The organism is Rhizobium sp. BK049 (genome assembly GCF_014193135.1).
Lineage (GTDB): Bacteria > Pseudomonadota > Alphaproteobacteria > Rhizobiales > Rhizobiaceae > Rhizobium.
The window spans coordinates 110421-159262 of the sequence record NZ_JACHYV010000013.1 but is presented as its reverse complement, the minus strand read 5'-3'; the positions used below and the strand labels follow the sequence as shown (position 1 = coordinate 159262).

Below are 48842 nucleotides of genomic sequence, written 5' to 3'. Positions count from 1 at the left end.
CCGGCGCCGCCGTCCAGAAGATCGTTGCCGGCGCCGCCCGTGATCGTGTTGACGAGCGCATTGCCGGTGCCGGTGAAGCTGCCGGATCCCGTATAGATCAGCTTTTCGATATTGTTGCCGAGCGTATAGATCGAACGCGCCGTCTTGATCAGGTCAGTTCCTTCATTCGGCCTTTCCGTGATGACGTCGGCAAGGTTATCGACGATATAGGTATCGTCGCCCGTTCCGCCGATCAGCGTGTCTGCTCCGGCCTTCCCGTCCAGGGTATCGGCACCTGCCGCGCCCTTAATCGTGTTGGCAAGGTCATTGCCCGTCCCGGTAAAGGCTGCCGTGCCGCTATACGTGAGATTGTCGACATTGGCTGCCAGAGTATAGCTCGCCAGCGCCGCCTGCACCGTATCGATGCCCTCACCGGCGTTTTCGGTGACGACGTCGAATGCGTTGTCGACCATGTAAGTGTCGTTGCCCGTCCCACCGATCAGCGTGTCGGCACCGGCCCTGCCGTTCAGCGTGTCGTCACCGGCACCGCCCGACAAGATATCGATGGCCGCGCCGCCGGTGATGGTGTTGTTGAGGTTGTTGCCAGTCCCGGCAAAGGCACCCGAGCCGATTTTAGTGAGGTTCTCGACGTTGGCGCTCAGTGTGTAGCTCGCAAGATACGTCTGAACCGTGTCAGTGCCCTCGTCGGCGTTCTCGATGATAGTGTCGCCGGCATAGTAAGCGACATAAATATCGTTGCCGGTCCCACCGATTAGCGTGTCAGCTCCCCAGCCACCGTCCAGCGTATCGTTGCCCGCCCCACCAGAGAGCGTATCGTCGCCTAACCCACTAGTGATTATATTGTCGAGGCTATTACCCGTACCAGTAAAATTGCCGCTACCTAGGAAGGATAGATTCTCGACATTGGCGATGTCCGCAAGCGAATAAGCGGCAAGATCGGTCCAGATCTTGTCAGTGCCGCCGTCGGTCGCCTCGACCATGACATCGCCGAGACTATCGACGTCATAGGTATCGTCGCCCGCACCACCGATCAGCGTGTCGGCGCCGGCCTCCCCATCCAGCCAATCAGACCCCGCCCCGCCGGTGATCACATTGGCCGCCGCATTGCCATGACCGATGAACACGGCGGTGCCGGAGTAGATCAAGTTTTCGACATTGGTGCTGAGTGTATAAGAAAGCGTCGTCCGGACCGTATCCGTCCCCTCATTGGCATTCTCAATGACAGCATCGCTGGCATTGTCGACGATGTAGACGTCGTTGCCCACCCCGCCCGACATCTTGTCGATTCCGGCACCGCCGTCGAGTGTGTCATTGCCGGAATCGCCGTTAAGGGTGTCATTGCCGGCGTTGCCCCAGAGAGCATTGTCCGCCTCGTTGCCTGTGATCGAATCATTGCCGGAGCCTGCTTTAACGTTCTCAATCAACGACGCCGTATTGCCTTCATGAAGAAGGGCGTTGAAAATGTTGCCGCGGGCATAGCCGTTATTCGGACCTCCTCCCAGGTAGGACAACTGGCCTTGAGAAAAAACCGAGTACCCGCCTGCTCGCAAGTCGATCTTGAGGGCGGTGGTATAAGCGCTCAAATCATAAGTATCGATACCGCCGCCGTCCCAGATTGTCGCGAAGATGCGGTTGGCTGCGGGCGTGATGGCCGCAACGCCGTTGACATAGGTGATGCCCTGGTTCGGATTCCACTTGTAAACGGTATCGCCACTGTTGGTCGTGTAGTCTGCGCCATACATTTCCTGCAGGGCGGCGATATCGAGCATCATGAAGGTTTGTGGCGCGCCATCATGCTCGTACTTGTACCCGCTCAAACTGTCTCCGACATACGTGCGGTAAGACATGATCGTATACTCGACCGAATCGTAAGCACGCGGAACGACTGTCGTATTAGGATAACCAGCTTCGTGAGCATGTTTCAATCCGAGAGCGTGACCCAGCTCATGCGCCACGGTATGGCCCGCATAGTTGCCGAACCTCGGGAAGCGAAGATCATCTTCGGTGCCGGCGTACCCCGTCCCAAACCAGACATCGCCGCCATGGCCGCCGATATTTGGAGTGTAGGCCCATGCCGTCGGAGGCTGCGACGATTGAGCGAACCGCACAGTTGCGTTAGCCGCGCTTCCGGCCTCAAAGTTGGCGTTCGTGAACCCCTCTACGGAGAAGCCGTCATTTGCCGCACCCCCATAGGATTGCTCCATGAAGAACGAGGCAAAAGACCGCTGTTGCGACGAAATCGAAGAGAATGAATAGTCTTTCTCGCCGCTATAGGCATAAGACGACGAGGTCGTAGGAAAGGCATAGGTTATCGTTCCGTCCCAGGCAGTGCCGTTGACGAGCCCGTCAACTTTCTGATCACCGGTCAATGTGACGTTCTTCGTCGGAGTAATGAGATTCGTCATAAAATTCCCGTTTACCTATTCCATTTCGACCGCGTCTTACGCCGATTTCCCTCTGCTGCATTTGGAAAGGAAATTCAACCAAAAGCTTTATTTCTATTCGGGAAAATTTTTGATCTTGGCGACTTGCGCTTATGAAGCTTTTCCTCCGCAACCTCTAACATTGGCCAGAAGACATATTTCCAAGATCCTGCCCGTCCGAACCTTCGCAATTGCTGGCACGACGGCACTTAAATTGAAGTTACGGTTATCTGCTGAAATTTAGTAAGTGTCCGGGCTCATCGGGGAGCGAGGTCCGGATTTTTCGGCACCAATGATCGTTGACTGCACCTCTGCTGCCGCGGGTGGGCTAGGCGGTTCGCATCTTCCGCAATTTTCCTTGCGTGGTCGGATCGTTCGTAATCGAGTGGCGGACTATTGCGATTGGAAACCCCAGCTACTGCGTGCCGCACATGCAGCGCATCCGGTGGCATCGCACCATACGGGCGGGTTGTACTTCCTGAATGTTCGATTTGCTGTGGCAAACAAGCAGCAAAGTCGCCTCCGGAAGCGTATATTCTCTTCGGCACCGCTTAATCAGCCTTCAGCACGCTCCAGTCGACAGGAGGCGCGCCTCGTCAGCCATTCCACGCGTCAAACCCGGGGCTTTCTGGCAGGACACGACGACACCCGTGCAGGATCATTACGGATACAGTTTAACATTTCTATCGAGATGCTCGATCGAGATGAGATTATCTAGAAGGAGCGATCTGATGGGGACTGAAGTGGGGAGATGGTACGGTTGAGTGGGGTCGAACCACTGACCTCAGGTGCCACAAACCTGCGCTCTAACCAACTGAGCTACAACCGCATAAATCACGTTTGGCGCGACGGGGGTCACATACGAGGACTTGGCGATGAATTCAAGTCCCATTCCTTATCAATATACAAAAAGGCTGGACGCGAGGTCCAGCCTTTTGTTTGCGATAGGCCGGAGCCGATCAAGCGACCTTGAAGGATGCCATGGCCTTTTCGGCGGCTTCCTTGGAGGGCTTTGCGAGCTTTTCGGCAACCTGCTTGGTGGTTTCCTGGATCGACTTCGCCTGATCGACGGCAAGCTCGGCCTGCTTGCGCAGGAACGAGGTCTGTAGCTCGACGAATTCGGCGACGGACTTGACACCGAGCAGTGCTTCCATGTGCGAGAGGGAGGTTTCGGCGTTGACGCGCAGGACGTCGATCGCCTTCAGGCCGATCTCGACGGTGCCGGCCTGTGCCGTCTGGACGGTCGCCTCGAGTGTCTTGCCGGCTTCTTCGCCAGCGCTCTTCAGCTTGGCGTAGGCGTCTTTCGACTGCTGTGCGCCCTTTTCAGCGAATTCGCGGAAGGATTCAGCCAGCTTGGAGGGGTCGAAAGAAGCGATTGAAAAAACATCATCGGTCTTTATGGTAGCCATGGGTCGCATTCCTTTGGGCTAAGGCAGCCGCTGCCTGTGATCATCGAATGACGTCTATATAGAACATTTGATTGTGCATTGCAACATAATTTGTGCAACGCACAAGTCGTTAACCCTTTCGGCTGAAAGCACCCCGCTGTTCTGGACCGGCATGCGACCTGCAGTTATTAATAAGCCGTTAATTTAGAAGGCCGACAGCGACAAGGTTTGATCATGCCCGCAGTCCAGTATCCGTTCATCGATATCGCCGTGCATGCGCGGGTGCGGGAGCGCTTTTCGCGCGGCGAAGCCATGGTGCTGTTTTCATCAGATCTTGCCCGCCTGCTCTGGGCAAACGGGGCAGGTGCGGAGCTTTTCGGCCATTCGGCGATCTACGACCTGCTCGATCAGGGCGTCGATCGCACCGACATCACCTTTCGGCAGCTGGAAACGGCGGCGCGTCAGCTCGCCGATATCGGTGACAACAGAAGCCTGATGATCCGCGTCGCCAAGGGCTTTCAGCGCGTGCAGGTGCAGGCGGCGGCCGAACTGATCCGGCTTTCATCAGGCGAGAAGGCCATTCTGTTTTCCGTGCCGGTATCGGCAAGGCCGCTGACGGCTGGCGCTGCGGCGGCCCAGATGCTGCAGGGTCTCGATGATCCCGATACGCATATGGCCGTCATCGGCGCCAATGGCGAGGTCATCGCAGCCTCGCCGGGCTTTGCCTCGCTCGCAATATCAGGCGAGACCGCAAAGGCCTTGATCAACCTTGCCGGCGCGCATCCCGATCGCCTGGTGAAGCGCCCGGTCGCCACCGGCAGGGGCTATCTTCCGGCTGCGGTCGGCAGGCTCAGCGACGAGCCGGCGCTCAATCTGCTCTTTGCCGTGGAAACTGCGATCGGGCATCTTGATCCGGTCGACGCGCCCATGCTCGATGCAGTCGACGGACCGCCGCAGGCGGCTGACGCGCCGACGGGGGAAGAAGGCACGTCGTCATCCGAACTTCCCTCGCAAGCGGCGGCTGCGGCGACCGGGATCGGCGAGATCGTCGATGCGGTCTCGGGGATCGAAGAGGTCGAGGAGACGCTGGAGGAGTTCGCCGACGACCGGGAACAGCCGGCAGAGGCGGCCCTCACATCCGCAGAGGCGGCGGTTGCCGACGAGAATCCGGCCGCAGACGAAGCCCCGGAGAACCAAGACGGCGCGACCGAGGGCCGCATGGATGAGGTCGACGAGCCCGCTGCGACCGCCGACGACGCGGCGGAAGCGGCCTTGACGGCTGAAACGCCTGCCGAAGCCGGCCAAATGGCCATCGATGAGGCGCTGGAAGCCGCCCGCGAAGAGCCGGCCATCGCAACCACCGCAGCTTCCGACGCGCCCCCTGCCCCGTCGCTTGCGGCCGAGCCCGGTTTCGTCTTCAGGCCGAACAGCCGCGCCACGCGCTTCGTCTGGAAGATCGATGCGGAAGGACGCTTCAACGAGGTCAGCCACGAATTTGCCGAGGCCGTCGGTCCGCACGCATCCGCCATCATCGGCTCCGCCTTCAGCGATATCGCCGCTCTCTTCAATCTCGATCCCGACGGCAAGATTTCCGAGGCGCTTGCGCGTCGCGACACATGGTCGGGCAAGACGATCCTCTGGCCGGTCGAAGGCACCAGCCTCGTCGTTCCGGTCGATCTCGCCGCTCTGCCGACCTATACCCGCAACCGCGACTTCGACGGTTTCCGCGGCTTCGGCGTCGTCCGGCTTTCCGATGCGCAGGAGGATCCGCTGGCGCTCGGCCTGACGCTCGGCCCGGACGGCATCGGCCATGATGCCGCAAGCCTCGGCCTGGCGGCCGACCCCTCTGTCACCGAGTCGGCACACGACATTCACGCCGGGCCCGAAGCGGCCCCGTCGGAACCGATCGCAGCGGACGCGATCGAGGACCACCCGCAGACCGAAGAGACGCCTTTCGAAGCGACCGGAGAAGAGGCCGGCTTCGAGCCGCCCGCCCGGGAGAGCGCCGCCGAAGAGATGCAGGAGGGCGCCAGTGAAGCGCCAGCGGCCGAAGCCGCAGACGACCCCCCGGCGCTTCGCATCGTGGAAACGCCCAATCGCCGTTCGACCGACAAGGTCGTGCAGCTTCACAGCACAGGCGCCGCATTGACGGCCGCCGAACAGGCGAACTTCCGCGAAATCGCCAAGCGCCTGGAAGCCTTCGGCGCCCGCAGGCAAGAGCCTGACGCCCCGCCGGCGGGCACTACCGCTACGGAATCAGCATCCTTCGAAGAAAGAGCGGAAGCCATCACCGGCGAAACGCCCGCCGCCGATACGGCCGACGCCGCTTCGGTCGAGCAGACGGCGCCGCAGGAGGCAATCTTCGAGAACGCGGTCGACCCGCTGCGCGAAGACGCCGCTGAAGAACCCGACGCCATCGCCGAGGACGAGCCGACGGAAGGGCTTGAGGAGACGGTCAGCCAGATTGAGGTTCTCACAAGTTTCATCCCGCCGCGCGTGAAGATGATTGACGGGCTTTCGGCCGGTACGGTCGACCAATTGCCGGTCGCGGTGCTTATCCATGTCGGCGATCAACTGATCCATGCCAATCCCGAATTCATGCGGCTGACGGGTTACCATTCGCTCGACGCGCTGCGTGAGGTCGGCGGTATCGAAGCGCTGCTGCAGCGCCGCGAACTTGAGGAAAAGGCAGCCGGTTCCGGCACCATGATGCTCGTCAAGGCCGACGACACGCTGACGCCGGTGACTGCCCGGCTGCAATCGGTGCGGTGGGAAGATGCCAATGCTCTGATGCTGGCGCTGATGCCGGTGGAAGGCAAGGAAGATGGCCGCGGCGACGGCAACCGCTCCGAAGCGCGTCCCGAGCGGATGGTCGAGAAGGTCGCCAAGCTTCAGGTCGAGGTCGAGGAATTGCGCTCGATCCTCGAAACGGCGACCGACGGTGTCGTCGTCATCGGCACGGAGGGTGACATCCGTTCGATGAACCGGTCGGCAAGCGCGCTCTTCAATTACGACGAGCAGGAGACGCGCGGCAAACCCTTCGTCATGTTGTTTGCCCATGAGAGCCAGAGAGCCGTCCTCGACTATCTGAACGGCCTTTCCGGCCACGGCGTGGCAAGTGTGCTGAACGACGGGCGTGAGGTGATCGGCCGCGAGGCCGGCGGCGGCTTCGTGCCGCTGTTCATGACGATGGGCCGGCTGACCTCCTCGAACGGCTATTGCGCCGTCATCCGCGATATCACCCAGTGGAAACGCACCGAGGACGAGCTGCGCAACGCCAAGGGCGCGGCCGAAACCGCCAACGCCCACAAGACCGATTTCCTCGCGCGCGTCAGTCATGAAATCCGCACGCCGCTCAATGCCATCATCGGCTTTTCCGACATGATGGCCGGCGAGCGCTTCGGTCCGATTGGCCATCCTCGTTATATCGAGTATGCCAACGATATCGGCCGCTCCGGCCGGCACGTCCTCGATATCGTCAACGATCTCCTCGACATTTCGAAAATCGAGGCGGGCGAGATGGATCTTGACTTCGCCGCCGTCGGCCTCAACGAGGCCGTTTCGGAGGCCGTCGCCCTCGTCCAGCCGCAGGCAAACGGCCAGCGCGTCATCATCCGGACGGCGCTCTCGCATTCGGTGCCCGAAGTCGTAGCGGATCTGCGCTCGATCAAGCAGATCGCTCTCAACATCCTGTCGAACGCCATCCGCTTTACCCCGTCTGGCGGACAGATCGTCGTTTCCACCTCCTACGAGGCGAATGGCAGCGTGGTGTTGAGGGTCCGCGATACGGGCATCGGTATGACGCGCGCCGAACTCGACCATGCGATGAAGCCGTTCCGCCAGGTCTCCTCGACCCAGTCACGCCATCGCGGCGACGGCACAGGGCTCGGCCTGCCGCTGACCAAGGCGATGGTGGATGCCAACCGGGCCACATTCTCGATCAATTCGGCGCCGAACGAAGGCACGCTCGTCGAGATCACCTTCCCGTCGCAACGCGTGCTGGCTGGTTGATCTCTATCGACGGGGCGGAGCCGCCGGAACGCTGCACGGGCAAGCAAAAAAGAGGCAGCCCGGAGGCTGCCTTCAAATAGGTGCTGTTCAACAAGAGCTCAGTCGATCAACGTCATGTTTCGTAAGCCCGGAGGCTTCAGGCCGCCTCGTTCATGTGCGGCCCCCAAGTTGTTTCACCTTTGACAAAGGTTTCTTAACGAAAGGTTTCCATGACAGGTCATTGCTGAATAGTGAAAGCTTGTGGTTTACCGTTCCTTATCAGTCCCTCAGTTCGCTCAAATTGGCGAAGAGGTGCAATGCTTCGGGGTTGGCGAGCGCCTCCTGGTTTTTCACGGGCCTGCCGTGAACGACCTCGCGCACCGCAAGCTCGACGATCTTGCCTGACTTGGTGCGGGGAATATCGGCAACTGCGATGATCTTTGCCGGCACGTGCCGCGGCGAGGCGCCGGTGCGAATACGCGTCTTGATCGCCTTGATGAGATCCTCGGTCAGCGTCACACCTGACGCAAGGCGGACGAAGAGGATGACACGGACATCATCATCCCACTCCTGGCCGATGCACAGCGCCTCGGCCACCTCGTCCATCAGTTCCACCTGGTTGTAGATTTCGGCCGTGCCGATGCGCACACCGCCGGGGTTGAGCGTCGCATCCGAACGGCCATGGATGACGAGACCGCCATGCTTGGTCCATTCGGCAAAATCGCCGTGGCACCAGACATTGTCGAACCGGTCGAAATAGGCGGCGCGATATTTGGCGCCATCAGGGTCGTTCCAGAACATGACAGGCATGGAGGGGAAGGCCTTGGTGCAGACGAGTTCGCCCTTCTCGCCGCGCACCGGCTTGCCGTCATCATCCCAGACGTCGACCGCAAGACCGAGGCCCGGCCCCTGGATCTCGCCGCGCCAGACCGGCTGCAGCGGGTTGCCGAGCACGAAACAGGAAACGATGTCGGTGCCGCCCGAGATCGAGGCGAGCTGTACATCTTCCTTGATGCCCTCATAGACGAAGGTGAAACCCTCGGGCGACAGCGGCGAACCGGTGGAGGTCATCAGCCGGAGGCTGGAGAGATCGTGGCTTTTGCGCGGCGTCAACCCGCCCTTGCGCACCGCATCGATATATTTTGCCGAGGTGCCGAAAATCGCGAATCTTTCCGCCTCGGCATAGTCGAACAACACATTGCCGTCAGGTGCAAAGGGCGAGCCGTCGAACAGGCAAAGCGTGGCGCCGCTGGCGAGCCCGCTGACCAGCCAGTTCCACATCATCCAGCCGCAGGTGGTGAAGTAAAAGAGCTTCTCGCCTGCCTCCAGGCCGCAATGCAGCCGGTGCTCCTTGAGATGCTGCAGCAGTGTGCCGCCAGCCGAATGCACGATGCATTTGGGCACCCCGGTCGTGCCTGAGGAAAAGAGGATGTAGAGCGGATGACCGAAAGCAAGCGCCGTGAAGGCGATCTCCTTGGCCTCGTAAGGAGCAATGAAGGCGTCCAGCGTCGAAGCCCCGGGCGTCCTGCCCGCCACCGCCTCGGCATCGCCGGCATAGTGAACGACGATCGTGGGAACACCGAGGCTTTTAGCCACCGCGGCAACCTTCTGGCCTACGTCCTGCAGCTTGCCGGAATACCAATAGGCGTCGCAGGCGATGAACAGCCGGGGGCCGATCTGGCCGAAGCGGTCGAGCACGCCCTGCTCGCCGAAATCGGGAGAGCAGGATGACCAGATGGCGCCGATCGAGGCGGCGGCAAGCATGGCGGCGACGGTCTCGGGCATGTTCGGCATCATAGCGGCAATGCGGTCGCCCTTGCCGATACCGAGTGCCGCGAAGGCCTGCTGCAGCTTGGAGACCAGTGCGCGCAACCGATCCCACGACCAACGGTCTTCGGCCTTGTCCTCGCCGCGGAAGACGATGGCGTCGGCCTCACCGCGGCCAGGCAGCAGGTTTTCGGCAAAATTCAGCGTCGTGTCGGGAAAGAAGCGGGCGCCGAGCATGCTGTCGCCGTCGACGAGCACCTCTGCACCGCGCTCTCCCTTCACGCCGCAGAAATCCCAAACGGTCGACCAGAATTTCTCCCGCTCGGCGACCGACCATGCATGCAGATCATCGAAGCCTGAAAGGGAAAGCCCGAACTCGGCGTTACAGCGCTCGATGAAGGCGTGGATCGGGCTTTTGGCGACCGCCTCCGCCGAGGGCACCCAAAGTGGCTTATTATCCTGCATTCATTCCTCCTCCCCAATGCCGTCTTTATATCATGCTGCGTTGCATTATAAAGTGCGCAGCTGCCCGATCCCAAAGCTAAACCGCTGGCATGAACCGGATTCATGGGACGCGGTTCGGCTCTTCGTTTTATGATGTCGTTGTCCCGGAACCGCTGCACGCTTCCGGGCGACATGCATTGGATTTGCATAGGCCTGATATTTCATATATCGGGCGAAATCAGCGCTTGGGTAAGCGGCGGAGATCATGAGTACGTCTAGACATCACAGGTGGCGCAGGAAGATCGGGCCGGTTTCGCGCTGGCTTCCGGCCTTTGCCCGCATGTCGACACTGCTTCTGCTGGTTGCGCTTGCGCTGTTCGTGGCCCTCAGGGTCGCAGCACCCTATCTCATCACGGCCGGTTTCGTGCGCTCTGGCATCGAGGATGCGCTGTCGAAATGGACGGGCTACCATGCCGAAATCAAGGGTAATCCGGTTCTCGAATTCTGGCCGACGCCGCGCATCACGCTGAACCAGGTCACCATCCGCCAGCCGCGCGAAAGCGGCGACAAGCTGCTCGGCAGTATTGAAAGCCTGTCGGCGGATTTCAGCCTCATCGATGCGCTGAGAGGCCGCACGAGTTTCCACGAATTCCATCTGCTGCGGCCCAACCTGGCGCTGACGCGTGACGAGAACGGCCTGATCGACTGGAGTTACGCCGGCCTGCTTGCGCGCGCGATCAGCGGCGTGCGCTACGAAAACGGGGCTGAGGTGCTCGATCCCGCTCTCGATGCCGAGATCGGTGCGGTCACCGTCGAGGACGGCACGCTTGCCGTCACCGACCTCAAGAGCGCCAAGACTTACAATTTTGACAGCGTCACGGCCGACATTGGCTGGCCACGGCTCTCGGGCGCGATCTCGGCTGTCGTGATCGCCCGTATCAACGGCGTGGACCTGAAGGTGGATTTCGCCTCGCGCCAGCCGCTGCTTGCCTTTGCCGGCAAGAGCGCGGAGACGCGGACATCGCTGACGTCAAACCTGCTGACGGCCCATTTTCAAGGGATCGCCAGCATCGCCAGCCTTTCGGCGCTGTCCGGCAATATCGCCGTCAGCATTCCCGATGTGCCGGCGTTTCTGACATGGTCGGGCAGATCGCTCCCCGGCGTCGGCACTCTGAAGAGCGCCTCGCTGGAATCCGACATCATGTCGTCGGGCAGCGGGCTGCGTTTCAACAATCTCAGCCTGTCGCTGAACGAGGCGAGCGCCACTGGCGTGATGGACCTTTCGACCACGGCCGGCAGACCGCCGAAGATCGGAGGCACGCTCGCCTTCGACCAGATGAACCTGAAGCCGTTCCTTGATGCTTTCGCCCTGAGATTGGCGGCCGGTGAGGCGAAGGACATCTCCGCCGGCATCAGCGAACCGCTGCAACTGCTCGACGTCGACGTCAGGCTTTCGGCGCGGCGCGCCGAGATGGGCCGCTTCGAGCTTTCCGATGTCGGCGCCAGCATGATCGTCACGGGCGGCGAGGCGAAATTCGATATCGGCGACAGCGGCTTCGAAGGCGGCGAAATGACGGCGCATCTGGAGGCGACACGGCGTGACTTCGACGGTGGCGGCAAGCTGCAGCTGTCGATCCGCGACGCCGACTTCGCTGGCCTTGCCGAACGTCTGCAGCTCAAAGGGCCGCTGCCGCTTGCGACGGGATCGCTCGATCTCGACCTGCAGTCGTCGAAAGCGATCTGGACGGCCGGTCTTGCCGACGTCACCGGCACACTGCATTTCTGGACAAGGGAGGGCACGATTCCCGGAATCGACGTAGGAGCGCTCAGGACACAGGCGGCCCAAAAGCCGTTCTTTCCGCTGAGTGCCGCAGCGGGCGGCGCTTTCGCCTTCAACCAATTGGACCTTCAAGCCGATTTCGCCAACGGCTCCGCCGAAATCCATGACGCCAACATCGTCGGGCCGACGCAGACGCTGGCGCTTTCCGGCGTGGTCACCTATCAGTCCAACGGGCTGGCGCTTTCCGGTTCGCTGGAGACAACCGATCCGGCCAAGGCAGCCGAGCTGCCGCTTCTGCCGTTCTTCGTCGGCGGCTCATGGCCGAACCCGGTGATCTCGCCGGTTCCACTTCTGAACACCGCGCCCCACGCGCAATAGCCATCGGAACGCCAGATCTGCCGTCGTTTCACAACAAGTTCCACTGAGCAGAGCGAATCGCTATTTGGCGGCAACCCAACGCTGCGGCCCTCTTAAAGGGCGAGCGTACCAGCCTCTCGCCGAGAAAAGGCCTGGCGGTCATCGGCCAGAGCATTCCGAGCAAGACCAGCCTGCGCCGGGGACGATCGGTTAATTACCAATCGTATGGCGGCGGTAGATCGACCGTGCTCCTTCATACTATTCAAGCGCCATGAGCGACACGCCAGCCTGCAGATAGTCGCCTTCCTTTACAAGAAGGTGGACCTTGCCCGCCTTCGGGGCAGCGATCTGTGTTTCCATCTTCATGGCCTCCATCACCGCCAGGAGATCACCTTCGGCAACAGTAGCGCCATCCTCTACCTTGAAGGATTGCAGCGTTCCGGAAACTGGTGCCACAACGCCTTCTTCCTTTTTTAGACCGTTCGCATCGGCTGCGGCGGTGTCGATCTGACCGGCCGTGCTAAGACCGGATAACAATATGTTTGGCAGTCCAACTTTTACGCGCTTGCCGTCAATCTCCAGCCATGTGTGGGTCATGGATGGGTCGTTTGCCGGTTCGGGACGTTCCATCGCGTCTGGCATGGCGGCAAAGTCAGTCTCGATCCATCGCGTATGCACCTTGAAACCATCGCTGCCGATGAAGTCTTTGGTTTCGATGGCCGCACGGTGGAACGGCAGGACGGTTGCCACGCCCTCGATGCGGAATTCTTTCAACGCGCGGCGGGCACGGCGCAGCACTTCGTCTCGGTCTGAGCCGCTTACGATGAGCTTCGCCATCAGCGAATCGAACACGCCCGGAATGCTTGAACCGCCAACGACGCCGCTGTCCACACGGATTCCAGGGCCGGAAGGCGCGTCGAAAACCGAGATGGAGCCGGGCGTCGGCAGGAAGCCCCGGCCGGGGTCTTCGGCGTTGATGCGAAACTCCATGGAATGGCCACGCGGTTCCGGCGTATCGAGGACAGGCAGCTTATGGCCCTCTGCGATGCGAAATTGTTCGATGACCAGATCGATGCCAGTCGTTTCTTCGGTTACGGGATGTTCCACCTGAAGCCGAGTATTGACTTCGAGGAAGGAAATCGTCCCGTCAACGCCGAGCAGGAATTCAACGGTACCGGCACCTGAATAGCCTGCAGCCGCGCAGATTGATTTCGCCGCCTCGTGGATCTTGCGCCGCTGCTCCTTGGACAAGAAAGGTGCCGGCGCTTCTTCGATCAGTTTCTGGTTCCGGCGCTGTAGCGAGCAATCTCGCGTTCCAAGAACGAGAACATTGCCGTGCTTGTCCGCAACGACCTGCGCTTCGATGTGGCGGGGTCGATCGAGGAAACGTTCGAGGAAACATTCGCCGCGACCAAAGGCGGCGGTTGCTTCACGAACGGCGGAGTCGTAGAGATCAGTGATCTCCTCCATTTTCCACGCGACCTTCAGGCCGCGACCGCCGCCGCCGTGAGCCGCCTTGATGGCAACAGGAAGGCCATATTCCTCGGCAAAGGCGATGACTTCTGCTGCGGAGGAGACTGGACCATCGCTTCCCGCGACCAACGGTGCACCTACGCTGGTGGCAATGCGTCGCGCCTCCACCTTGTCGCCGAGCGCTTCAATGACCTGGGGGTCCGGGCCGATCCAGGTCAAACCGGCATCCATTACCGCTTGCGCAAATTCGGCGCGCTCGGAGAGAAAACCATAACCGGGGTGTACGGCGTCTGCGCCGGCGCGTTTTGCAATGGCGATCAGCTTGGAAATGTCAAGATAGGTTTCCGCAGGGCGGATACCTTCAAGTGCATAAGCCTCATCGGCCAGGCGCACAAAAAGTGCGTCTTGATCAGGGTCGGCATAAACGGCGACGGACTGGATACCGTAGTCGCAGCAGGCGCGGATGATGCGCACCGCGATCTCGCCCCGATTGGCAATCAGTACTTTCTTCATCGCTGTTCTCCTCGGAATTCTGGGTTCTCGCGCGCCGATATTTCGGCGAACGGGCCAATTGGCCGGAACCTGATTTTTGCGTTCACCGGAATCTGACCCGCAAGATCAAGGTGATAATTGGCGACTGCGCCGATAACCGGATAACCGCCGGTCAACGGGTGATCGTTAAGGAACAGGACCGGCTGGCCGCTGTGAGGTATCTGGATGGCGCCTGTCGCAGTACCTTCGCTTGCCAGTTCGGCGCTATCCTTCCGTTCGACCGGAATGTCGCCAGCCAGCCGGATGCCGACGCGGTTCGACTGTGGCGTCACCTGCCATAGCTGGCCTGTCAGGGTCTCGAGTCCCCTTTGCGTGAACCAGTCCGTGCGAGGACCCAGAACCACATCGAGTGTTACCACATCGCCAGGCCGCGGTGGGCCGAACGCCGGTACCTCGTCGATCGAAACGCTCGAAAGGCCTGAGTTCACGAGATTTAAAAAGAGGGTTGAGCCAGCAGTGACCGGCTGCGGGCCGACAATCGCCAACGTATCGGTTGCAACGCTGCCAAGAACAGGTTCGACCTTGAAACCGCCGCGCACAGCAAGATAGCTGCGCATGCCCTTCAGCGGTTGGCCAAAGGTCACCACATCGCCGGGCTCCAGGGATACCGGGGCATAAGCTTCGGCAGTGAATGTGCGTCCGGCTGCGGTTTTGATCGTGATCGAGCCGAGCGCTCCGGCAGCACCAATAACGGTCCGGCTTGAGCTTTTGAAGGAAAAACCGCCGAGCGTCAGTTCAAGACAGGGTGTGTTGGCGGGATTGCCGACAATGCGGTTAGCGGCATTGAAAGCACTGCGATCAAGCGCTCCGGCTGCCGAGATGCCCTGCCCGGTTTGGCCGAAGCGTCCGAGATCCTGAAACAGCGCCGGCATCGGTGCCGCAAGAACCTCGAAGTGTGGTGCGGTCCTGCCTGTTTTCGCCTTATCTTTACGCGGCGTCGTGGAGGCAACAGAAACGGTGTTGCCTGCCATATTGAGGAAGCGGACGCGATAACCGGGCTGGAGAAGCGCGCCTGGATCGCGATCGATATCCCACATCTTCAATGGCGTTGTGCCGATGATCTGCCAGCCACCGGGGCTGTTTTGCGGGTAGACGCCGCTGAAAGCGCCGGCAAGCCCGACGGAGCCAGCGGGTATACGGGTACGCGGGCTTTGGCGGCGTGGTACGTGAAGCGCGGGGTCGCCACCGACGAGATAACCGAAACCGGGCGCAAAACCACAAAAGGCGACAATGAACTCGCTTTCGGTGTGCCGACGGATGACCTCTTCAACACTCAGGCCGGTCAATTCAGCGACGTCGCCGAGATCTTCACCGTCGTAACGAACGGGAATTTCGACGAGATTTTCCGAGGCGGCGATTTTGGCCGAGAGATCGCGGGTCGCAAGCCTGCTTGCCAGTGTCTCGCCGCTAATTCTCTCTGGGCGAAAACGGATCATCAGCGTCCGGGCCGCCGGAACTGTTTCTTCGATACCTTCGATCGGATCGGCTTGAAGGGAGGCGAACAAAGCAAGCGTCTGGTCAAGATCGGCCAGTTCGACAAGCAGGGTGGTGAGGCTGACCGGAAGAAAACGCATTCTGTTCTCACACGTGATCGGCAGAATCGGAAATGTCGGCTACGAACATGTGGCTCGGTGCACGGGTTATGGCGAAGCGAACGCCGGAGGCCATGATGGCTGCCACGGCTTGCCTCAGGCAAGAGGCGGGAATGATCATGCGCTGTTCCTCAAATGGCGGGCGTGAACGAACGGATTTCGACGCCTTCCAGTTCGAAACGGCGGCGGACTTCCTGTGCTATGGCAACGGCGTCGGGGCTGTCGCCATGAACACAGATGGATTGCGCTTCGATCTTGATGGTGCTGCCGTCGATGGCCTCAAGCGTACCTTCACGGGCAAGCTGCAACATGCGCTCGGCGATATGGGTGGCGTCGTGCAGCACCGCACCGGCTTGGCGACGGGAGACCAATTGTCCCTGCGGAGTATAGGCTCGGTCGGCAAAGGCTTCTGCGACAACAACGAGCCCCTCCTTGCGGGCGAGATCAAGAATGGGTGCGCCGGCAAGGCCCACTAGGATTAAGGAAGGATCGACGGCCTTTATGGCGTCGATGACGGCCCGTCCCTGTTTTGAGTCGTTCGCGATACGATTATAGAGTGCGCCGTGTGGCTTCACGTAACGAACGGTCGTGCGAGCGGCTGCGGCAACGCCCTTCAGCGCGCCGATCTGATATATGACGTCGGCAATCAGTTCTTCAGAGGTGGCATCGAGATCGCGGCGGCCGAAGCCGACGCGATCCGGGTAGGAGACATGCGCGCCGACCGCGACGCCCTTCTCAGCAGCACCCTTGACTGTGCGGTAGATCCCGGCCGGATCACCGGCATGAAAACCGCAGGCAATGTTGGCGCTGGAAACAACGGCGAGCATTGCGGCATCATCCCCCATGCTCCAAGCGCCGTAACCTTCGCCAAGATCGCTGTTGAGATCGATAACGGCCATCATGATATTCCTCCTGAAGCAGTGGACTTGCGTGGCCACACCAATATGGCCGGCTAGAATTTGGGTGGATGATTTTAATAGCCGAGCAGCGCGAAGATAGGGCCAACGGACTTGTAGGCCATGTACCAGGTCAGGCAGCAGGCGAGTGCACCAAGGCCCAAGAGCCAACGAGGATATTGGTATCCATGCATCAGGTCTGCGCGCTTCCAGGCTGCGAACAACAGGATCGAAAGACCGATGGGCAACACGAGACCGTTCAGACCGCCGACGAACACAAGCATAGCGGCTGGCGGGGTGGTGACAAGCATATAGGCGATCAGCGAGATGCAGATAAAACCAACTGTCGACAAGTTACGTTGCCGCTCGCTCATATCCGACTTGAAGGCCGTGAGGAACGAGACCGACGTGTACGCTGCGCCGATAATGCTGGTTAGCGCAGAAGCAAGGAAGACTGCGCCGAACAGGCGGAAGCCGATGTCGCCGGCCGCGGCATGGAAGGCCTGGCCTGCCGGATTTGCTGCTTTGCCGGACAGGTCGATGACCGCGCCAGAGGCAACGACGCCGAGAACGGCCAGGAACAGGATATAGCGCAACACTCCGGTGATAGCGATGCCGCTCAGCGCCGCGCGATTGACCGCGCTGATGTTTTCGACTCCGACCGTTCCCTTGTCGAGCAGGCGATGTGCACCGGCATACGTAATGTAGCCGCCGATCGTGCCGCCCACGATCGTGGTGATGGTGGCAAAGTCAATTGTGGATGGCAGGAACGTCTGGTGGAAAGCATCAGCGACCGGGGGACCGGAAACGACTGCAGCATAAAGAATAAGTGCAAGTTTGACGAAGGCGGCGACGAAGACCACGCGATCCATCGCCACACCGGCACGGCGCGAAACGAAGATGCCGATGGCAACAAGGGCGCCGATCGCGCCGCCGATCTTCGGATCGAGACCGATCATGGCATTGAGGCCAAGCCCTGCCCCTCCGATGTTCCCAATATTGAAGAACAGGCCACCGATAATCACCAGAACGGCCAGCAGATAACCCGAACCCGGAATTGCCGCGTTGGCAACTGCCGGCGCCCGCATGCGGGTCACCGTTACAATACGCCAGACATTTGCCTGGACGACGAAGTCGATCAAGATGGAAACGATGATCGCGAAGGCAAAGGCTGCTCCGAGCTTAACGGTGAAATTGGCCGTCTGTGTGATGAAGCCCGGTCCTACGGCTGCCATCGACATCAGGAACATTGCGGAAAGTAAGGCGTAGCGCTGCGCTTTGGCGCTTTGCACAGTCGCAACCTGGCGGCCGTGCGCGAGCTCGGTCTGCTGCATGGAAGTTTCTCCGTTTATCGTCACCCGCCCCTCGCGGATGCTTTTAGCACTCCCATCATGATCCGCTCTGCAACGTTGTCAAGATTGTTCAACGATAATTATTTATCGTTCTGCCAAAATACGAAAAAAATGAGCGTCTTTCTCATATTGTTGATCGAGACACAAATATCTTGATCAGAGACATCTTCAGCGCGATGGGAGCAGGCGAAGACGTACCTAACAGATTGTTCAACGATCAAATTACATCGTTTACTGAAACCGCACTGATTTCCCCTTCCAGTCGCCCATTTTAATGGTATGCAATGGCCGAATATCCCCATGCGGCAGAAGAGGTTTCGGTGACCGAAAAAGCTGAGAGTCAGCCCTTGGCAGACCGATTGGCGAAGCGCATCCGCGCTTTGTTGATCTCCGGTGAATTGTTACCTGGGCAGCGGGTGTCTGAAGCAGGCTTCAGTGATCGCTTTGAAGTGTCGCGTAACTCACTCCGCGAGGCCTTTCGGCTGCTTACCAAGGACGGATTGCTCCGCCACGAGACCAACCGGGGTGTATTTGTAGCAACACCGAATGTGGCTTCTATCATGGACATCTACCGAGTTCGCCGGATGTTGGAGTGCGGCGCGCTTCGGCAAGCCTGGCGACTTCATCCTGCGGTCAAAGCGATGCGCGAGGCTGTGGAGGAGGCGGAGACCAAGCGTGAAGAGCAGGACTGGCATGCAGTAGGAAGTGCGAACATGAAATTTCACAGCGCGATCGTGGACCTGGCAGACAGCGCACGGCTTAGCGATTTCTACGAACGCGTTGCAGCAGAGTTGCGCCTTGGGTTCGGGCTTCTGGATAATCTGGAGCAACTTCACGCACCGTTCATTGATATGAACAAGACTATCGTTACCCTGACAGAAAAAGGTGAGAACAGTCAGGCGTGTCACGAGATGGAGACCTACCTCAATCTGTCCGAGCGAGCACTTTTAAAGGCGTTCGAGCGGGCATCCTATCTCGGCTGAGATTTCACAACGATGCGCTCTCGGCGACATCGGTGAACGAAGTCAAACGTTCATGTCGTCAGCGACCGCCAGCCAGCCCTGCTGGAGTTCTTCGTTTTCGTTGGATCAGGCGCCGGCAGCAGCCGCCCACTCATCGCGCTCGCGCTGCACTTCGCGGCGCTTGGTGACGATCGATGCGCAGATAACGCCGACCGCGACGATGGCGATCAGGATCGTGCAGATCGCGTTGATCTCGGGCGTCACCCCAAGGCGCACCTGGCTATAGATCTTCATCGGCAGTGTGGTGGCGCCGGGGCCGGAGGTGAAGCTTGCAATCACGAGGTCGTCGAGCGACAGCGTGAAAGCCAGGATCCAGCCCGAAAACACTGCCGGCGAGATGATCGGCAGCGTGATCTCGAAGAAGGTCCGCACCGGCGGCGCACCCAGATCCTGGGCGGCTTCCTCAATGGACTGGTCGAAGCTTAAGAGCCGTGACTGCACGACAACGGCGACGAAGCACATGGTCAGCGTCGTATGCGCCAGCGTGATCGTCCAGAAGCCGCGGTCGAAGCCGATCGCCACGAAGAGCAGCAGCAGCGACAGACCGGTGATGACTTCCGGCATGACGAGCGGCGCATAGACCATTCCCGAAAAGAGCATGCGGCCGCGGAAGCGGCTATAGCGCACCAGCGTCAGCGCCGCCATCGTGCCGAGGACGGTCGCGAAGGTGGCCGACAGCAGACCGACACGGATCGTTACCCAGGCGGCATCGAGCAGGGCCTGGTTCGAGAGCAGCGAGACATACCATTTGGTGGAGAAGCCACCCCAGACAGTGACGAGCTTCGATTCGTTGAAGGAAAAGACCACCAGCAGCACGATCGGCAGATAGAGGAAGGCAAAGCCGAGCACGACGGAGATGATGTTGAAACGGGTCCATCTCAGCATGGCTTACTTCCCCCGCTCTTCGGCCTTGGCCTGGACATTCTGGAAGAAAACGATCGGGATCACCAGGATCATCAGCAGGATGGTTGCGACCGCCGAGGAGACCGGCCAGTCTCTGTTTGCGTTGAATTCGTTCCAGAGCGTCTTGCCGATCATCAGCGTCTGCGAACCGCCGAGAAGATCGGGAATGACGAACTCGCCGACGGCAGGGATGAAGACCAGCATGCAGCCGGCAACCACACCGGGGATCGACAGTGGGAAGGTGACGCGCCAGAAGGCCTGGATCGGCGTGCAGCCGAGATCCTGCGCTGCCTCGATCAGCGTGCCGTCCATCTTTTCGAGCGCCGAATAGAGCGGCAGCACCATGAAGGGCAGATAGGAATAGACGATGCCGATATAGACGGCGGTGGTGGTGTTGAGGATGATCAATGGGCTGTCGATCACATGCAGCGACAGGAGAAGCTGGTTCAGCAGCCCTTCGGGCTTCAGGATGGCTATCCAGGCGTAGACGCGGATCAGGAAGCTCGTCCAGAACGGCAGGATGACGAGCATCAAAAGCGTCGGCCGGATGCGGCGTGGGGCCTGCGCCATGCCATAGGCGATTGGATAGGCGATCAGCAGCATCAGCAAGGTCGAGACCGCCGCGATGATGACGCTTGAGAGATAAGCGTTGAAATAGAGCGGATCGTCGGTGAGATAGCCGTAATTATCGAAGGAGAAGGTCGCGACCTTGCTCCAGAAACCACCCCAGCCATCGGCAAAGGAGAAGACCGGCTCATAGGGCGGGATGGCGATTGCCGTCGTCGACAGGGAAATACGGAAGACGATGAAGAACGGCGCCAGAAAGAAGAGCAGCAGCCAAGCATATGGGATGATGATGACGAGACGGTTGTAAAGGCGAGATGCGAAAGTTTCCATAGCCTCAGTCCTTCAGCAGCACGCCGCCATTCTCGTCGAACGAAACCCAGACCTCCTGATCATAGGTGAAAGGGTCTTCGACGGAACGCTGCGCGTTGAGGGAAGAGGCTCTGACGAATTTGCCGCCCGGCAGCTTGATGTGGAAGACGGTCATGTCGCCGAGATAGGCGATATCCCAGATCTCGCCCTTGGCGGCATTGACCGAGGCGTTCGCGGGGGCCGTGCGCGTCACGCGAATCTTTTCCGGGCGGATAGCAAAACCGACCGTGCTGCCGGTCGCCGGCGCCTCCGTGGCGGCAGTCCGGATCGTCAGGCCGCTTTCGACTGATATCTCGACCGCCCCGCTTCCTGACGTCGTCACCTTGCCGTCGAAGATATTCACGTCGCCGATGAAGTCCGCGACGAAGCGGCAATTCGGCGCCTCGTAGATTTCGCCCGGCGTTGCCACCTGCACGACCTGGCCGTGGCTCATGACCGCGATGCGGTCGGCCATGGTCATCGCCTCTTCCTGATCATGGGTGACCACAACGAAGGTGAGGCCGAGCGTCTGCTGCAGGTCCATCAGTTCGAACTGGGTTTCCTCGCGCAGCTTCTTGTCGAGCGCGCCGAGCGGTTCATCGAGCAGCAGCACTTTCGGGCGTTTGGCGAGCGAGCGGGCGAGCGCGACGCGCTGGCGCTGACCGCCGGAGAGCTGGTTCGGTTTGCGTGAGGCAAACTGCTCCAGCTTTACGAGCTTCAGCATCTGCGTCACGCGCTCGACCATTTCGTCCTTAGGCATGCCGTCCTGCTTGAGGCCGAAGGCGATATTCTTCTCGACGGTCATATGAGGAAAAAGCGCGTAGGACTGGAACATCATATTGACCGGCCGCTTGTAGGGCGGCGTGCCGGCGAGGTCGGTGCCATCGAGGATGATTTCGCCCGAGCTCGGCTGCTCGAAGCCGGCGAGCATGCGCAGAAGCGTCGACTTGCCGCAGCCGGAGGCGCCGAGCAGCGCGAAGAACTCGCGATGATAAATGTTCAGCGACAGATCATCGACGGCGGTGAAATTGCCGAAGCGCTTGGTGACATTCTTGAAGGCTATGAAAGGTTTTGCAGAAGGATCGGTCCAGGGTGCGAAGGCGCGGCGGATATTGCCCAAAGATTTCATCATATTCCCCGAGAATAAGTTTTCAGCCGGCCTCCACCCCGGGCCGGTAATTGAAAGGCCCGGACGTTTCCGTCCGGGCCTAGCACCAACCTACTGGCCGGTCACGACCTTCGTCCAGATCCGTGTGGCCGTGCGCTGCGTCTTCGGATCCCACGGCTTGACCGTAAAGAGGTTCTTCATCACCTCGTCGGTCGGATAGACGGCCGGATCTTCCAGCACTTCCTTGCTGACCAACTGCTGCGAGGCCTTGTTGCCGTTGGCATAGAAGGTGTGGTCGCTCGCCTTGGCGATGACCTCGGGCTTCATCAGGTAGTTCAGGAATTCGTGCGCCTCGGCCACATGCTTGGCATCGGCGGGGATTGCCATCATGTCGAACCACATCTGGGCGCCCTGCACGGGGATCGAATAGTTGACCTCGACGCCGTTCTTGGCCTCGGCCGCGCGGTCGCGGGCCTGCAGCATGTCGCCGGAATAGCCGAAGGCGATGCAGATATCGCCATTGGCAAGGGCGTTGATATATTCGGAGGAGTGGAACTTGCGGATATAAGGGCGCACCGCCGTCAGCAATTCCTCGACCTTCTTGAAATCTTCGGGCTTGGTCGAGTTCGGATCGAGGCCGAGATAACGCAGCGCCGTGGTCATCACATCCTTCGGCGTGTCGAGCACGTAGATGCCGCAATCCTTGAACTTCTCGGCCACCTTCGGGTCGAAGATCACTTCGAGACCCGGCTTGGCATCAGGTCCGAGGATTTCTGCGACCTTCTTGACGTTATAGCCGATCCCGTCGGTGCCCCACATGTAGTCGACAGCGTATTCGTTGCCCGGATCGTAGGCAGCGGTGCGCTCCTGGATCACATCCCACATGTTGGAAAGGTTCGGCAGCTTGGATTTGTCGAGTTTCTGGAAGACGCCCGCCTGGATCTGACGCTGCAGGAAGTCGGCCGTGGGAACGACGACGTCATAACCGGTGCCGCCGGCAAGCAGCTTGGTTTCGACAGTCTCATTGGAATCGAAAGTGTCGTAGACGACCTTGATGCCGGTTTCCTTGGTGAAATCGGCAAGGATGCTGTCGTCGATATAATCCGACCAGTTGTAGACGTTAACGACGCGCTCCTGCGCAACGGCCGGCGCGGCGGCAAGGAGCGCGGCGATGGCTGCGGCCGTCACGGTTGCGATGGTTGACCTCATGATTTCTCCTGTTTGTTCGAAGAGCCCGCATCCCGCGAACATCTTTTCCCTCTGATTTTGTCCGCAGACTAAGAAGGAATTTCTAAGCCCACAAGCGCAAAAACTGCGCCTTCAATCATTTCACAATCACTGGAAGTCGAAGGCGCTGAGACCCGCCACCATCTCGTCGAGCCCGAGCGGCCGCGTTACTGGCGGCTCGGCGCGGGAAAGGCAGCCGCGCCGCTCGCAGAGACGACAGGCCGGGCCGATTGCAACCGGATCGAGCGCCGCCGCCTGCCCGTAGACCACGCCGGCTGCAAGAGCGGCATCGCAGCCGACCAGGATCGCGGTGCGTCTGATTCTTTCGCCGAATTCGACGCTCGGCCCCTCCAGGGTGCGCGCGACCGTCAGGAAGGAAGCGCCATCCGGCATGACCACCGTCTCGGCAAGAATCTGGCCCGGCTGCAGGAAGGCGGCGTGGATATTGAGCTTCGGACAGCCGCCGCCGAAACGGGCCTGCGGAAAGCCTTGGGCGCCAGCTCGCCGCAGCCGATGGCCGGCCGCATCGATTTCGATCAGGAAGAAGGGGATTGCTGCCGCGCCGGGTCGCTGCAGCATCGTCAGACGCGTTGCCGCATGGCCGAAGGAGACGCCGAAACGCGCCCGAAGAATATCGATGTCGTAACGCGTCGCCTTGGCCGCCGAAAGGAAGGCTTCATAGGGCATGGCCAGCGCCAGTGCCGCAATGCGGGCAAGCTCGAAGCGGGCGATGCGGCGCGCCTCGGCGGAGGAAAGTTGGAGATCGTCGAGCTCGGCATCGATGGCCGGCAGCAAGGCAAGGGTCGCTGCCTCGACCGCTATCTCGTGCGCACGATCGGCCGGCGACAGGCGTTCCGAAATGAAAAGTCGCATCGAATGGCGATCGAAACGGCGGCGCAGATCCGGCATGACGTGCACGGGTAAGACGCGCACCGCAATGCCGCGTTCGGCGCGCAGCCAGTCCTTCAGTCCCGCCGCAAGATCGAGGCCGCCGGGCACCGTCGCAGCAAAGGCTTCCGCCGCTGCCTCGATCCGTCCGAAATAGCCGGATCGGCGCTCCAGCGCCTCGCGCAGCTCGTCCAGCGGCAGTCGGCCGGCGGCAACGGGCGCATGCCCCTCGGCCGCCATCAGCACTGTCAGATCGGATAGCCGCGCGGCCTGTTCGCGGTAGGCACGATAAAGCTTGATCATGCCGCTTGCGGCATTCGGCGCCGCTTCAGCCACCTCCACCAGTTCCTGGTCACCGGGCAGTTCGCCTGATAGCAACGGGTCGGCGAAGACCTCCTTCAGCTGACCGAGACTGCCGCCGGTCTGTCCCCGCAACTCCTCCAGATCGATCCGGTAGACGGCCGCAAGCTTCAGGAGCAGCTGAACCGTCAACGGCCGCTGGTTGCGTTCGATCAGGTTCAGGTAGGAAGGCGAAATCTCCAGTGCCTCGGCCATGGCGGTCTGCGTCAGCGCCAGCGCATTGCGAATGCGCCGCAGTTTAGGGCCTGCGAAGATCTTCCGTTCCGCCATGTCACACCTTTGACAAAGAACAGGGGCGCTTAATTTACAAAACTTTACAACTTCACAGCGCCCCTCTGTCAATCCTCGTCATCTTAACCTTTTTCCGGTCCGAAAATCAAAGGTTTTTCTGGCCAGAACGGCGCAAATTGTCAATCTTGTCATTCATGACGATTTTCAGTGAGGAAAGCCCGCATGACCGATTTTTACAAGCTTGTACGAAATGCGCCAGCAGGCCGCTTTGACGGTATCGAACGGCCCTATTCCGCCGCTGACGTGGAGCGGCTGAGAGGCTCGGTGGCGCTCAGCCATACGCTCGCCGAAATGGGGGCGGATCGCTTGTGGCAGCTCATTCATCAGGAAGACTTCGTCAATGCGCTCGGCGCGCTCTCCGGCAACCAGGCCATGCAGATGGTGCGCGCCGGGCTGAAGGCGATCTATCTCTCCGGCTGGCAGGTGGCGGCCGACGCCAATACCGCATCCGCGATGTATCCCGACCAGTCGCTTTATCCCGCCAATGCCGGGCCGGAACTCGCCAAGCGCATCAATCGCACGCTGCAGCGCGCCGATCAGATCGAGACCGCAGAGGGCAACGGCCTTTCCGTCGAGACCTGGTTTGCACCGATCGTTGCCGATGCGGAAGCCGGTTTCGGTGGGCCGCTCAACGCCTTCGAGATCATGAAGGCCTATATCGAGGCGGGTGCGGCAGGCGTCCATTTCGAGGACCAACTCGCTTCGGAGAAGAAATGCGGCCATCTCGGCGGCAAGGTGCTGATCCCGACGGCCGCCCATATCCGCAATCTCGACGCCGCCCGGCTTGCTGCCGACGTCATGGGCGTGGCGACCCTGGTCATCGCCCGCACCGATGCGGAAGCAGCAAAACTGCTGACGTCTGACATCGATGAGCGCGACCAGCCCTTCGTCGACTATGATGCCGGGCGCACAGTCGAAGGCTTCTATCAGGTCAGAAACGGCATCGAGCCCTGCATCGCCCGTGCCGTCGCCTATGCGCCGCATTGCGACCTGATCTGGTGCGAGACCTCGAAGCCGGATCTGGAGCAGGCGCGCCGTTTTGCCGAGGGTGTGCACAGGGTCCATCCGGGCAAGCTGCTTGCCTATAATTGCTCGCCATCGTTCAACTGGAAGAAGAACCTCGACGAGGCGACGATCGCCAAGTTCCAGCGCGAGCTGGGCGCGATGGGCTACAAATTTCAGTTCATCACGCTCGCCGGCTTCCACCAGCTGAACTATGGCATGTACGAGCTGGCGCGCGGCTACAAGCAGCGGCAGATGTCGGCCTATTCCGAATTGCAGCAGGCCGAATTCGCCGCGGAGGTGAACGGCTATACCGCCACCAAACATCAACGCGAGGTCGGCACCGGCTATTTCGACGCCGTGTCGCTCGCCATCACCGGCGGCCGGTCTTCGACCACGGCGATGCACGATTCAACCGAACATGCGCAGTTCAAACCGGCTGCGGAATGACCCGAAGAGGAGGATAGATCATGGCATCCATCGCACGCGTCCGCGAACGGGCCGAAGAGCAGGCATCGAGCATGAGCGAGGATCAGCAGACGACGATCCGCATGCTCGCCAATGACCTGCATCGGCTGAACCAATCCGTCATGAAGGCCGTCGAGGCCGGCGTTTCTGTCGAACTGGTGCGCTCGGCCCGTCACCACGGCGGCGACGGCAACTGGGGCGACCTGTTGATCCCGGTCGTCGTCACCAACCGGCACTGACGAAATAGGCGGCAGCCCGGGCACGTCGCTCGGTTTGAGCTCGATCAGAGCGTCCGCGCCGCGAAAGAATGCGCGGACGCCATATCGTCTTCCAGTCTTCCGCGGGCCGGGCATCAGCCGCGGCTCGGACGCTTGCCGGCGAAAAGGTCGGCATAGCTTCTAACGAGCTTCGTCATGCGGTCGGCGACCGTGCGGATCTCCGGGCGATGGCGATCCTCGGCATTCATGACGATCCATTGACGGTGACGCAATTCCGGCAATTCGCCGCCTTGGCGCTGCAATTCGGGATGAAGATCGCCGACGAAACAGGGAAGCACCGTCTTGCCGGCGCCGGCGCGCACCAGATCCGGCAGCGACCGCGGCCGGTTGACGGTGGCGACGATATCAGCCGCGGCATGGGAATGCGGCCAGCGCAGATAGGCCGAGATCGCCTCCTCCTCGCCGACGGCAATCCAGCGCTCGTCGGTCTCGACTGCGTTTCGCCTGACATAGACGGCGTATGCCACCTCTCCAAGCTGTCGGGCGGCCAGATTGGGTTCCTCCGGCTCGAAAGCGCGAATGCCGATGTCGCTCTCGCGATAGGCAAGGCTTGCCCGCGCCTCGCCGATGGTGAGCGCAATGGCGAAGGCATCGCCCGGCATGCGGATGGCAGCGAAATTCTCCGTCAGAAGCCAGGCGACCCAGGTGCCTGCAGTGATCCTGACTGTCGTGCCGCCCTCCCCGGACTGCCGCCAGGCTTCGACCTTGCGGGCGGCGGCCTCCATTTCCTGAAGGTGATCGAGCAGCGCCTGGCCATCCCGCGTCAGCCGATAACCTGTCTGGCTGCGGGAAAACAGGGTGCGGCCGACCTCCTGTTCTAGATCGAGCATGCGTCGGCCGATGGTCGCGGGGCTAAGACCGCTTGCGGAACTCGCCCCCGTCAGGCCGCCGAGCCGGGCCACCTGCAGGAAAAGCTGATAGGAATCCCAATTCGCGTTTTTCATCACTGAAAAACATAGCGTGGATTTCCCTGTTTATGAAGAGAAATTCGATGCTTAAACCAAGAGATGTCTTTGAGTAGGAAAGGACATCCCATGATCGACATGATCACCATCGCAGGCGTGCATGGATTTCGCCACCATCGCCCGCCGAGCAACAGCAAGGCGGATGAGGATCGATTCTATGACGAGTTCGGAGACAGCGGCACCATTCGCCTCGCCGCCTGGCTGACCTCGCTCGACCTCATCATCAGGCGCGTGGTGTCAAAGCGCCGCAAGGCTGCGGCGCAGTCTTGCGGCAGTCGCGGCCGGGTTCCTCAGGCGACTTTCCTTGCGCCGAGGTGAGCGGCCGCGGGCTCGGCGCCAATGCGGAAGCCTCCGATCAGCGCCATCAGCGTATCGGCCTCGCTGGCAAGCAGGCGGCTTGCCTGCGTTGTCTCGGCAACCATCGAGGCGTTCTTCTGGGTCATCTGGTCCATGGCGTTGACGGAGCCGTTGACCTCCTGCAGCGCGGCCGACTGATCGCGGCTGGCAGTGGCGATAGTCTCGACATGGCCGCTGATCGCGATGATCTCCTGGCTGATCGAGGCAAGAACGCCGCCGGTCTTCTGGACGAGTTCCGAGCCTGCTGTCACTTCCCGGCTCGACGTTTCGATCAACGACTTGATCTCGCGCGCCGCATCGGCCGAACGCTGGGCGAGTTCGCGGACTTCCTGGGCGACGACGGCAAAGCCTTTACCCGCCTCGCCGGCCCGCGCCGCTTCGATGCCGGCATTCAGCGCCAGAAGGTTGGTCTGGAAGGCGATATCGTCGATCACCTCGATGATCTGCTCGATACGCTGCGAGGCCCCTTCGATACGCTCCATGGCGGCGACGGCATCGCCAACCACCGTGCCGGAATTGTCGGCCGTCTTCTTGGTCGCGGCCACGACGCTGTTGGCTTCGCGGGCACGCTCGGCGGAGGAGCGAACTGTCACTGTGATCTCCTCAACCGCGGCGGCGGTCTCCTCCAGGCTCGCCGCCTGCGCCTCGGTGCGTTTCGAAAGCTCGCCGGCGGAGGCCGAAACGGCGCTGCTGTTGCGCTGGATCGTCGAGGCGCTGTCGCGAATGCCGGAGAGCGTATCCTGAAGCCGCAGCAGCGACGCGTTGAAATCGACGCGCAGTTGTTCCAGCCGGCCGATAAAGGGCGTGCCGATCGTTTGCGAGACATCGCCTTGGGACAGGCGTCCGAGGCCGGCCGCAAGCTGGCTGACGGCAAAATCGATCTGGCTGTCGAGCGAGCACTTGTCGGCATCGTTGCGGGCGCGTTCCGCGTCGCTCAAGGCGCGCTGTTCGACTGCTTCGGTTTCCAGATCGCGCCTGGCGCGGGCGCTGTCCCGGAAAAGCGCCAGGGCTCGGCCGATATCGCCGAACTCGTTCTTCTTCTCAAGACAAGGGATCGTCCCTTCGAGATCGCCCGAGGAGATCGAGTGGACGCTGGCGGTCAGCGCCTGCAAAGGCTTCACCGACAGGCGGATCGCATAAAAGGCGAGAACACCGACGAGCAGCATGACGATGGCGCCGATGGCGAGAATCAGGATCTGCAGCTCATTCATGCGTTGGTAATAGAATTCCATCGGAATGCCGATGAAGAGAATACCGACATTGGCATTTGATGCGTTCTTGATCGGGAAATAGCCGGTCATGAACTTGCGGCCGAATAGCTCGGCCGGGCCGTAATAGGCCTCACCCCTGGCAAGAACCGGCTGGGCCGGGTGCTCGGCTGCGAGCTTTGTGCCGACGGCGCGCTCGCCGTTTTCTTTCTTGACGTTCGTGGAGATGCGGACGTAGTCGCTGCCCTGCTTCTGGAAAATGGTCGCTACGCCGGCGATCGACTGCGCGGTGCGATCGACAAGCGAATGATCGGCAAGGGCCGGAACCCCATCCTCGGTGACGGCGGAGAGCTGATTGTCCTTCACGGCAATCTTCGCCGCCGGATCAGCTGCGCCGTAAAGGACAGCCATGGCGCGGGCGGCATCCCTGGCGTCGGAGACGGCCCCGTCCATCACATGACGGCTGAGATTGTAATAGGTTGCGCCGACGATGGCGGCCGTGCTGATCGCCAGCAGAAACAGCGTGATCGCAACGATCTGTCGCACGATAGACGTAGAAAAAAGGCGCAGCATCGTAACCCCCGGCCGGCATGACAAATGCTAAATTAAGCCAAAAGCGTTAAGGAAAAATTTTCCGTAAATCAGAGCGGCGGGAAGCGCGATTCTGCACACAAAAGAAAACGGCCCCGGGAAGAGCCGGGGCCGTTTGGATGAGAAGGATCGCGATCAGGCGGCGCGATAAACCTCGGCTTCGGCCGCCTCGCCGTGGATCTTGAACTGCTGGATCAGACGGCGCAACGCGTCAGCCTCGTCGGCCAGTTCGCGGCTGGCGGCCGTCGTCTCCTCGACCATCGCGGCGTTCTTCTGCGTCATCTGGTCCATCTGATTGACCGTCGAGTTGACGCTCTGCAGCGCGTTGGACTGGTCGTGGCTGGCGCGGGCGATCATCTCGACATGCTGGCTGATCGTGACGATCTGGGCGCTGATCTTCGCAAGCACGGTGCCGGTTTCCTGGACGAACTGCGAGCCGGAGCTGACCTCGCTGGTCGACTTGTTGATCAGGCCCTTGATCTCCTGCGCAGCCGCCGCGGAGCGCTGGGCAAGTTCGCGGACTTCCATGGCGACGACGGCGAAGCCCTTGCCGGCCTCGCCGGCGCGGGCCGCCTCGATGCCGGCGTTGAGCGCCAGCAAATTGGTCTGGAAGGCGATCTCGTCGATGACGCCGATGATCTGCTCGATCTGACGCGAGGCCTCCTCGATGCGGCCCATGGCGTCAATCGCATTGCTGACGACGACCGCGGAATCGTCGGCGCTGCGCTTGGCCTGGCGGACGATCTGGTCCGCGTCCTTGGCGCGTTCGGCCGACGAACGGACCGTGACGGTGATCTGATCGACGGCTGCGGCGGTCTCTTCGAGCGAGGCAGCCTGCTGTTCCGTGCGCTTGGAGAGATCCTCGGCCGAGTGGGCCATCTGGTTGCCGTTGCCTTGGATCAATTCGACGTTGTCGCGGATCTGGCTCATCGTTGCCTGCAGCCGCAGCATCGAACCGTTGAAATCCTGACGAAGTTGTTCGAGTCGGCCGATGAAGGGGGTATCGATCGTCGTCGAGATATCGCCCTGCGACATGCGCTCGAGGCCGGCCGCAAGTGCGTTGACCGCGAACTCGATCTGACGGTCCATTTCGCGCTTTTCGGCATCGTTGCGCTGGCGCTCGTGCTCGGCGGCAGCGCGCTCCTCGTCGCTCTGTTCCTCGATGCGGATCTTCGAGATGGCATTTTCCTTGAAGATGCCGAGCGCCCGGGCCATGTCGCCGATTTCGTCATAGCGCTGCTCGCCCGATATGCTGGTATCCAGGGCTCCGTCGGCAATCCGGCGCATGGCGGCGGTGATCTGGCTGATCGGGCGCTGCAGTGTCAGCACCAGGGCGATGCCGCCGAGGATCGACAGAAGAATGCCGAGGCCAGTGGTCATGACGGAGATGCTGTTTGCCTGGGTGCGCTCGGTTCCGGCCGTCTGCTTCTGCAGTTCGGCGAAATCAGTGAGCTTCCTCCAGATCCCGTCGAGTTCCTGGCGCGCTGCGGCATAGGCCGTCACGCGCTCGCCGATCGTATCGACAATCTTCGAACCGCCGCCCGATATGACGTCAAGCGCCGGCTTGATCGCGTCCGATATGCCTTCGGCAAAGCCCATTCCCTTGGCGCTGGTGGCCAGCACCTCCATGTCCTTGCCGAGCGTGCCGGTCTGCTGCTGCAGACGGACCAGATTGTCCCTGCTTGAATTGGCGAGGAAATCGGAAAGGACGATCTGCAGCGCATAGACGGAATTTTCCAGGCGCCGCGTATCCTGAAGAACGGAATTGGTCTGGCCAATGCGGCCCTCGAGTTCAGCAAAACTCTGTGTCGCCTGACGCATCATTTGCGTCGCGGTCAACTGTGTGTAAGTCGAGGTCTGACGGAAGCGCGAAATGAGGCGGCCGAGTTCGGTGATGTTCTCGTCGGTCGGGCTGGGCATCTGGGCGATCGCCTTAATGCCGTCGATGGTCGCTGCCAGCGCATCGATGACATTCTTCTGATTGGCCGGAACCGAAATGGCGATCAAGCGCTGCGACTTGATGATCGCGGGCATCTGTTCGTTGATGAAGGCGATCTTTTCCTCAGGCGTCTGCGGCTTGGCGTAGCCGCTGGCCACGGTGCCGAAGAAATCGCCGCCCTTCAATAGGCGGTCGGCCGTGCGCAGCGTTATGGTGGCAGCGCCTTCATCGCGCTGGAGCGCGGTCTGCAATTCCTCGGCCTGATAGGAGACCGTGAAACGGGTGCTGATCAGGCTCTTCTGCGCCGCATCGATCTGCTCATGCAGCGCCTGTTCCTGCTCGTGCAACGCCCAGAGCTTGTCGACGACGCCCGAAATCTCCTTGGTGCGGCTCGAAGCTTCCGCGAGGCTGTCCCGGCCGGCAGCCTGTTCACCGACCTGGTCGAGCGTCTGATCGAGCACGCCCTGCTGCATCTTCAGATCCGACAGCAGCTTATCACGCGCCTCGGGGCTGGTGACGCGCAGGAAATCGTCCATCGAACCGTAGAGATCCTTGAACCCGCTCAGCGACTGCAGCACGCTATTGGATATTTCCATGCGGCCCTGAAGAAGGCCGGATGCGTAAAGGCCGGTCAATCCCACCGCCGAAATGGTAACGACAAAGGGCAGAACGAAGATCAAAACCTTGGTCTTGATCCTGAAACGGGAAAGAATCTTGTCAATCAACATGGCGTTCCGGGCCTTTCATACACTACTCCTCCCGCCGGCAGCCATAAGGCGCGCCAGCCGAGTGCACATCGAATTATTCTATTTCCATCGGGGGACCTGGAGGCCAGGCGGCAGTCATTGCCAGTTCATGTCCAAGCAAATTTGGAAACGCCCAAATAATCGCGGGCGATTGTGTCAGATTAGATATTAATTTTCAGATAAGCGGTAATGGTGACTTAAGCCAAGACGGTGAAATAATTGCAGATTATGCGCCACGCGGCCGCAGCGTCGCGATCGGAGGCCGGCAAGTTTGCTTTCAGATGGGCGGGCAGGATCAGATGAGGTTGGCTAGCAGCAGCGCCAGGCTGGCGGCGGTCGCGCCGGCTGCGAGCATCAGGTATCGCAGGGTGGCGATGCGGGCGTCGGGTTTTGCCTGGGCGATTGCGATGGCGCGGGCGCGTCGTGCGTTTCTGTTCATGCTCGAAACCTCACTCTTATGACACAACAGTCCAACAAAAAGGCCTGCCGGTAAAGCTTAATTTGGGAAAAGCTTTCAGAGCCGGCAATTGAGACAGGATGGCGCACCTCTCTTAAGAAGTCTTGAATCGTTATTGCGGATATTTCTAAGCAGATTCGCCGGCGGCAAAACCGGAAGCCCAGGCCCATTGGAAATTATAGCCGCCGAGCCAGCCGGTGACGTCAACACATTCACCGACGAAATAAAGGCCGGGAACGGTCTTTGCTTCCATGCTGCGGGAATCGAGGCCCGCGGTGTCGATGCCGCCGAGCGTCACCTCGGCAGTGCGATATCCTTCCGAGCCGGATGGTTTGATGATCCAGTTCTGGGCGCTGGCGGCCAGCCGCTGCAGGGCCTTGTCCGGCAGGTCGGCCATATTACCGGCGATTTTTTCCCGCTCGACGAGAAACTGGGCCAGCCGCTTCGGCAGGATATCGCCGAGAGCTGTCTGGGCCGACTGGCGGCCATTAAGCCGCTTCGCCGTCTTCAAATGCGCCGATATGTCGACATCCGGTTCGACTGCAACGACGATTTCATCGCCCTCCCGCCAGTAGGAGGAAATCTGCAGGATGGCGGGGCCGCTTAAACCCCGGTGGGTAAACAGCAGAGCTTCACGGAAGGCAGTGCGGCCGTGGCGGATTTCGGCGGGGGCCGAGATGCCGGCAAGCGGCGCAATGCTTGCAAGCATGCCTGGATCCACCGTCAGCGGCACGAGAGCCGGGCGGGTTTCGAGCAAGGTGAGGCCGAACTGTTCGGCAAGGCGATAGGCAAAGCCGGTGGCACCCATCTTCGGGATCGATTTGCCGCCGGTCGCCACGATGAGAGAGGATGCCTCGAAGACGCCTTCGCCCGTGGAGACGCGGAAGCCTGCCTCCCTCCTCTCGACGCCGGATACTTCGGTGCCGAGATGCAGGCCCGCGCCGACCGCGCGCATCTCGTCCAGCAGCATACGAATGATGTCCTTGGCGTTATCGTCGCAGAACAACTGACCGAGCGTCTTTTCATGCCATGCAATGCCATGCCGATCGACCATGGCGATGAAATCGGCGGGCGTGAAACGGGCAAGCGCCGACTTGCAGAAATGCGGATTGGCGGAAAGGAAATTCCTCGGTCCGGCATGGATATTGGTGAAATTGCAGCGGCCGCCGCCTGATATGCGGATCTTCTCGCCAGGCGCCTTCGCATGGTCGATGACCACGACCGAGCGGCCGCGTTTGCCCGCGCGAATGGCCGCCATCATGCCGGCGGCTCCGGCGCCGATGACGATGACGTCGCTTTTGTGCTGCAAACCTTTTTCCCCGATCCAACCGGCGTCTTCTTTTCCATCAAAGGACGAAAGTCAACGTTCTCAACCCCTCGCCAATTGGCAAACTCCGGCTATGATGGCGCCACGATCAACCAAACCGGTGTGTCATGTCCCCAAAAAAGACGACGCTGAAGCCTGCCAGAAACGTACCCGCCTCGACCAAAACACCCCCGGACCCCGGATCCCTGCGTGGCGTTGCGAACTGGAAGGAAGCGGCGCAGTGGCTGAGGGCTAGGAGCATCGAAGACATTGAATGCATCACGCCGGATCTTGCCGGCGTTCCGCGCGGCAAGATGATGCCGAGTTCCAAATTCACCTCCAACACCTCACTGGCCCTGCCTTCGGCGATCTACCGACATACGATTTCAGGTGAGTATCCGGAGGAGACGGAGAGCTTCCGATACGAGCCGCGCGACAGCGATCTGAAGCTGATGCCGGATCTGTCGACGCTATCGGTCGTGCCCTGGGAGACCGACCCGACGGCGCAGGTGATCTGCGATATCGTCGATTCGGATGGCGGGGAAGTGCCCTATACGCCCCGCAACGTCTTGAAGCGGATCATGAGCCTTTATCATGATCGCGGCTGGAAGCCGATCGTCGCACCCGAGATCGAGTTCTACCTGGTCGCCAAGAATGACGACCCCGACTATCCGCTGCATCCTCCGAAAGGCCGCTCCGGCCGCTCGATCCTCGGCGGCCAAGGCTATTCGATCGCCGGCATCAACGAGTTCGACGAGCTGATCGACGACATCTACCATTTCTCCGAGAAGCAGGGGCTGGAGATCGATACGCTGATCCACGAAGAGGGACCAGCGCAACTCGAGATCAACCTGCGCCACGGCAATCCGATCGAGCTTGCCGACCAGGTGTTCCTGTTCAAGCGCACGATCCGTGAAGCGGCGCTGAAGCACGACATCTATGCGACCTTCATGGCCAAGCCGATGCAGGGCCAGCCGGGATCGGCGATGCACATCCACCAGTCAGTAGTCAATGTCGAGACAGGCAGAAACGTCTTCTCCAATGCGGATGGATCGGCCTCGAAGGAATTCTTCCATTTCATCGGCGGCATGCAGAAATTTGTGCCGAGCGCGATGGCGATGCTGGCGCCCTATGTGAATTCCTATCGGCGCCTGCAGCCCGACATGTCCTGCCCGGTCAACAACGCCTGGGGCTACGACAACCGGACGACCGCCTTCCGCGTTCCGGTTTCCGATCCGCAGGCGCGGCGGGTGGAAAACCGGCTGCCGAGCTCGGACGCCAATCCCTATCTGGCGCTCGCCGCCTCGCTTGCCGCCGGCCTGCTCGGCATCATGAGGCAGATCGAGCCGACGGCGCCGACCGAGGATTCGGCCAATGAGGGCTCGATCGACCTGCCGCGCGGCCTGCTGGAAGCCGTGGCGCTGATGGAGGACGAGCCCGCCTTCGAAGAGGTGTTCGGCAAGCAGTTCATCGGCCTTTACGCCGGCGTCAAGCGCGGCGAATTCGAGACCTTCATGCAGGTGATCAGTCCCTGGGAGCGGGAGTTTCTTCTGCTCAACGTGTGAGCGATATCATGGCATCGCAGGCGATGTGGCAGAGCCCGATTGCGCCCGGGCTATCCTGGTATCAGGCAACTGTCGGGGAGCGGCCGACCTACGCCGCTCTCGACGGCTCGAGAACATGCGACGTCGCAATTGTCGGCGGCGGCTATACCGGCCTGCAGGCCGCCTACAACCTCGCCAAGTCAGGCGTTTCCGTCGTGCTGATCGAGGCCTGGCGCTTCGGAGACGGAGCGTCGGGGCGCAATGGCGGCCAGCTCGGCACCGGCCAGCGATGGTGGCCGGAAGAGCTTGAGGAAAAGATCGGCTACGAACGCTCGAAAGCCCTGTTCGATGTCGCCGAGGCGGCCAAGCGCCATCTTCTCGATTTCGCCCGGGAACATCAGATCGAGATCGATTATGTGCCCGGGCAGCTCAACGTCGCGCACAAGGCAAGCTACGAACGTGACTACCGTGAGAATGCCGAAATCGCCGCTGAGCGCTATGGCTACCCGCATTTGAGCTTCATGGATGAGAAGGAAACGCAGGAGCGGCTCGGCTCGAAGCGTTTCCACTGCGGCGTGCGCGATGTCGGGACCGGCCATATTCATCCGCTCAAGCTGCTCATCGGGCTCGCCCGGGTGGCCGCCAATGCCGGCGCGTCCATTTTCGAGATGACCCAGGCAAAGGCGATCCGCCAAAGCGGCGGCAAGGTGACGATCGAAACCGAAAAGGGCACGATCACCGCCGACCGGGCGCTGATCGCCTGCAACGGCCATATCGGCAATCTTGAGCCGGTGACGGCAAGTCATGTTATGCCGATCCGCTCCTTCATCGGCGCCACTGTTCCGCTCGACGGCTACCCCGATGTGCTGCCGGGGGGCGAGGCCGTCGCCGATTCGCGCTTCGTCGTGCGCTATTTCCGCAGATTCGAAGGCCGCCTGCTGTTCGGTGGGCGCGAGGCCTATACGGCTGACAATCCGCGGGACATATCGGAGCATATCCGCCGGCAGATCGCCGAGATCTATCCCGACCTGAAGGATATCGAGATCACCCATGCCTGGGGAGGCAGCGTCGGCATCACCATGCCACGCCAGCTTTTCGTGCGCGAGGTGATGCCCGGCGTCACCTCGATCGGCGGTTATTCCGGCCATGGCGTCATGCTGTCAAACTACTGTGGCAAGCTCTACGCGGAAGCGGTGCTCGGAAAATCCGGCGATCTTGATCTGTTCAAATCGCTCGACATTCCCGCCTTTCCCGGCGGAGCCCGGATGCGGGCGCCGTTGCTTTTCCTGGCCTTGTCGTGGTTTGCGCTTCGCGACAAGTTTTAGTCCGATTGCGGATTTCCTCTTTGCGGAATTCGCTCTAAAACCGGTGCCTGACAGATTCATTGCACTGCACACTGGCTTTTTTAAATCGATTAGATTAAAAGGGCCGCCAACCAGCCTGATTGAGAGACAAGCTCATGAGCAGCCAGATCATTCCCGTTGAGCCTTTTGATTATGTCGTCTTCGGTGGCAGCGGCGACCTTGCCGAACGTAAGCTTCTGCCTGCGCTCTACCATCGCCAGATCGAAGGTCAGTTCACGGAACCGACGCGTATCATCGGCGCCTCGCGCAGCCCGCTTTCGCATGAGGAATATCGCAAGTTCGCCAAGGATGCGCTGAAGGAACACCTGAAGAAAGGCGAATACGACGACGCGGAGGTCGAAAAGTTCTGTGCCCGCCTCTACTATGTTTCGGTCGACGCCCGCACTGACACGGGCTGGGATCAGCTGAAGAAACTGCTCGACGAAAGCAGGGACCGGGTGCGCGCCTTCTATCTGGCGGTTGCGCCCGGCATCTTCGGCGATATTTCCCAGAAGATCCATGACCACAAGCTGATCACCAAATCGACCCGCATCGTCGTCGAGAAGCCGATCGGCCGTGATCTGGCCTCGGCGCTGCAACTCAACGACACGATCGGCCGCGTCTTCAAGGAAGAGCAGATCTTCCGTATCGACCACTATCTCGGCAAGGAGACGGTGCAGAACCTGATGGCCTTGCGTTTCGCCAATGCGCTTTACGAGCCGCTGTGGAACGCGAACTATATCGATCATGTGCAGATCACCGTGGCGGAATCGGTCGGCCTCGAAGGTCGCGCCGGCTATTACGACACGGCCGGCGCGCTGCGCGACATGGTGCAGAACCACATTCTGCAGTTGCTCTGCCTGACGGCGATGGAAGTACCATCGTCGATGGATTCGGAAGCCGTTCGCGACGAGAAGCTGAAGGTGCTGCGCGCCCTGAAGCCGCTCGATGCCTCCAATGTCGAGCAGGCGACGGTCCGCGGCCAGTATCGCGCCGGCGCTTCGGGAAGCGGCCCGGTCAAGGGTTATCTCGAAGAGCTGGAAGGCGGCGTCTCGAACACCGAGACTTTCGTCGCCATCAAGGCCGAGATCAATAACTGGCGCTGGGCGGGCGTTCCCTTCTACATCAGAACCGGCAAGCGGCTTACCGGACGCATGTCCGAGATCGTCATCACCTTCAAGCCGATCCCGCATGCGATCTTCGACCAGGCGGCCGGACGCATCGTCGCCAACCAGCTGATCATCCGCCTGCAGCCGGATGAGGGCGTCAAGCAGTCGCTGATGATCAAGGATCCGGGTCCGGGCGGCATGCGGTTACGCAACGTATCGCTCGACATGAGCTTCGCCCAGGCGTTCAATGTCCGCAATCCGGACGCTTACGAGCGCCTGCTGATGGACGTGATCCGTTCCAACCAGACCCTGTTCATGCGCCGCGACGAAGTCGAAGCCGCCTGGAAATGGGTGGATCCGATCCTCAAGGGTTGGGAAACGACCGGCCAGCAGGTGCAGGGCTATACAGCTGGCACTTGGGGTCCGAGCCAGGCCATCGCGCTGATCGAGCGCGACGGCCGCACCTGGCATGACGACATCTAGGACGACATCGATGGCCTCAACCCTGCATTCCTTCGCCAGTGCCGCCGAACTCGCCGGCAGCCTCGCCGATAAGATTGCCGATACGCTCTCGGCGTCCATCTCCGCTCGAGGTGCGGCGTCCATGGCCGTTTCCGGCGGTTCGACGCCGAAGGCCTTCTTCCAGGCGCTTTCGACACGCGACATTGCGTGGGACAAGGTGACGATCACGCTGGTGGACGAACGCTTCGTACCGGCCGACAATCCGCGCTCGAATCATCTGCTGGTCGATGCCAATCTCTTGCAGAACAAGGCGAAGGCGGCGCGTTTCGTGCCGCTTTACCAGCCGGCAGCTTCGGTCGAAGAGGCCGCAAGGCTTGCGACGGAAAAGAGCGCCGAAATAGGCATCCCCTTCGACGTGGTGATCCTCGGCATGGGCGGCGATGGCCACACGGCCTCGTTCTTTCCGGGCGGCAGCAATCTTGCCCAGGCGCTCGACGCATCGACGCCGCGCGGCGTCATCCCGATGGAAGCGGAAGGAGCCGGCGAGCCGCGCCTGACCTTCACCTTCTCCAGTCTTCAGGATGCCGCACTCCTGGTGCTCCATATCGAGGGCGAAGGCAAAAAAGACGTTCTCGCCAAGGCGGAAGGCAGCGGTGACGAGGCAGAAATGCCGATCCGCGCCGTTCTGCGCCGGGCCACTTCCCCGGTCGAGATCTACTGGGCTCCCTGATCGGCCCCAGACCCGGATCCGGATTCAGGCCGGAGCCGCCGAGAGAGTTAGAGACAACGAATAAGGCAGGGATTTTCCATGTCCGCTCATGCACGCATTTCTGCGATCACGGATCGCATCGTCGAACGCTCGAAGCCGACCCGCGAGCGCTACCTGGACCGCCTGCGCGCCGCAGCTTCAAAGGGCGTGCAGCGCTCGGTGCTCGGTTGCGCCAACCTCGCCCACGGCTTCGCCATCTGTTCCCCCGCCGATAAGGACGCGCTCGCCGGCGACCATGTCCCCAACCTCGGCATCATCACCGCCTATAATGACATGCTCTCGGCCCACCAGCCGTTCGAGACCTATCCGGCAATCATCCGCGAGGCGGCCGCCGAGGCTGGCGGTGTCGCCCAGGTGGCCGGCGGCGTGCCCGCCATGTGCGACGGCGTCACCCAAGGACAGCCTGGCATGGAGCTCTCGCTCTTCTCGCGAGACCTGATCGCCATGGCCGCGGGCGTCGGCCTATCCCACAACATGTTCGATGCCGCCCTCTTCCTCGGCGTCTGCGACAAGATCGTGCCGGGCCTTGTCATCGCGGCCCTGTCCTTCGGTCATTTGCCGTCGATCTTCGTTCCGGCCGGTCCGATGACGACGGGATTGCCGAATGACGAGAAGTCGCGCGTGCGCCAGCTCTTTGCCGAGGGCAAGGTCGGCCGCGCCGAGCTGCTGGAGGCGGAATCGAAGTCCTATCATGGTCCCGGCACCTGCACCTTCTACGGCACCGCCAATTCCAACCAGATGCTGATGGAGATCATGGGTTTCCACATGCCGGGATCCTCTTTCATCAACCCCGGCACGCCGCTGCGCGAAGCACTGACGCGCGAAGCCGCCAAGCGGGCGCTGGCGATCACGGCACTCGGCAACGAATTCACGCCGGCCGGCGAGATGATCGATGAGCGCTCCGTCGTCAACGGCGTCGTCGGCCTGCATGCGACCGGCGGCTCGACCAATCACACGCTGCACCTCGTCGCCATGGCGCGGGCAGCCGGCATTCAGCTGACCTGGCAGGACATCGCCGAGCTTTCCGAAATCGTGCCGCTGCTTGCCCGCGTCTATCCGAACGGCCTTGCCGACGTGAACCATTTCCAGGCGGCCGGCGGCATGGGTTTCCTCATCAAGGAACTCTTGAAGCACGGGCTGGTGCATGACGACGTTCGCACCGTCTTCGGCCAGGGCCTCGAAGCCTATACGGTCGATGCCCGCCTCGGCGAGAACCGCACCGTGCTGCGCGAACCGTCGCCGGACAAGAGCCACGATCCGAAGGTGCTTGCCAACATCGAGACGCCTTTCCAGGCAAATGGCGGGCTGAAGATGCTGCGCGGCAACCTCGGCAAGGCGGTCATCAAAATCTCGGCCGTCAAGCCGGAGCGCCACGTCATCGAGGCGCCGGCGATCATCTTCCACAGCCAGCAGGAACTGCAGGACGCTTTCAAGGAAGGCAAGCTCAACCGCGATTTCGTCGCCGTCGTGCGCTTCCAGGGGCCGAAGGCGAACGGCATGCCGGAACTGCACAAGCTGACGCCGCCGCTCGGCGTGCTGCAGGATCGCGGCTTCCGCGTGGCGCTCCTAACCGACGGGCGCATGTCCGGCGCATCCGGAAAGGTACCGGCGGCGATCCACGTCACCCCGGAAGCCGTCGACGGCGGCCCGATTGCCCGCATCCGGGACGGCGACATCATTCGCCTCGACGCAATCAAGGGCACGCTCGAAGTGCTGGTCGACGCAGCCGACATGGCCGAGCGCGAGCCGGTGAGCATCGATCTCTCCGACAATGAATTCGGCATGGGCCGTGAACTCTTCGCCCCCTTCCGCCGCGCCGTCGGCGCTTCCGATCAGGGTGCGAGCGTGCTTTTCCACTGAGCACGAACGCCCGGAGCAAACAAAAACCCGCGGAGTGCGCACGAAGCACCCCGCGGGTTTTCTGTATCAGGTCCGGTGATATCCTTAGGCGCGGATATCGAGAACGTAATCCTTGTGCGCCGGGTGCGTGCTGTAGACGAAGATCTTGTTGAGTTCCTTCTGGGTCAGCAGTCGCAGGAAACGCACCTCGATCGTGTTGTTGGCATTCACCTTCATCAGCAGGCAACCGACCTTGGTGATGCGGGCATCCGGAATATCCAGATAGAACTGCTTCGGCAGGTTGAACTGGGTCAGGATGGCGAGCGTCGCGCTGCTCATCGAGATGCGGACGATATCGCAGCGGCGCGAAGCCGCGTGCATGACACCCTTTTCCGTATATTCGATGCGCGCGGCATTCATTGTGTCCTCCATCTTGAACCGCGCCTCGCGGTCATACATGAAGGATTCTTCCTTGCTCAGGAAGTGAGGTCTTGGCTGTGATGGATTGGAAGCGGCCACGTGCTTGTCCCCCTCGTAAATCGACTGGGAAAAGGTAGCAGCCGATCTTTAACAGAAAGTGAGAATTCGGCCCGTCCCGCACAATTTCTGGTGTTATTACCCCAAAAATGGCTTCCTCATTTCCGATAGGTGTGGCCGGTCGCGTCAAAGAGATGCAGCTTCTGCCGATCGGCGGCAAAGCGCATCTTCTGGCCCTTATGGACATCGTAAATGCCCGGCAACTTGACAACGATCGGCTCACCGGGAACCAGGCCCTCGATATAAAGCAGCGTCACTTCGCCGAGCGCCTCGACGATCGAGACTTCGCCCTCGAAAACATAGTCGCTCCCGTCGGCGATCCTCAGATCTTCGGGACGAACGCCGAAGCTCGCCTGCTTGCCTTTCTCGGAAGCTTCGGTCGCCACATCTAATGTCACCGACATGCCGCCGGTCAGCGTTACGGTCGTCTGGCTGCCGGTCCCGGCAATCGTCGCCGGAATGATGTTCATGGCGGGCGAGCCGATGAATTTCGCGACGAAGAGGTTGGCCGGGCGTTCGTAGAGTTCCAGCGGCGCGCCGACCTGCTCGATATTGCCGGCCGAGAGGACGACGATACGGTCGGCGAGCGTCATCGCCTCGACCTGGTCGTGGGTGACGTAGATCATCGTCGTATCGGCCATCTGCTCGTTAAGGCGGGCAATTTCGATACGGGTGGCAACGCGCAGCGCTGCATCGAGGTTGGACAGCGGCTCGTCGAACAGGAAGACCTTGGGATCGCGGCAGATGGCGCGGCCGATCGCCACGCGCTGGCGTTGGCCGCCCGACAACGCCTTCGGCAGGCGGTCGAGATATTTGGTCAGCTGCAGGCTCTCGGCCGCCGCGCGGACACGGCGGTCGATCTCCTGTTTGCTTTCGCCGGCGATCTTCATGCCGAAGGCCATATTGTCGTAGACGGTCATGTGCGGATAGAGCGCGTAGGACTGGAAGACCATTGCGATGCCGCGCTTCGATGGCGGCACGTCATTGACGAGCTGGCCGTCGATATACATCTCGCCGCCGGTAATCGCCTCGAGACCGGCAATCATGCGCAGAAGCGTGGACTTGCCGCAACCGGACGGACCGACGAAGACGATGAATTCGCCCTGCTTGATATCGAGGTCGATACCATGGAGAACATCCACGGAACCGTAGGATTTGCGGATGTCCTTCAGTGTCAGTCCAGTCATTTGTCACTCCCCTCCTGATCCTTAAGCGAGACGGGCGAAATACGCCCCCCAGGCCGGAATATCGATCTTGTCGCCATAGTTGTTGCTGGTAAAGCCATGGCCCGTCAATGCCTGCCACTCTCCCGCAGGCAGAGTGACGCCGGTCTCGGCCGGGCTCATGTTGAAAATGCAGAGCAGCTTTTCATCGCCGTATTCGCGGGTGAAGACCAGGCTGTCGCCCTGCGCCTCCTCGAATTCGATTTCACCCTTGGCAAAGGCCGGATGCAACTTGCGAAAGGCAATGAAGCGGCGATAGTGCTCCAGCACCGAAGTCTCATCACCCTGCTGGACGTTGACCGCGCGCAGGATGTGCTCGACCGGTACCGGCAGCCAGGGCTTGACGGTTGAAAAACCGCCCTGGGCGACGTGGCTGTCCCAGACCATCGGCGTGCGGCAGCCGTCGCGGCCCTTGAACTCAGGCCAGAACTGAATGCCATAAGGATCCTGCAGATCCTGATAGGCGAGATCGGCTTCCGTCAGCGCCAGCTCCTCGCCCTGGTAGAGGCAGACGGAGCCGCGCAGCGTCAAAAGCAGGGAGGCATAGAGTTTGGCGAAGGCGTCGTGATCGGCGACCAGCCCGCCCCAGCGGCTGACGTGACGCATGACGTCATGATTGGAGAAGGCCCAGCAGGCCCAGCCATCGGGTGCGGCAGCTTCGAAATCCTCCATCACCTCCTCGACGCGCTCCGGCGTCAGCGGATCGGGCGCGAGGAACTCGAAGGCATAACACATGTGCATCTTGTCATTGCCTGAGGTATATTCGCCAACGATTTCGAGGCCGCGCTGGCTGTCACCCACCTCGCCGACGGCGGCGATCGCCGGGAACTCTTCGAGCACGGCGCGGAAACGCTTCAGGAAGGCAAGGTTCTCCGGCCGGTTCTTGTCGTAGATATGCTCCTGGAAATTATAGGGATTGACCGCCGGCGCCGTCGAGGCGTTGCGCCGCTCGGGCGCAAGCGCCGGATTGTCGCGCAAGAGCGGGTCGTGGAAATAGAAATTGATGGTATCGAGGCGGAAACCGTCGACGCCACGATTGAGCCAGAAGCGCACGACATCGAGCAGACGATCCTGCACTTCCGGGTTATGCAGGTTCATATCCGGCTGCGAGGTCAGGAAATTGTGCAGGTAATACTGCATGCGCGTCGGGTCCCACGCCCATGCGGAGCCGCCGAAGATCGACAGCCAGTTATTCGGCGGCGAGCCATCGGGTTTTGCGTCGGCCCAGACATACCAATCAGCCTTGGCATTGGTCTTGCTGGAACGGCTCTGCACGAACCAGGGGTGCTGGTCCGAGCTGTGGGAGATGACGAGGTCGATCATCACGCGGATTCCGAGGCGATGGGCCTCTGATATCATCGTGTCGAAATCCACCAGCGTGCCGAAGATCGAATCGACATTCTCGTAATCGGAAACGTCGTAACCGAAATCGCGCATCGGCGAGGTGAAGAAGGGCGAGATCCAGATCGCGTCGACGCCGAGGCTCGCCACATGCGGCAGGCGGGCGGTGATGCCCTTCAGATCGCCGATGCCGTCGCCGTTCGAATCCTGGTAGGAGCGCGGATAGATCTGATAGATCACCGCGCCGCGCCACCAGTCCTTATCGGCGGTCAAGATCGATTGGGAAGCCACGTTCATGAGATATCCTGTTCGTCACATTTCGGGGGATTGTCAGCCGCCCTTGACCGAACCCGCCAGCAGACCACGCACCAAATAACGCTGCAGTCCGAAGAAGACGAGCAGCGGCACGACGATAGTGACGAAGGCTGACGCCGTCAAAATCTCCCAATTGCCGCCGCGCGAGCCGAGCAGCGCGTTCAGCCTGCCGGTCAGCACGAGGTGATCCTGATCGGTACCGAGGAAGACCATGGCGACGAGCAGGTCGTTCCATACCCACAGGAACTGGAAGATGGCGAAGGAGGCGAGTGCCGGGAAGGACAAGGGCAAAACGATACGGGTGAAAATCTCGAAGTCGCTCGCGCCGTCGACGCGGGCGGACTCGATGATTTCCTTCGGCAGGCCGGCAATATAGGCCCGCAGGAGAAAGATGGCGAGCGGCATGCCGAAGGCGGTGTGCGCGAACCAGATGCCGGGATAGGTCTTCGACGGCTGGCCGAGCATATTGCCGATCTCGTTGTAGAGGCGAAGCAGCGGAATCAGCGACATCTGCAGCGGCACGACGATGAGGCCGACGACGAGCGCAATCAGCAGCGCGCGGCCGGGAAACTCCATCCAGCTCAGGGCATAGGCGGCAAAAGCGGCAATCAGGATCGGGATGATCGTCGCCGGGATCGTCACCGTCAGCGAATTGATGAAGGACTGGCCGATGCCTTCGCCGGTCAGAACCGTTTTATAGTTCTGCAGCGTGAATTGCGGCGGCGCGGAGACGGACACGTAGATGCGCCGCGGCCGCTCGTCAGGTGAAAAAGCCGTGTTCTTGGTATAGCGATAGCTGCCGTCGCTGTTGATCTGCAGGCTCTCGCCGTCGCCGAGATCGGCGGTCTCGCCGGCTTCGAAAGCGGCCGGCTGCTGCACGCGGTTGCCGAAGGCTTTTACCGAGCGGCCGGTCTGCCCTTCCAGCACATTGCCTGAAATGACGTAAGTGGCGCCTTCCTGCTTTTGCTGATCGGGCGTGCCCAGGCGGACGGCGACGGTCTGCGTCGAGCCGACAAAGGCCGTCCACCATCCGGAGACGACGATCTGGTCCTTGTCGCGCAGCGCGCTGACGAAGATGCCGAGCGTCGGGATCAGCCAGATGATGACGATCAGCAGAACGGCAAGGTGAACGAAGAGACGGGCGGGACCGATCTTGAAGTAGCTTCCGACAGCGGTCATCTCAATGGCCCTTCAGTTCGCGGTTGGCACGGCGCACGTTCCAAATCATGATCGGCGTGACGGCAAGCATGATGATGATGGCGATGACGGCGCTTCGGCCGGAATCGCCGCCGCCGCGGAACATCCAGTCGAACATCAGGTTCGCCAGCACCATTGTCTGCCACTGGCCGTTCGTCATGGTCAACACGATGTCGAAGACCTTGAGGACGAGGATGGTGATCGTCGTCCAAACCACGGCGATGGTGCCCCAGACCTGCGGCACCATGATGCGCCAGAAGATCTGCCAGCCATTGGCGCCGTCGATGACGGCGGCCTCGATCGTCTCTTCCGGGATGCCGCGCAGCGCCGCCGACAGGATGACCATGGCGAAACCGGTCTGGATCCAAATCAGGATGATCATCAGGAAGAAATTGTTCCAGAAAGGAACCGAGATCCAGACTTCCGGCGTGCCGCCGAAAAGCTGGACGATGGCGTTCAGCAAGCCGATCTGGACGTCGTTACCGCCGCGATATTCATAGATGAATTTCCAGATGACCGATGCGCCAACGAAAGAGATCGCCATCGGCATGAAGACGATGCTCTTGGCGATATTGCCCCACCAGATACGGTCTGTCATCACGGCGATGACAAGGCCGAAGAAGGTGCAGGCGGCCGGCACGACGGCAAGCCAGAGGATGTTGTTGAAGATCGACTGGCGGAATTCGCGGTCCCCAATCGCCCATTTGTAGTTGGCAAGGCCGACGAACTGCAGACCGGTGCGGTCGTAGAAAGAGAGGATGAAGGTCGCGACCACGGGATAAACGAGGTAGACGAAAAGCAGGAACAGCGCCGGCCCGATGAACAACCACGGCCGGATCAGTGCGCGCCGGTTGAGGTTGCGCGATGCGGCGCGGATGTCGCCATCCTTCACCGGCAGAGCCAGATCCAGAATCTTGTTCGAAAAATAGAAATAGGCCGAGCACGCGACAACGGCCACGACCACGACGCCCAACGCGGACACTATCTGCAACAGCATTTCGCCCTCCCCTGCTTCCCCTGATTTCATTCCGACCGGATTTTATTCTGACGGATCAAGGCCGGCCACCGTCAATCTGTTTGATTGCCCAGTCACAATATATCCCGCGAAGGCCGGGCTCTTTGAGAACCCGGCCAGTCACGAGGCCATGCCGCCGGCAAACCGGCGGCATCGTATTAACGATTATTTGATGCCGTCCCAGGCGCTCTGGATTTCGCCGGCCGCCTCTTCGGCAGTCTTGCCGCCGACGAAATCGACCATGCCCGTCCAGAAGGCGCCTGCGCCGATCTTGCCCGGCATCAGGTCGGAACCGTCAAAGCGGAAGGTAGTGGCCGACGTCAGGATCTCGCCTTCCTTCTTCATCTGCGGATTGGCATAGGCCTCCGTGCTGACGCCCTTGTAGGGTGTCAGGAAGCTCGACTGCGCCATCCAGACCTCGTGTGCGATCGGGGTCTTCAGGAAATCGATGAAGGCGCGGGCCGTCTTCGAGTCCTTGGTGATCGAGACGAGCGTGCCGGCGCCGAGCACCGGTTTGCCGAGTTCGGGATGCGAAGCATAGGTCGGCATATAGAAGAAGTCGGCGTCCTGTCCGAGCTTCGTGCCCTCAGGGAAGAAGGAGGGTATGAACGAGGCCTGATGGTGCAGGTAGCACTTCGGCGGAACGGTGAAGAGGCCCTTCGGGCTGTCGCGGAAATCGGTCGAGGCCACGGCTGCGACACCACCGTTTACATATTTCTCGTTCTTGGCGAACTTGCCGAATTCGTCGATCGCGGCAACCACGGCCGGATCGGTGAACTTCAGCTCGTTGGTCGTCCACTTGTCGTAGGCTTCCGGCGGCTGCATGCGCAGCATGATGTCCTCGACCCAATCGGTCGCCGGCCAGCCGGTCGCGCCGCCGGAACCGAGACCGATGCACCAGGGAACGCCGCCATCCTTGACGATCTGGTCGGTCAGGGCATGGAGCTCTTCCATGGTCGTCGGGATCTTATAGCCGGCTTCCTCGAAATTCTCCGGCACGTACCAGACGAGCGACTTGACGTCGGCCTTATAAGGGAAGGCGTAGAAGGCTTTCTTGCCGTCCTTGCCCTTGTATGTGCCATAACCGACCCAGCTGTCGCCGGCGCCGTAATTGTCCTTGATCCACTTGGAATTGTCGTCGCCGAGCGGCGTCAGGAAGCCCTTGCCGGCGAGATCGGCCAGCAGCCCCGGCTGCGGCAGAACAGCGATGTTCGGCGGCGAGCCTGCCTGCGTGTCGATGACGATCTGCTGTTCGTAGTTTTCGGAAGAGGAATATTTGACGTCGATTCCGGTCGCTTCGGTGAAATAGGCGAGAACGCTCCGGAAGAACGCCTCGTCCTCACCGCGCCACGGGCCGAAGATCGTCAGCGGCTGCCCCTTCAGGTCGGCATGAGCGGCCTTGAATTCGTCATAGCTCTTCCAGTTGAACTTGGCATCTTGTCCCGGCGCAAACTTCAGATCGGCCGCGGACGCAGCACCGGCACAAAGCGCCGCCACGGCAACGCTCATCAAAAATGACTTTTTCATGTGATCAACCTCCCATCACAAACTCAACAGCGCCAAACTTCTTCAACGGAAATTTTCAAAGCGCTTTGGCACCCAACTCATTCCACTTTCGGTGGAGCGAAGTCAAGTCATTTCGCGAAAAGTCGCCGCAGACATGCGGAAGGGCGCCGTCCACCGGTGTCTCTTGGGCAATATGGAGCGATTTTTCTTGAGTCAAGCGCGCCAAATGAATACATAATTGAAAGCGCTTTGGATGTCGCTGGGAGGCGGCTTGCCTGTTGAGGCGCCAAGCGGGCCGGGAGGAAGCATAGCAGGTGAATCTCAAACAGCTATCGGAATTGCTGGGGCTTTCGCAGACGACAGTGAGCCGAGCCCTCAACGGCTATCCCGAGGTCAACGAAGCGACCCGGGAGCGCGTGCTCCAGGCTGTCAAGGAAACCGGATACCGGCCGAACAAGGCTGCCCAGCGGCTTGCGACCGGCAAGGCGGGCTCGATCGGCCTCGTCATGCCGACGGCGCCGGGCCATCAGTCCGACGTGCATTTCGGCGAATTTCTGGCCGGGCTCGGCGAAGAGGCCGTGCGCCACGATTTTCACT

General features: G+C 60.8%; 35 protein-coding genes, 1 tRNA gene and 1 pseudogene (1 of these 37 only partly in view). 12 read left to right on the top strand and 25 right to left on the bottom strand.

What is annotated here, in order from left to right:
• The 3 genes from FHT70_RS30330 to FHT70_RS15830 all read right to left on the bottom strand — a co-directional run.
• Nucleotides 1-2405 (bottom strand): M10 family metallopeptidase (locus FHT70_RS30330; RefSeq protein ID WP_281411779.1); only part of this gene is annotated, 2405 nt, incomplete at its 3' end.
• A 770-nt stretch (nt 2406-3175) separates the two neighbouring features.
• Nucleotides 3176-3252 (bottom strand) — tRNA-His (locus FHT70_RS15835).
• Nucleotides 3253-3382: 130 nt separating this feature from the next.
• On the bottom strand, nt 3383-3832 hold the full coding sequence (locus tag FHT70_RS15830; RefSeq protein WP_097600366.1) for a phasin: 450 nt from the start codon (nt 3830-3832) through the stop codon (nt 3383-3385).
• Between the two features lie 213 nt (nt 3833-4045).
• Between FHT70_RS15830 and FHT70_RS15825 the strand changes: the two genes are divergently transcribed.
• On the top strand, nt 4046-7822 hold the full coding sequence (locus tag FHT70_RS15825; protein ID WP_183702771.1) for a PAS domain-containing sensor histidine kinase: 3777 nt from the start codon (nt 4046-4048) through the stop codon (nt 7820-7822).
• Nucleotides 7823-8080: 258 nt separating this feature from the next.
• Here FHT70_RS15825 and FHT70_RS15820 read toward each other — a convergent pair whose 3' ends face one another.
• Nucleotides 8081-10033 carry an acetoacetate--CoA ligase gene (locus FHT70_RS15820; protein WP_183702768.1) on the bottom strand — a complete coding sequence of 651 codons (1953 nt, stop codon included), beginning with the start codon at nt 10031-10033 and terminating at the stop codon, nt 8081-8083.
• 244 nt (nt 10034-10277) lie between these two features.
• Between FHT70_RS15820 and FHT70_RS15815 the strand changes: the two genes are divergently transcribed.
• A complete protein-coding gene (locus FHT70_RS15815; RefSeq protein WP_183702765.1) occupies nt 10278-12170 on the top strand; it encodes an AsmA family protein in 1893 nt (630 codons plus the stop codon).
• Between the two features lie 237 nt (nt 12171-12407).
• Here FHT70_RS15815 and FHT70_RS15810 read toward each other — a convergent pair whose 3' ends face one another.
• The 5 genes and pseudogenes from FHT70_RS15810 to FHT70_RS15795 form a co-directional block, all read right to left on the bottom strand.
• Nucleotides 12408-14135, bottom strand: a complete 1728-nt coding sequence (locus FHT70_RS15810; RefSeq protein WP_183702761.1) for an acetyl/propionyl/methylcrotonyl-CoA carboxylase subunit alpha — start codon at nt 14133-14135, stop codon at nt 12408-12410.
• Nucleotides 14132-15748, bottom strand: coding sequence for a 5-oxoprolinase/urea amidolyase family protein (locus FHT70_RS15805; RefSeq protein ID WP_183702759.1), 1617 nt, complete (start codon nt 15746-15748; stop codon nt 14132-14134). The genes FHT70_RS15810 and FHT70_RS15805 overlap by 4 nt, the downstream gene beginning before the upstream one ends.
• Before the next feature lie 7 nt (nt 15749-15755).
• Nucleotides 15756-15851, bottom strand: a pseudogene (locus FHT70_RS30110) (DUF1445 domain-containing protein); the annotation flags it as partial.
• Nucleotides 15852-15897: 46 nt separating this feature from the next.
• Nucleotides 15898-16665 carry a 5-oxoprolinase subunit PxpA gene (locus FHT70_RS15800; protein ID WP_097600377.1) on the bottom strand — a complete coding sequence of 256 codons (768 nt, stop codon included), beginning with the start codon at nt 16663-16665 and terminating at the stop codon, nt 15898-15900.
• A gap of 74 nt (nt 16666-16739) precedes the next feature.
• Complete coding sequence (locus FHT70_RS15795; protein WP_183702757.1) at nt 16740-17996, bottom strand: NRAMP family divalent metal transporter; 1257 nt, start codon at nt 17994-17996, stop codon at nt 16740-16742.
• A gap of 338 nt (nt 17997-18334) precedes the next feature.
• Here FHT70_RS15795 and FHT70_RS15790 point away from each other — a divergent pair, with 338 nt between their 5' ends.
• Complete coding sequence (locus FHT70_RS15790; protein WP_183702789.1) at nt 18335-18997, top strand: GntR family transcriptional regulator; 663 nt, start codon at nt 18335-18337, stop codon at nt 18995-18997.
• Nucleotides 18998-19102: 105 nt separating this feature from the next.
• On the opposite strand, the gene FHT70_RS15785 is transcribed toward FHT70_RS15790, so the two are convergent.
• From FHT70_RS15785 to FHT70_RS15765, 5 genes are all read right to left on the bottom strand, one after another.
• Complete coding sequence (locus tag FHT70_RS15785) at nt 19103-19921, bottom strand: ABC transporter permease (protein ID WP_085777001.1); 819 nt, start codon at nt 19919-19921, stop codon at nt 19103-19105.
• Between the two features lie 3 nt (nt 19922-19924).
• A complete protein-coding gene (locus tag FHT70_RS15780) occupies nt 19925-20836 on the bottom strand; it encodes an ABC transporter permease subunit (RefSeq protein ID WP_183702755.1) in 912 nt (303 codons plus the stop codon).
• Between the two features lie 4 nt (nt 20837-20840).
• Nucleotides 20841-21983 carry an ABC transporter ATP-binding protein gene (locus FHT70_RS15775; RefSeq protein WP_183702753.1) on the bottom strand — a complete coding sequence of 381 codons (1143 nt, stop codon included), beginning with the start codon at nt 21981-21983 and terminating at the stop codon, nt 20841-20843.
• 90 nt (nt 21984-22073) lie between these two features.
• Complete coding sequence (locus FHT70_RS15770; protein ID WP_183702751.1) at nt 22074-23171, bottom strand: polyamine ABC transporter substrate-binding protein; 1098 nt, start codon at nt 23169-23171, stop codon at nt 22074-22076.
• Nucleotides 23172-23297: 126 nt separating this feature from the next.
• Nucleotides 23298-24707, bottom strand: a complete 1410-nt coding sequence (locus FHT70_RS15765; RefSeq protein ID WP_183702749.1) for an XRE family transcriptional regulator — start codon at nt 24705-24707, stop codon at nt 23298-23300.
• Nucleotides 24708-24890: 183 nt separating this feature from the next.
• Here FHT70_RS15765 and aceA point away from each other — a divergent pair, with 183 nt between their 5' ends.
• Together aceA and FHT70_RS15755 are read left to right on the top strand one after the other, a co-directional pair.
• Entirely contained in the window at nt 24891-26180 is a 1290-nt protein-coding gene (gene aceA / locus FHT70_RS15760; RefSeq protein ID WP_183702746.1) for an isocitrate lyase, read from the top strand.
• 20 nt (nt 26181-26200) lie between these two features.
• Nucleotides 26201-26437 (top strand): hypothetical protein, encoded by a 237-nt coding sequence (locus FHT70_RS15755; protein ID WP_064800722.1) that lies wholly within the window; start codon nt 26201-26203, stop codon nt 26435-26437.
• Between the two features lie 113 nt (nt 26438-26550).
• Here the strand turns inward: FHT70_RS15755 and FHT70_RS15750 are convergent, their stop codons facing one another.
• Nucleotides 26551-27420 carry a LysR family transcriptional regulator gene (locus tag FHT70_RS15750; protein WP_097600355.1) on the bottom strand — a complete coding sequence of 290 codons (870 nt, stop codon included), beginning with the start codon at nt 27418-27420 and terminating at the stop codon, nt 26551-26553.
• Nucleotides 27421-27510: 90 nt separating this feature from the next.
• On the opposite strand from FHT70_RS15750, the gene FHT70_RS15745 reads away from it, so the two are divergent.
• Nucleotides 27511-27759: a hypothetical protein gene (locus tag FHT70_RS15745; protein ID WP_183702743.1), complete on the top strand. Its 249-nt coding sequence runs from the start codon at nt 27511-27513 to the stop codon at nt 27757-27759.
• On the opposite strand, the gene FHT70_RS15740 is transcribed toward FHT70_RS15745, so the two are convergent.
• The 4 genes from FHT70_RS15740 to FHT70_RS15725 form a co-directional block, all read right to left on the bottom strand.
• Nucleotides 27732-29579 carry a methyl-accepting chemotaxis protein gene (locus FHT70_RS15740; RefSeq protein ID WP_183702740.1) on the bottom strand — a complete coding sequence of 616 codons (1848 nt, stop codon included), beginning with the start codon at nt 29577-29579 and terminating at the stop codon, nt 27732-27734. The two genes, FHT70_RS15745 and FHT70_RS15740, sit on opposite strands and share 28 nt — an antisense overlap.
• 153 nt (nt 29580-29732) lie before the next feature.
• Complete coding sequence (locus FHT70_RS15735; protein ID WP_183702736.1) at nt 29733-32264, bottom strand: HAMP domain-containing methyl-accepting chemotaxis protein; 2532 nt, start codon at nt 32262-32264, stop codon at nt 29733-29735.
• Nucleotides 32265-32577: 313 nt separating this feature from the next.
• Complete coding sequence (locus FHT70_RS15730; RefSeq protein WP_176536335.1) at nt 32578-32721, bottom strand: hypothetical protein; 144 nt, start codon at nt 32719-32721, stop codon at nt 32578-32580.
• A 145-nt stretch (nt 32722-32866) separates the two neighbouring features.
• Nucleotides 32867-34048: an NAD(P)/FAD-dependent oxidoreductase gene (locus FHT70_RS15725; RefSeq protein ID WP_183702732.1), complete on the bottom strand. Its 1182-nt coding sequence runs from the start codon at nt 34046-34048 to the stop codon at nt 32867-32869.
• Between the two features lie 125 nt (nt 34049-34173).
• Here FHT70_RS15725 and FHT70_RS15720 point away from each other — a divergent pair, with 125 nt between their 5' ends.
• From FHT70_RS15720 to edd, 5 genes are all read left to right on the top strand, one after another.
• Nucleotides 34174-35610: a glutamine synthetase family protein gene (locus FHT70_RS15720; protein ID WP_183702729.1), complete on the top strand. Its 1437-nt coding sequence runs from the start codon at nt 34174-34176 to the stop codon at nt 35608-35610.
• 8 nt (nt 35611-35618) lie between these two features.
• Nucleotides 35619-36914 (top strand): FAD-binding oxidoreductase, encoded by a 1296-nt coding sequence (locus FHT70_RS15715; RefSeq protein WP_183702726.1) that lies wholly within the window; start codon nt 35619-35621, stop codon nt 36912-36914.
• 134 nt (nt 36915-37048) lie between these two features.
• Nucleotides 37049-38524 carry a glucose-6-phosphate dehydrogenase gene (zwf, locus tag FHT70_RS15710; RefSeq protein WP_085776991.1) on the top strand — a complete coding sequence of 492 codons (1476 nt, stop codon included), beginning with the start codon at nt 37049-37051 and terminating at the stop codon, nt 38522-38524.
• A 10-nt stretch (nt 38525-38534) separates the two neighbouring features.
• Nucleotides 38535-39233, top strand: coding sequence for a 6-phosphogluconolactonase (pgl, locus tag FHT70_RS15705; RefSeq protein ID WP_183702722.1), 699 nt, complete (start codon nt 38535-38537; stop codon nt 39231-39233).
• Nucleotides 39234-39311: 78 nt separating this feature from the next.
• On the top strand, nt 39312-41132 hold the full coding sequence (gene edd / locus FHT70_RS15700) for a phosphogluconate dehydratase (protein WP_097600348.1): 1821 nt from the start codon (nt 39312-39314) through the stop codon (nt 41130-41132).
• Nucleotides 41133-41216: 84 nt separating this feature from the next.
• Here edd and FHT70_RS15695 read toward each other — a convergent pair whose 3' ends face one another.
• The 6 genes from FHT70_RS15695 to FHT70_RS15670 form a co-directional block, all read right to left on the bottom strand.
• Nucleotides 41217-41570 (bottom strand): hypothetical protein, encoded by a 354-nt coding sequence (locus FHT70_RS15695; protein ID WP_009996042.1) that lies wholly within the window; start codon nt 41568-41570, stop codon nt 41217-41219.
• Between the two features lie 176 nt (nt 41571-41746).
• Nucleotides 41747-42835: a sn-glycerol-3-phosphate ABC transporter ATP-binding protein UgpC gene (ugpC, locus tag FHT70_RS15690; protein ID WP_085776988.1), complete on the bottom strand. Its 1089-nt coding sequence runs from the start codon at nt 42833-42835 to the stop codon at nt 41747-41749.
• 21 nt (nt 42836-42856) lie between these two features.
• Nucleotides 42857-44509, bottom strand: coding sequence for an alpha-glucosidase (locus FHT70_RS15685; protein WP_085776987.1), 1653 nt, complete (start codon nt 44507-44509; stop codon nt 42857-42859).
• Between the two features lie 33 nt (nt 44510-44542).
• Nucleotides 44543-45706 carry a carbohydrate ABC transporter permease gene (locus tag FHT70_RS15680; RefSeq protein WP_183702720.1) on the bottom strand — a complete coding sequence of 388 codons (1164 nt, stop codon included), beginning with the start codon at nt 45704-45706 and terminating at the stop codon, nt 44543-44545.
• 1 nt (nt 45707) lies between these two features.
• Nucleotides 45708-46721, bottom strand: coding sequence for a sugar ABC transporter permease (locus FHT70_RS15675; protein ID WP_085776985.1), 1014 nt, complete (start codon nt 46719-46721; stop codon nt 45708-45710).
• A gap of 183 nt (nt 46722-46904) precedes the next feature.
• On the bottom strand, nt 46905-48266 hold the full coding sequence (locus FHT70_RS15670; RefSeq protein WP_183702717.1) for an ABC transporter substrate-binding protein: 1362 nt from the start codon (nt 48264-48266) through the stop codon (nt 46905-46907).
• A gap of 293 nt (nt 48267-48559) precedes the next feature.
• Here FHT70_RS15670 and FHT70_RS15665 point away from each other — a divergent pair, with 293 nt between their 5' ends.
• A protein-coding gene (locus FHT70_RS15665; RefSeq protein ID WP_183702714.1) for a substrate-binding domain-containing protein crosses the window boundary here: on the top strand, nt 48560-48842 show its 5' end (the start). The gene runs 746 nt beyond the window's last position; the window shows 283 of its 1029 coding nt (coding positions 1-283); its start codon is at nt 48560-48562; the stop codon falls past the right edge of the window.

What these genes read in the sequence shown, in the direction of transcription:
- FHT70_RS15830 (WP_097600366.1), bottom strand. Translation starts at nt 3,832, where the DNA reads ATGGCTACCATAAAGACCGATGATGTTTTTTCAATCGCTTCTTTCGAC.
- FHT70_RS15825 (WP_183702771.1), top strand. Translation starts at nt 4,046, where the DNA reads ATGCCCGCAGTCCAGTATCCGTTCATCGATATCGCCGTGCATGCGCGG.
- FHT70_RS15820 (WP_183702768.1), bottom strand. Translation starts at nt 10,033, where the DNA reads ATGCAGGATAATAAGCCACTTTGGGTGCCCTCGGCGGAGGCGGTCGCC.
- FHT70_RS15815 (WP_183702765.1), top strand. Translation starts at nt 10,278, where the DNA reads ATGAGTACGTCTAGACATCACAGGTGGCGCAGGAAGATCGGGCCGGTT.
- FHT70_RS15810 (WP_183702761.1), bottom strand. Translation starts at nt 14,135, where the DNA reads ATGAAGAAAGTACTGATTGCCAATCGGGGCGAGATCGCGGTGCGCATC.
- FHT70_RS15805 (WP_183702759.1), bottom strand. Translation starts at nt 15,748, where the DNA reads ATGCGTTTTCTTCCGGTCAGCCTCACCACCCTGCTTGTCGAACTGGCC.
- FHT70_RS15800 (WP_097600377.1), bottom strand. Translation starts at nt 16,665, where the DNA reads ATGGCCGTTATCGATCTCAACAGCGATCTTGGCGAAGGTTACGGCGCT.
- FHT70_RS15795 (WP_183702757.1), bottom strand. Translation starts at nt 17,996, where the DNA reads ATGCAGCAGACCGAGCTCGCGCACGGCCGCCAGGTTGCGACTGTGCAA.
- FHT70_RS15785 (WP_085777001.1), bottom strand. Translation starts at nt 19,921, where the DNA reads ATGCTGAGATGGACCCGTTTCAACATCATCTCCGTCGTGCTCGGCTTT.
- FHT70_RS15780 (WP_183702755.1), bottom strand. Translation starts at nt 20,836, where the DNA reads ATGGAAACTTTCGCATCTCGCCTTTACAACCGTCTCGTCATCATCATC.
- FHT70_RS15775 (WP_183702753.1), bottom strand. Translation starts at nt 21,983, where the DNA reads ATGAAATCTTTGGGCAATATCCGCCGCGCCTTCGCACCCTGGACCGAT.
- FHT70_RS15770 (WP_183702751.1), bottom strand. Translation starts at nt 23,171, where the DNA reads ATGAGGTCAACCATCGCAACCGTGACGGCCGCAGCCATCGCCGCGCTC.
- FHT70_RS15765 (WP_183702749.1), bottom strand. Translation starts at nt 24,707, where the DNA reads ATGGCGGAACGGAAGATCTTCGCAGGCCCTAAACTGCGGCGCATTCGC.
- aceA (WP_183702746.1), top strand. Translation starts at nt 24,891, where the DNA reads ATGACCGATTTTTACAAGCTTGTACGAAATGCGCCAGCAGGCCGCTTT.
- FHT70_RS15755 (WP_064800722.1), top strand. Translation starts at nt 26,201, where the DNA reads ATGGCATCCATCGCACGCGTCCGCGAACGGGCCGAAGAGCAGGCATCG.
- FHT70_RS15750 (WP_097600355.1), bottom strand. Translation starts at nt 27,420, where the DNA reads ATGAAAAACGCGAATTGGGATTCCTATCAGCTTTTCCTGCAGGTGGCC.
- FHT70_RS15745 (WP_183702743.1), top strand. Translation starts at nt 27,511, where the DNA reads ATGATCGACATGATCACCATCGCAGGCGTGCATGGATTTCGCCACCAT.
- FHT70_RS15740 (WP_183702740.1), bottom strand. Translation starts at nt 29,579, where the DNA reads ATGCTGCGCCTTTTTTCTACGTCTATCGTGCGACAGATCGTTGCGATC.
- FHT70_RS15735 (WP_183702736.1), bottom strand. Translation starts at nt 32,264, where the DNA reads ATGTTGATTGACAAGATTCTTTCCCGTTTCAGGATCAAGACCAAGGTT.
- FHT70_RS15730 (WP_176536335.1), bottom strand. Translation starts at nt 32,721, where the DNA reads ATGAACAGAAACGCACGACGCGCCCGCGCCATCGCAATCGCCCAGGCA.
- FHT70_RS15720 (WP_183702729.1), top strand. Translation starts at nt 34,174, where the DNA reads ATGTCCCCAAAAAAGACGACGCTGAAGCCTGCCAGAAACGTACCCGCC.
- FHT70_RS15715 (WP_183702726.1), top strand. Translation starts at nt 35,619, where the DNA reads ATGGCATCGCAGGCGATGTGGCAGAGCCCGATTGCGCCCGGGCTATCC.
- zwf (WP_085776991.1), top strand. Translation starts at nt 37,049, where the DNA reads ATGAGCAGCCAGATCATTCCCGTTGAGCCTTTTGATTATGTCGTCTTC.
- pgl (WP_183702722.1), top strand. Translation starts at nt 38,535, where the DNA reads ATGGCCTCAACCCTGCATTCCTTCGCCAGTGCCGCCGAACTCGCCGGC.
- edd (WP_097600348.1), top strand. Translation starts at nt 39,312, where the DNA reads ATGTCCGCTCATGCACGCATTTCTGCGATCACGGATCGCATCGTCGAA.
- FHT70_RS15695 (WP_009996042.1), bottom strand. Translation starts at nt 41,570, where the DNA reads ATGTATGACCGCGAGGCGCGGTTCAAGATGGAGGACACAATGAATGCC.
- ugpC (WP_085776988.1), bottom strand. Translation starts at nt 42,835, where the DNA reads ATGACTGGACTGACACTGAAGGACATCCGCAAATCCTACGGTTCCGTG.
- FHT70_RS15685 (WP_085776987.1), bottom strand. Translation starts at nt 44,509, where the DNA reads ATGAACGTGGCTTCCCAATCGATCTTGACCGCCGATAAGGACTGGTGG.
- FHT70_RS15680 (WP_183702720.1), bottom strand. Translation starts at nt 45,706, where the DNA reads ATGACCGCTGTCGGAAGCTACTTCAAGATCGGTCCCGCCCGTCTCTTC.
- FHT70_RS15675 (WP_085776985.1), bottom strand. Translation starts at nt 46,721, where the DNA reads ATGCTGTTGCAGATAGTGTCCGCGTTGGGCGTCGTGGTCGTGGCCGTT.
- FHT70_RS15670 (WP_183702717.1), bottom strand. Translation starts at nt 48,266, where the DNA reads ATGAAAAAGTCATTTTTGATGAGCGTTGCCGTGGCGGCGCTTTGTGCC.